Raw genomic sequence first — 56797 nt, 5'->3', positions numbered from 1 at the left:
GCCGATGTGGATGAAACCCAGCACCTTCTCGTTTTCTTCCAGGCCCAGGCGGGCGGTCACCACCGGATCGTAGGCGGCCCAGCCGGTCAGCCACTGGGCGCCGAAGCCCAGGGCCTGGGCGGCCTGGAGCAGGGCGAAGCAGACGGCGCCGCCGGACAGCAGCTGTTCCTGCTCGGGCACCTTGTGGCCGGGCGTGAGCCGGGCGATGACGGCAAGAATCAGTGGCGCATGTGAGAAGCGCTGACGGTCCTTGTCCACGGCGGCCTGCGGTGCGGCCGGGTCGCGCTCGAGCGCGCGGGCGGCGAGCAGGTCGCCCAGGGCCTGGCGGGCCGGGCCATGGATGCGCAGGAAGCGCCAAGGGGTTAGTTTGCCGTGGTCGGGCACGCGGACCGCTTCGCTCAGGATGGCCCGGAGCTGGTCGGGTGTGGGTCCGGGCTCGCCGAGCAGGCGGGACGGCACCGACCGGCGTCGGCGCAGGGCATCGAGGGCATTCATGAGCGCAAGATTACCATTCGCTCCCCCCGGACCTCCTTCCCTCGGATTCTGGGAAGGGGTTCACAGAACCATGTGGCAGAGTCTAAGAAACTGACGCTATAGCGCGTAAACCCCCCGGACGTGCCGAGGCCCATGAGCGAATTCACCCCTTCCACCAGCGACCGCCGTCCCGGCGCCCTAGCCCGGGACCTGATCGCGGCCATGCGCCGGCGCAGCACCGAGCACCTGCAGTCGGTGCTGGCGCGCGTGTTCGCCCGGGCCGACGACTGGCTGTTCGACCTGGCGAAGAAGGACGGCGCGCCGACCGGTTCGCCCTACCTGCATGCCATGCGCGCGCTGCGCAATTCCCGCGCGCCGATCGAGCGTGGCTTCCGCGACCAGCTCGACAAGGGCTTCGAGCAGCTCGACCAGCGCGCCGCGCCGAAACTTGCCGGCGAGGGAGACGGCAATGTCGTGCTTGCCCTGCTGGACGAGAGCGAGCTCGAAGAGCAGCTGGCGACCAACCTGACCGCGGAAGCGATCATGCGCGTCCACGGCAACCTGCTCGACGAGCTGGCCGGGCGCCTGGCCCGCATGCTCGGCGTGGCCCAGCTGGAGGCCGCGCAGAACCCACTCAGCGCGCACAGCCTGGCCAATGCCATCGGCGAAGCGCACCGCGGCATCGACGTGCCGGCCGACGTGCGCATGGTGCTGTTCAAGTATTACGAGCGCGAGGTCATCCATGACCTGCGCGAGCTGCTGGTGGACCTCAACGGCCGCCTCGCCGCCGCCGGCTTCAGTCCGGTGACCGCGGCGCCCAAGCCGGCGCAGGCCGCGCAGCCCCAGACCGGTAGCGTCGGCCACCACCCCGAGATGGTCGCGCCGCGCACCGCCGACGGGTATGCGCCCGCCGCCTCCGACTACGCCCCGATGGGCGCCAACGCGCCCAGCTCCGAAGACCGCGCCGTGTTCGACGCCCTGGTGCAGATGCTGCACGCCTGGCGCCCGGGCGGCGGTGGTTCGCAGCAGCTCGGCGGCCGCCAGACCGGCCGCGGTGGCCAGCGCCCGATGGTCGCCGAGGAAATGATGTCGGTGCTGTCGCTGATGCAGAACAACGTGCCGGCAGCGGTGTCCGAGGCGTTGGAACGCCCGGAGGTCTCGCTGGCGGCCCTGCTCAAGAACGAACTGCTGCGTGGCGCCAGCCGCATCGGCCTGCCGCCCGAACAGGTCAGCATGAGCCAGGACGACGAGGATGCGGTCGACCTGGTCGGCATGCTCTTCGACGTGATGTTCGACGAGCGCGATTTCGAACACTCCGCCCGCACGATGATCTCGCGCCTGGTGGTGCCGTTCGTGAAGGCCGCGGTGATGGACCGCCGGCTCTTCCTCTACAAGACCCACCCGGCGCGCCGCCTGCTCAACTCGCTGGCCGAGGCCGTCGAGGGCAACCGCGGCGAAGGCCCGCAGGAGCGCGAGCTGCTGCAGAAAGCCGAGAACACCGTCGACCGCCTGATCGCCGAATTCAACGAAGACATCGCCATCTTCGAGACCCTGGAGCAGGAGCTGCGGTCCTTCCTGGACCAGCACCGCCGCCGGGTCGAGCTGGCCGAGCGCCGCGCCGCCGAGGCCCAGCGCGGCCAGGAGCGCCTGGAGCAGGCCCGCGACCTGGCGTCCAAAGAACTCGAACAGCGCACCCAGGGCCTGCAGCCGACCCCGGCGATGGAAGATTTCCTGGGCCGCTGCTGGACCCACCACCTGTCCATGATCGCCCTGCGCGAAGGCCCGGAAAGCAGCTCCTGGCAGTCCGCCCTGTCGGTTGCCGACAGCCTGCTGGCCCTGCTGCCGCGCAACGGCGAACCGGCCAAGCCGGCCGGTCCGGCCCTGCAGGCGCTGCGCGAGCCGATCGAAAACGTGCTGGCCAGCTCCGGCATCATCGGCGAGGCCGCCCAGGAGATGCAGCGCGCCCTGGCCGACAGCCTCGAGCGCCTCGCCCGCGGGCAGGCGCCGGCCCCGGCGCCGTCGACGATCATCCCGCCCGAAAACGTCGTGGCCATGCCGGAACGCCGCAACCCGGCCGCCGCCGCGGCCGCCGTGCTGGCCGACCTCAAGCCGCGCCTGGAAGTGGTGGCCGGCAAGGCCAAGCTGGAGGTCAACGAAGACGACGTCGAGCTGATGCGCCAGCTCAAGATCGGCACCTGGATCCACATCGCCGGCGAAGACGGCAAGCACCACCCGGTCAAACTGTCCTGGGTCAGCCCGATCTCCTCGCGCCTGATGTTCGTCAACCGCCGCGGCGTGCGCGTGCTGGTCGCCTCGGTCGAGGAGCTGGCGGCGATGAAGCAGGAAGGCAACCTGCTGGTGCGCGAGCAGGAAGGCGTGTTCGACCAGGTCCTGCACCGGGTCATGGGCAAGCTGCGCGACGAAGTCGGCTGATCCCCTGCCGCCCCGGCGGCGCTTCCGGTAGCATCGAGCCATCCTTTCCGGGGAGTGGCGCGCATGTCGGTGAGCATCGTTCTGGTCCGTGAATCCGCCGCGGGCGAACGCCGCGTGGCGCTGAGCCCGGAAACTGCGAAAAAACTCACCGCCCTCGGCGCGCGCCTGGTGATCCAGCGTGGCGCCGGCCTGCCGGCGCATTTCCGCGACGACAGCTACGCCGGCGCCGAACTCGTGGACGACGGCGATGCGGCCCTGGCCCAGGCGGACGTGCTGGTCTGCGTGCAGCCACCGGCCAATCACCGGCTGGCGAAACTCAAGCAAGGCGCCGTGGTCGTCGGCCTGCTGGCCCCGCATGCCGATCCCGGTCGCGTGGACGCGCTGGTCGCGGGCAAGCTCACCGGCTTCTCGCTCGAGCGCCTGCCGCGCACCACCCGCGCCCAGGCCATGGACGTGCTCAGCTCGCAGGCCGGCATGGCCGGCTACAAGGCCGTGCTGATCGCCGCCCAGCTGGCGCCGCGCTATTTCCCGATGCTGACCACCGCCGCCGGCACCATCCGGCCCTCGAAGGTGCTGATCGTCGGCGCCGGTGTCGCCGGCCTGCAGGCGATCGCCACCGCGCGCCGCCTCGGCGCCCAGGTGGAAGGTTTCGACGTGCGCCCCGAGACGCGCGAGCAGATCGAGTCGCTGGGCGGCAAGTTCCTCGACCTGGGCGTCAGCGCCGCGGGCGAGGGTGGCTACGCGCGCGAGCTCACCGCCGAGGAGCGCGCCGAACAGCAGCGCCGCCTCGCCGAACACCTCAAGACCGTGGACGTGATCGTCACCACCGCGGCCGTGCCGGGCCGGCCGGCCCCGAAGATCATCACCGCGGCGATGGTGGCCGGCATGAGGCCGGGCAGCGTCATCGTCGACCTGGCGGCGGAAACCGGCGGCAACTGCGAGCTCACGCGCCCGGGCGAAACCTTCGAGGCCGAGGGCGTGACGATTGCCGGGCCGCTGAGCCTGGCCAGCCAGGGCTCCCTGCACGCCAGCGAGATGTACGCGCGCAACGTCTACAACTTCCTGGCGCTGTCGCTCAAGGACGGCACGCTGACGCTGGACTGGAATGACGAGCTGATCGCCAAGACCTGTCTCGCCCACGCCGGCGAGCGCAAGGCCTGAGGCCGCGGGCCGGCGCCTCAGCGCGCCGGAGGCGGGCGATCGGCGGGCGTCGCCTTCGGCGGCGGCGAGATGCCGGGGCCGCCCTGTTCAAGCCAGGCGCGGCGCTGCGCGGGATCCAGGCTGCGCCATAGCCGGAACAGCTCCTTGCGCTCGGCCTCGGGCAGCTGGCGCAGCGTGGCCATGCTGATGCGCATCTTCTCCCGCAGCTCCGGCGGCAGGTCGCGGAAATTGCGCGCGCCTTCGCGCAGCTTCTCGCGCTGTTCGGGCGTCATCGCCTCCCAGCGCGCCTTGCGCTCCAGGCGCTCCAGCGCCCGCACCCGGCGCGAGGCCGGCATCTGGTCCCAGTGCGGCGCCAGTTCGGCCAGCTTCGCCTGCTGTTCGGGCGACAGCTGGCTCCAGCTCGGCACGCTGACGCCGGCAGGCACCGGCGCGGGGCCGCGCGGGTGGCCTTCATGCGGGAAATCGTCGCGGCCGTGTCTGGCGCCGTCGCCCGAGTGGGCCCAGGCCGGCGCCGCCAGCAGCAGGGCCAGGGCCAGCGCGCCGCGCAGGAGCCGGCGGTTCACAGGCGCGGCCCCGTGGTCACGGTGGCGACCGGGGCGTCGGCCAGCCAGGCGTAGAGCTCGGCGTCTTCCTCGATGACCAGGGCGTCGAGCTCGGCAGTGCTGGCCGCGACGGCCGGCGCGGTGGTCGGCGCGATCGCCGCGCGCTGCGGCAGCCACCAGGCCAGGCCGAGGGCGAGCACGGCGGCGGCGAACGCGCCGGCCGGCACCAGCGCGGGCACGGCCCGGCGAACTGGGCGTGTCTGCTGGGCCTCGTGACGGGCGCGGCGCAGGCGGAAGGCCATGCCCTGGTCCAGGCCGTCGCTGGCGCGCTCGAACAGGTCGCGCGCGCGGTCGGTGATCGGGTCGGGGCGGGTCATCGCCAGTCCTCCAGGTGGGTGCGCAGGGCGGCCATCGCCCGCGACAGGTGTGTCTTGACCGAGCCATCGGAGCAGCCCATCGCGGCCGCGGTCTCGGCCACGTCCAGGCCCTGCAGCTCGCGCAGCAGGTAGGCCTCGCGCTGCCGCCGCGGCAGCTGGCGCAGGGCCCGGCCCAGCGCGGCCCAGGCTTCGGCGTCGGCGTGGCGGCGGGCGGGATCCTCGCCCGGGTCGGGCAGCATTTCCAGCGGATCCTCGCGGCTGTCCTCGTCCCGGCCCAGGAAGGTCATCACCCGGCGCCGCACGGTGTTGCGGCGGTGCCGGTCGGTGACCTGGCGGCGCAGGATGCTCCAAAACAGCGGCGTCCATTCCTCGGCCGGCCGCTCGCGGTAGCCCACCAGCTTGATCATCGCCTCCTGCACCGCGTCCAGCGCGTCCTCGCGGTGGCCGAGCGCGAGCTCGGCCATGCGGAAGGCGCGCCGCTCCACCGAGGCCAGGAACTGGTCCAGGCTGGCGGGCGGCGCGGCGGGGGCGGCGTCGAAGGGCATCACGGGGCGCGGGTCAGGCCGTCCATGGCGCTGTATAACGCATCCGCGCCGGATCCGTTGACCGGCTCAGTGCCAGCGGTTGTAGCGGGCGCCGCGGCGGTCGAGCCGGTGGTCGATGCGCTCGCCCCGATGGTCCAGCCGGTGGTCGATGCGGTCGCCGCGATCGTCCAGCCGTTCGGCGCGGGCGTAGCGGCCGTGGGTGGCGGCGAGGTCGGCGCGATGGTCGAGCCGGTGGTCCACGCGGTCGCCGCGGCGGTCGAGGCGGTGTTCGATGCGATCGCCGCGGTGGTCGAGGCGGCGTTCGACGCGGTCGCCGTCGGGATGGGCCAGGGCCGGGCCGGCGGCCAGCAGCAGGGACAGGGCGAACAGGAGCGGGACACGCGTGGACAGGGTCATCGCCATTTCCTCCGGGGTTGGGTGGCCCCGACCAGAACGCGGCGGCTCCGCACGCAGTTGACCGGCCCACTGGCCGATGTTTAACCAGCGGTTATGATGGAACCGGTCGCGCATCCGCGCGGGGAGGGATCATGGACGGCTTCGTCGCGCTGTACATCTTCATGCTGGCTGCGTTCACCGGTTACGAGATCATCGGCCGGGTGCCGGTGATCCTGCACACGCCGCTGATGTCGGGCTCGAACTTCGTGCACGGCATCGTGATGATCGGCGCCATGGTGGTGCTCGGCCATGCCGACACGACCACCGAGAAGGTGATCGGTTTCCTCGCGGTGCTGATGGGCGCCGGCAACGCCGCCGGCGGTTATGTCGTCACCGAGCGCATGCTCGAGATGTTCAAGCCCAGCGCCAAGAAGGAGGGCGGCGCATGAGCTGGCTGCCCCTGCTGGTGAAGGCCAGCTATTTCGCCGCGGCCCTGCTGTTCATCCTGGGCATCAAGCGCATGTCGTCGCCCAAGACGGCGGCCAGCGGCATCCGCTGGGCCGGTGCGGGCATGCTGGTGGCGACCATCGCGACCTTCCTGCTGCCGGGCCTGCACAACCTGGGGCTGATCGCACTGGCGGTGTTCCTGGGCACGATCGTCGCCTGGATCTCCGGCAAGCGCGTCGCGATGACCGACATGCCGCAGATGGTGGCGCTGTACAACGGCCTGGGCGGCGGTTCGGCGGCGGCGATCGGTGCGGTGGAGCTGCTGAAGTTCTCCGACGCGGGCGTGGCGCCCTCGCAGACGGCCCTGGTGCTGGCCGTGGTCGGCGCGCTCATCGGCTCGGTGTCGCTCACGGGTTCGGTGATCGCCTGGGCCAAGCTCGACGGGCGCATGGACAAGCGCTTCACCTTCCCGGGCCAGCAGGCCTTCAACGGCCTGGTGTTCCTGGTCGCGGTCGGTCTCGGCGTGCTCACCGTCTATGGCCTGCAGCAGCCGGTGATCATCGGCTTCTTCGTCGCCGCGCTGGCGGTCGGCATCCTGATGACGCTGCCGATCGGCGGCGCCGACATGCCGGTGGTGATCTCGCTGTACAACGCGCTGACCGGCCTGGCCGTGGCCTTCGAGGGTTACGTGCTGCAGAACGAGGCGCTGATCATCGCCGGCATGGTGGTGGGCGCCGCCGGCACCATGCTGACCCAGCTGATGGCCAAGGCCATGAACCGTTCGATCGCCAGCGTGCTGTTCGGCAGCTTCGGCGCCACTGGCGAGGCCAAGGAGATCTCCGGCGCGCAGAAGCCCATCGAGGCCGGCGACGTCGCGGCGATGATGGCCTATGCCGAACGTGTGGTGATCGTGCCGGGTTACGGCCTGGCGGTCGCGCAGGCCCAGCACAAGGTCTGGGAGCTGACCCAGGTGCTGATCAAGCGCGGCGTGAAGGTGAAGTTCGCGATCCACCCGGTGGCGGGCCGCATGCCCGGGCACATGAACGTGCTGCTGGCCGAAGCGGGCGTGCCCTACGACCTGATCGCCGACATGGACGACATCAACCCCGAGTTCCCGACCACCGACGTCTCGCTGGTGATCGGCGCCAACGACGTGGTCAACCCGGTGGCCAAGACCGACCCGGCCTCGCCGATCTTCGGCATGCCGATCCTGGACGTGGTGGCCTCGAAGAACACCATCGTGATCAAGCGCGGCAAGGGCACCGGTTTCGCCGGCATCGAAAACGCGCTGTTCTACGCCGACAACACCCGCATGCTCTACGGCGACGCGGCCGCGGCGGTGAGCCAGCTGGTGGCGGAACTGAAGTCGGTGGACGGCGGGCACTGAGCCCGCCGCGTATCGCTCAGCGGCCCAGGCGCCAGGCGATGGCCAGGGCCAGCAGCGGCAGGGCGATGTCCCAGTGGTCGGTGCCATGCCGCAGCAGTTCGCCGGCCAGCACCGGCCCCAGGCGCTGCGCCGATTCGGCCGGGCTCAGGCCCAGCAGCAGGCCCATCTGGGTCGCGACGATCATCCAGTAGCTGGCGGCGATGGCGAGTGCGGTCGCCAGTACGGCGGCGGCGGCGCGCAGCCGCCCGGGCGGCGCAGCGGCGAGGCGCAGCATCAGGACCATGTCCAGGGCCGCCAGCGGCGCCATCCAGGCGCAGGTCGAATGCAGGGTGATGGCCAGGCCCAGCCAGACCGCCACCGCTCCCGATACGCCGACCGCCAGGGCGAAGGCGGGGAACAGCCACGCCCCGGGGCGCATGGAACGGTCCGTCGTCGGGCTCAATTCGGTTTCCCGGGGAGATGGCGGGCTAAAATAGCCCCCTTTCTCGCCAGGCGATACCTGCCGTGAGTTATTCCCGAACCAGCGAACCTGTGAAGTTCGAACGCGACTGCGCGGCGGTGATGGTGCCGCAGGGCGAAGTCGTGACCCTGCCCGCGGGCAGCAGCGGCTACATCACCCAGGCCCTCGGCGGCTCGTTCACGGTGTTCGTGGACGGCAACCTGTTCCGCATCGCCGGCGAGGACGCCGAGGCGATCGGCAAGACCAAGCCCGCGCCGCTGGAGCTGCCCGAAGGCGCCGGCGACGCCGAGGTCGAGAAGCTGGTCTGGGAACAGCTGCGCACCTGCTTCGACCCCGAGATCCCGGTCAACATCGTCGAGCTGGGTCTGGTCTACGACTGCGACCTGGGCCGCAATGCCGAGGGCGAGCGCACCGTCGCCATCCGCATGACCCTGACCGCGCCCGGCTGCGGCATGGGCGACATCCTGGTCGAGGACGTACGCACCAAGGTCGAGGCCGTGCCGACGATCGTCGAGGCCGACGTCGAACTGGTGTTCGACCCGCCCTGGAACCAGTCGATGATGTCGGATGCGGCGCGGCTGGAGACCGGGATGTTCTGAAGCCTCAGGCTTCCGCCCACATCCTGAGCAGCTGCGAATGCACCTGGCTCAGCTGCAGGAACTCCGCGCTGTCGCCTTCGCGCGCATGCAGGGCCCGACGCGCCTGGTCGAGCGTGAACAGCAGGGCCCGCTGGCGGCTGTCGCGCACCCGGCTCTGGATCCACCCGACGCAGGCCAGGCGCTCGCCGCGCGTCACCGGCGCGACCCGGTGCAGGGCGCCGCAGTCGTAGACCACCAGGGCCCCGGCCGGCAGTTTCACCGGCGTTTCGCCCTCCAGCGATTCGATCACCAGTTCGCCGCCGTCGTAGCTGTCGGGTTCGGACAGGAACAGGGTCCAGGCCAGGTCGGTGCGCAGCGGCGGTTCGCCCATCAGCGCGTCGTCCACATGCGGGCCGTAGGCGTCGCCGACGCCGTAGCGGCTCAGCAGCGGTTCGCCCAGCCGCGCCGGCCGCGCGAACTGGCGCAGCATCGGGTGCGCGGCGACCTCCGCGGCCAGCCGGTCACGCAGCTCGCGGACGCCGGCGTGGGCGGGATCGAGCTGCTGGTTCTGCTTGGCGCCGCGCGCCGCCCAGCCGGCGGTGGCGCGGCCATCGCGCGCAGGCAGGCCGGCGAACTGCGCGCGGGCGGCGGCGCAGGCGGCGGGGTCGAGCACATCGGCGAGGCAGAGCAGGGAGGTCACAGTTGAGAATGGTTTGCATTTGGGGCGATGGGGCCGATAATACCCGCATCCCTTCTTTTCTGGATCGCCATGACCTCCCGCCTCAAGCTCTGGACCCGCCTCGGAACCTGCCTGGTCGCGGGCCTGCCCGTCGCCGCGATGGCGATGCCGGCCCAGGACGGCGGTGAGGGCGGCGAAGGGGGCGAGGGCGGCGAAGCGGGTTCGGTGCCCTCGCAGTACCGGCTGATGCTCGACGCCGCCTCCGATCCGGCCTATGCCGCCCAGGACAGCCTGCGCGACTACGCCCAGGGCGCGCACGCCGCCTACCGCGATGCCGCCGTCGCCGCCGAAGGCCTGCGCAGCGCGATCCGCGCCCTGCTCGACAACCCCACGCCCAACAGCCTCGAACTCGCCCGCGCCGCCTGGCTGCAGGCGCGCCAGCCCTACCTGCGCACCGAGGCGATGCGCTACTACGACGGCCCCATCGACGGCCCGGAAAGCGCCGCGCGCGCGGCCGGCCCCGAGGGCCGCCTCAACGCCTGGCCCCTGAACGAAGCAGTGATCGACTACGTCGAGGGCGACGCCGACGCCGGCCTCGTGCACGAGTTCGCCACGCCGATCACCCGCGAAACGATCCTCTCGCGCGACCAGGTCAGCGACGAGGCCGACGTCACCACCGGCTGGCACGCGATCGAGTTCCTGCTCTGGGGCCAGGACCGTTCCGCCGACGGCCCGGGCGCGCGCCCGGCCGCCGACTACCTGCCCGGCGATCCCGCGCGCGACCGCCGCCGCGCCTATCTCGGCCTGCTCGCCGACCAGGTGGTGGACGACCTGCGCTGGCTCGAAGGCCAGTGGAACGCCGACCAGGCCGACGCCTATGTGCACTTCTTCCTGGCGCTGGAGCAGCACGAGGCGATCGGCCGCGTGTTGACCGGCGCCGCCAACCTGGCCGGTCACGAGCTGGCCTCCGAGCGGCTGGCCGTCGCGCTCGACTCCGGTGCGCAGGAAGACGAGCAGAGCTGCTTCAGCGACAGCACGCGCCAGGATTTCGTGTTCGCGCTCGAGGGCATCCGCCAGGCCTGGTACGGCCGCGACGGCCGCGGCCTGGCCAGCGTGCTCAAACCGCTGCGACCGGCGCTGGCCGCCGAGCTCGACGGGCGTTTCGCGCGCGCCGAGGCCGCCATCGCCGCGCTGCCGCAGCCCTTCGACCGCATGTTGAACGCCGCGCCCGACAGCGCCGAACGCCAGGCCGGCGAAAACGCCGTCACCGCCCTGCAGGAACTCGGCGCCGGGCTGCGCGACGCCGGCACCGCGCTGGGCGTGCTCGTCATCGTTTCCGGCGTATGAAAAATGCGGTGATCGCGGCCTTCGGGCTGCTGATGGCGGGCACGCTGCTGGCCGCCGTGCCCGTCGCCACGCCCGGCGGCGCGCTGACGCGGGCGCTCGACAACCGCGACGCTTTCACCCGGCCCGCGCCGGGCCTGACGCCACGCGAGCTGCGCGACTTCAATTTCGGCAACCGGGTTTTCAACACCAACTGGGCGGTGGCGCCGGCGTCGGTGGACGCCTTCGACGGCCTGGGCCCGGTGTTCAACCGCGTGTCCTGTTCCGGCTGCCACCTGCGCGACGGCCGCGGCCGGCCGCCGGTGGACGGCGAAGACGAGATGCTGTCGATGCTGGTGCGCCTGAGCGTGCCGGGCACCGACGGCCATGGCGGCCCGAAGCCGCATCCGGCCTACGGCGACCAGCTCAACGACCGCGCCATCCCCGGCGTGCCGGCCGAGGGCCGTGCGCGCATCGAATGGCGCGAGCGCGCCGGCCGCTATCCCGACGGCGAGCGCTATTCGCTGCGTGCGCCGCGGCTGGTGTTCGAGGACCTGGCCTTCGGCCCGCTGGGGCGGCGCAGCCTGAGCTCGCCGCGGGTCGCGCCGGGCGTGCCCGGCATGGGCCTGCTCGAGGCGATTCCCGAAGCCGACCTGGTCGCACGCGCCGATCCCGGCGATGCCGACGGCGACGGCATTTCCGGCCGCGCCAACCGCGTCTGGAATCCGGCCACCGGCCGCACCGAACTCGGCCGTTTCGGCTGGAAGGCGAACGCCGCGACCGTGCTGGCGCAGTCCGCCGGCGCCGCGCACGGCGACATGGGCCTGAGCAGCCGCATCTTCCCCGGCGAAAACTGCGCGACGCCGCAGCTCGCCTGCGCTGCGGCGGTACGTGGCGACGGCACCGACCTGCGCGACGCGCACCTGGACAAGCTGGTGTTCTACCTGCAGGTCCTGGCCGTGCCCGACCGCCGCCGCGTCGCGCCCGAAACAGAGGCCCGCGGCGAAACGCTGTTCGCGCAGGTCGGCTGCACCGGCTGCCACACGCCGGTGCAGCGCACGGCGCCGGACGCGCTGCCCAGGCAGCTGGCCGGGCAGAGCTTCATGCCCTACACCGATCTGCTGCTGCACGACATGGGCCCCGGCCTGGCCGACGGCCGCGGCGATTTCCTCGCCGACGGCCGCGAATGGCGCACCGCGCCGCTGTGGGGCCTGGGCCTGGTGCCGGTCACCAACGGCCACAGCTTCTACCTGCACGACGGCCGCGCGCGTTCGCTCGAGGAAGCAGTGCTCTGGCACGGCGGCGAAGCGGCGCGATCGCAGCAGGCCTTCCGCCGCCTGGCCCGCGAGGATCGGCAAGCCCTCCTGACTTTCCTGCGAAGTCTGTAGCCCAGCGCTAACGAACCTGAACCGGTTGGCACCGGTTACCGAAATAAAACTGACGCAACGCGGCTTGACCTGTGACTTTCGTCACGCTAGCGTCGGCCGGGTGTCATGCAGATGTGATCTGCGTCACACGTCCGGGTGGTCGGAAACTCTCCGCTACGAAAACCAAAGGCCATCGACGGCCTGCGCGGAGGAGCTTTTGCCCAGGGGACCCGGGGCATGGATGCAAACACGGCCGCGCCGCGGCCTCGTTGCCATCATTTTTCGGGGATACCTACATCGTGAGCAAGAACACTCGCAAGCTTCGCCTGCGTGGTCTCGTTGCGGCCACCACCCTCGCGCTGGCCGCCCAGGCCGGTTACGCCGCCTCCGGTCCTGACCAGGCGCCGCGCGTGGACCTGAGCGCCATCGAGTCCGGCACCCAGTTCGACCGCTTCATCGTCAAGTACCGCGCCGGCACCCCGGAGGCTGCGAACCCCGCGGCGCTCCAGCGCGCGCTGGACGCCGCGTCCGTCGGCGCCAACCAGATGATCCAGGGCGCCCGCCTGCAGGCCGGTGGCTCCGCGCGCGGCGCCAAGCCGCTCGCGACCCGCCACCTGCGCCGCATGTCCCTGGGAGCCGATGTCTTCGCCACCTCGCAGAAGCTGGGTCGCGCCGAAGCGCAGATGCTGATGAACCAGATCGCCGCGAACCCGAACGTCGAGTTCGTGCAGATCGACCGCCTGATGAAGCACACCCTGGTGCCCAACGACACCAGCTTCAGCCAGCAGTGGGGCTACACCGACGCCGACGCCGGCATCCGCGCCGACCAGGCCTGGGACGTCGCCAACGGCAGCGGCATCATCGTCGCCGTGCTCGACACCGGCATCACCAACCACAGCGACCTCAACGCCAACGTCGTCGCCGGCTACGACTTCATCAACGATCCGGCGGTCGCCGCCGACGGCAACGGCCGCGACGCCGACGCCAGCGATCCGGGCGACGCCGAGGGCGGTTATCCGTCCAGCTGGCACGGCACCCACGTCGCCGGCACCGTCGCCGCGGTCACCAACAACGCCAAGGGCGTCGCCGGTACCGCGTGGGGCGCCAAGGTGATGCCGGTCCGCGTGCTCGGCAAGGGCGGCGGCTATACCTCCGACATCGCCGACGCGATCACCTGGTCCTCGGGCGGCACCGTCTCGGGCGTGCCGACCCTGTCGGCGGCCAACGCGGCCGACGTGATCAACATGTCCCTGGGCGGCAGCGGCTCCTGCGACACGCTGACCCAGAACGCCATCAACGGCGCGGTCAGCCGCGGCGTCACGGTCGTGGTCGCGGCGGGCAACAGCAACGCCAATGCCTCCGGCTTCTCGCCCGCGAGCTGCAACAACGTGGTGAACGTCGCTTCGGTGACCTCGGCCAGCGCCCGTTCGAGCTTCTCGAACTACGGCACCCTGATCGACGTCTCGGCCCCGGGTTCGAACATCCTCTCGACCCTCAATGCCGGCACCGCCGGCCCGACCACCGAGAACTACGCCTCCTACAACGGCACCTCGATGGCCTCGCCGCACGTCGCCGGCGCGGTCGCGCTGGCCCAGAGCCGTCGCCTCGCCACCGGCCAGGCGCTGTACACCCCGGCCCAGATGGAAGCGCAGCTCAAGGCCACCGCGTATCCGCTGTCGGGCGCCTGCTCGGGCGGCTGCGGCGCGGGCATCATCAATGCCAAGGCGCTTGTCGACGCCGCCGGCGGCGGTGGTGGCAACGTCGCGCCGGTCTCGAACTTCACGTTCACGACCAGCGGCCTGACCGCGACCTTCACCAGCACCGCCACCGACAGCGACGGCACCATCGCGTCGCGCAGCTGGAACTTCGGCGACGGCACCACGTCCACCGCGACCAACCCGAGCAAGACCTACTCGGCGGCCGGCACGTACAACGTCAGCCTGACGGTGACCGACGACGACGGCGCGACCAACACGGTCACCAAGGCCGTCACCGTCGCCACCACCGGCGGCAACGCGCTGACCAAGGGCGTGCCGGTGACCGGCCTGTCCGGCGCGACCGGTGCCTCGCTGTACTACACCCTGGCCGTGCCGGCCGGTTCCACCAACCTGACCTTCACCATGTCCGGTGGCACCGGTGACGCCGACCTGTACGTGCAGTTCGGCGCCAACCCGACCGACACCTCGTACGTCTGCCGTCCCTACCTCGGCGGCAACAACGAGACCTGCACCATCGCGGCCCCGTCGGCCGGCACCTACTACGTCCGCGTGAAGGGCTACTCGGCCTTCTCCGGCGTCAGCCTGGTGGGCAACTACACCGCCGGCGGCGGTGGCGGCACGCAGACCTACAGCAACACCGCGGACTACACCATCAGCGACAACGCCACGGTGGACAGCCCGATCACGGTCTCCGGCCGCAGCGGCAACGCCTCGGCCACGTCGTCGATCACCGTCGACATCCGCCACACCTACAAGGGCGACCTGAAGGTGGACCTGGTGGCTCCGGACGGCACGCTCTACAACATCCACAACCGCAGCGGCGGCAGCGCCGACAACGTGACCGGCACGTTCAGCCGCAACCTGTCGAGCGAGGTGCTCAACGGTACCTGGCGCCTGCGCGTCAACGACAACGCCGGTGGCGACGTCGGCTACATCAACAGCTGGTCGATCACGTTCTGATCCACTGCGGTTGATACCGTGCAAAACGAGACCCCGGCCTAGGCCGGGGTCTTTTTTTTGCTTCGGTTCCGCCGGAGATCCGGGGCCAGCCGTGACCGCCGACGCCGTCAGCCGGCGGCTTCGAAGCGGTTCGCGGCGACGTTCTTGCGGACCTTCAGCGGATCCCAGATGCGGCCGTTCATCGCGATGTAGACGCCGGCCGGAAGCGACTGCACCGCGCCGACCGCGGTGCCGATGTTGAACTCGGCGTCCGAGCCGCGGAAGCGCGCCGGATTGAGCGCGCCGGTGAGCACGATGGTCTTGCCGGCGATCGTTGCCAGCACCTTCGCGGTGTCCACCATGGTGTCGGTGCCGTGGGTGACGAGCACGTTTTTCGCCGGTTGGGCGGCAATGGTCGCGCGCAGCAGCTCGCGGTCCTCGGCGGTGATGTGCAGGCTGTCCTTGCGGATGATCGGGATCACCGTGAAGCGGAAGGCGACGCCGAGCTCCTGCAGGATGCGGCCGATCTGCGGGTCGCCGACCTGGTAGTCCGACTTGTCGTCGAAATACACCTTGTCGATGGTGCCGCCGGTGGTGACGATCAACAGCTCATCCATGGGTCTTCCTCCTTGACGCCGGAATTATACGGCCGGCGGCGCGGCGCGCCGGCGGGCGAAGCGGGCGCGCACGCCATCCCAGCTGGCGGCCACCACCAGCAGCGCCGACAGCGCCACCTGGGCCAGCGCCAGGGCGCGCACCTCGGGCGAAACCCAGGCGGCCATCACGCCATGGCTGAAATAGAGCAGGGCCGCCAGCGCGCCCCAGAATCCGGCGCGGCGGTGCCGCAGCAACAGCAGCACGAAGGCCGGCAGGATCGGCAGCGCGAAGAAAAGCGCCATCGCCCAGGGCGCGCTGCGTGCCGGCGGCGCCAGCCAGCCGTGCCAGGCCAGCTGCAGCGCGAACAGCGCGAGGATGGCGGCACCGGCGAGGCGGGCGGCGGGGCTCATGCCTGCAGCTTCCGCGCCACGTCGGCCAGGCGCCGGCCCAGGGCGCGGGCGAGCTGCTTCTCGTCGTCGCTCGGCGCCGGGTCGTCCTGCACGCCGGCGACGTGGCTGGCGCCGTAGGGCGTTCCGCCGCTGCGCGTGGTGTTGAGCGCGGCTTCCGTGAAGGGAATGCCCACCAGGACCATGCCGTGGTGCATCAGCGGCACCAGCATCGTGAGCAGGGTCGATTCCTGGCCGCCGTGCAGGGTCGCGGTGGACGTGAACGCGGCCGCCGGTTTGCCGACCAGGGTGCCGGAGGCCCATTCGGCCCCGAGCGTGTCGATGAAATGCTTCAGGGGCGCGGCCATGTTGCCGAAGCGGGTCGGGCTGCCCAGGGCCAGGCCGGCGCATTGCGCCAGGTCGGCCTTGCTGACGTAGGGCGCGCCGTCCTCGGGCACCGGTGGCGCCGCAGTCTCGGTCACCGGGGCCACCGGCGGCACGGTGCGCAGGCGCGCCTGCATGCCGGGCACTTCCTCGACCCCGCGGGCGATCTGGCGGGCGAGCTGGGCGACGGAGCCGCCGCGGCTGTAATAGAGGATCAGGATGTCGGCCATGCGCCATGATAAGCCGCCCGACCCTGGCCTGGCGCCCGGCGCCGGCGCGTTGGCCCTTGGACGGCGACGGAGGAGCGCGTGATGACGGCAGCGGAAGCGGGGCAGGGCAAGGGTTCCGCCGGCTGGGCCGCGCTGGCGTTTTTCGTCGCCGTGATCGCGGCGGGCGGTTGGGTGATGCTGCGGGCCGACCAGCCGGCGCCGCCCGACGAGCCGGATCCGGCACAAATCGTCGGCACGCCGCTGCGCGTGCCGGGCGTGCAGGGCGACCGCGTGTTCGTTCTGACCGACCAGCACCTGCGGCGCTGGGAAAAGCGCAGCCGCCCGAGCTCGCGATTGATGGTGGATGGGGCGGTGCACTATTCGGTGCACCGCTGGGAGCTGTGGGCGCTGGACGCCGATACCCTGCAGGTGCTGTGGCGCCGCGTACTGCGCGAGGCGCGGCCGACGGCCCCGAGCGAAACGCCGCCGCGGCTGCTTGGCAGCGACGGCGTGCACGTGTGGTGGCAGGCCGGCGAAGCGGGCGCCATGCCCGAAGGCATTCCCGCGCAGGCCCCGCCGCCGCTCGGGCCGCAGGTGCTGAATGCCTCCGACGGCGCGCCGCGCACCGCTGAGTTTCCGGAGGCCGGCCCCGTGCACCGGCCGGCCGAGGCCGAACACACGGTCTGGCGCTACCAGTCCGGCAGCGTGCGCGTGGCCGAGCGCTGGCTGGGCCTGGTCACCGACGAGGAGGCGGAACGTCTCGAGCGTGATCCCGAGCGCGCGCTGCGCTGGCCGGACCGGGCCGCGATGGCGCAGGAAGACTACGGGCTGTGGCAGGCGCGCATCGGCGCGGCGCTGCCGCCCTCCGGCTTCGACGGCGCGCGCCACCGGTTCGCCGACACCCGGCGGCTGGCGCCGGCCGAACGCTTCCGCCAGGCCGGCTGGCTGCGCGAGCCGGCACGGGACGCGGCCGTCACGGCGTCGTCGCCCGACGGCGCCTATGTGCTGCATCGCGGTGCATCGGCCTGGCAGATCGACCGCATCGACGGCGACGACGGCCGCCGGCTCTGGCGCGCCGAGCTGCCGCAGGCGCGCCTGATCGGCGTGTCGGCGGGCGCGCGTTCGCTGCTGGTCGCCGGCACGCGTGACGGCGGTCGGGTGCCGGGCACCGATTACGAACAGCTCGGTGGCACCGTGTTGAGCGCGATCGCGCTCGCCGACGGCCGGCGCACCGATTTCGACCTGGCCAAGGCCAGCCTCGCGAAGGACGCGGCACGATGACCGCGCCGGCGAAAAAAACCGGATGGAAAACCTGGGAAGTCGCCGCGGGTCTGCTGATTGCGCTGTTCGTGGTCGGACTGCCGGTGGTGTTCCATCTGAACCGGAAGCCGCTGCCGCCCGACGAACTGCAGCCGGCCGGCCTGCTGGGCAAACCGCTGCGGCTGCAGACCGCCGCGGGCGAACGCATCCTGGTGCTGAGCCAGCAGTACGGCGTGCACTGGTACCACTACAGCGGCACCGGCCGCCGCGGCTTCGGCGGCATCACGTCAGAGCAGGTGATCAATATCGACCTGTGGGCCTTCGAGCCCGGCAATCCGGTACCGCTGTGGCGCCGCCGGTTCAAGAACAACACGCCGGACGTGATGACATCGGCCGGCGACGTGCTGCTGGGCCACGGCGACAGCGTCTGGCTGGCGCTGCGCGAACCCGCGCTGGTGGCGGCTGCCGACGGCCGCCTGCTGCCGGTTTCGTCGCGCCGCGGCGAGCCGGTGCGAGGCGACGAGGTCTACGACGTGCGCGACCTGCAGGCGCGCGGCCTGCGCATGGGCGATCGCTGGATCGGCGTGCTGACCGGCGCCGACCACGCGAAGCTGACCGGCCCCGACGGCGGCCGCTGGCGTCCCGATGCCCTGGGCTTCGTCGGCGACGACCACGACTACACACTCTGGAGCGCGCGCGTGCGCGATATCGCCAGCGATTTCGGCCGGCAGGAGCGCTATTCGGATCTCCGTCCGCTGGGCGAGCCGGTGCCGCGGCACCGGGCCGGGCTGCTGATGCTGGCGCAGCGCGGCGCGACGGTCGCGCCGGCCGATCCCGACAGCGTCGTGGTCCTGCAGCGTGCGCCGGATGCGCAGGGCGGGCGGATTTCGCTGAGCCGCATCGAAAGCGGCGACGGCCGCGTGCTGTGGTCGGCGGACAATCTGCCGATCGCACGGCTGCGGCACCTGCTGGCCGGCGCCGGCGATCTGGTGCTGGTGGGCGATGCGGTGCGGCCTCCCGCCCGTCCCGACGGAACGTCGCCGGCGCCGTCGCCCTGGCTGGTCTTCATCGACCTGGCCAGCGGCGGATCGCAGAGCTTCGACCTGGGCGCGGCCAGCCTGGCGGCCGGACCGGCTCCGCTGGAATGATGGGGGCGGGCGGGGGCTTTGTATTACCCTTCGCCCATGAACCTGACCGAGACCCTTCGTCGCTGGTGGGACCGCATCGACCGCGAGCGGGTGCAGTCCTTCTCGCAGTTCCTGTGGACGCGCTTCCTGGACGACCGCTGCTTCGAGACCGCGGGCGCGCTGGCCTACACCACTCTGTTCGCGCTGGTGCCGCTGAGCATGGTGGTGTTCGGCATCCTGTCGGCATTCCCGGTGTTCAACGTCTGGAGCGAGCAGCTGAGCGATTTCGTGTTCTCCAACTTCGTGCCCAGCTCGGCGGAGGTGGTGGAGGCGAAGCTGCGCGAGTTTGCCCAGAGCACCAGCAACCTCACGCTGCCCGGCGTCAGCGCGCTGCTGGTGTCGCTGCTGGTGACGATGTGGAGCATCGAGAGCACCTTCAACCGCGTGTGGCGCGTGCCGACGCCGCGGCCGCGGCTGGTGCGCTTCCTGATGTACTGGACGCTGCTGACCCTGGGCACGCTGGCGGCCGTGGCCAGCCTGGCGACCACGTCCTACCTGTTCTCGCTGCCGGCGCTGTCGGGCGTGGAGCAGCTGGACTGGAGCCAGCGCCTGCTGAGCTTCCTGCCCAACGTGGTCGAGCTGCTGATCTTCAGCTGCGCCTACTGGCTGATCCCGCACCGCTCGATCCCGTTCCGGTTCGCGCTGGCGGGCGGCCTGTTCGCCACGGTGCTGTTCGAGCTGGCCAAGCGCGGATTCGCGGCCTACCTGCTCGGCGTGCCGTCGTACGAGCAGCTCTACGGCGCGCTGGCGGTGGTGCCGATCTTCATGCTGTGGCTGTACCTGAGCTGGGTCGTGGTGCTGCTGGGCGCCTCCTTCGCCGCCTCGCTGTCGTCGTTCCGCTACCAGCCGCGCGCGCTGCAGCTGCCCCCGGGCATGGAGCTGTACGGCTACCTGCGCCTGCTGGGCCGGCTCAACGCCGCGCGCCGCGAAGGGCAGGGCCTGCACCTCGCCGACATGCAGGCGCTCGAGCCCATGCTCACCGACGACCTGCTGCAGCGCATGCTCTCGGGCCTGACCGCGCTCAACATCGTGCGCCGCGCCGAAGACGGCGGCTGGCTGCTGGCGCGCGATCTGGCGACGGTGAGCCTGGGCGAGCTGCACGAAGGCCTGGGCCTGCGCATTCCCTGCACCGACAAGAGCCTGCCGGGCTTCGACGACCCGCTGGGCCGCGACGCCGCGCGCGCGCTGGAACACCTGCGCCAGCCGCTGGAGGCGCCGATGGCGCGCAGCGTCGGCAGCTTCTTCACCTCGAACCAGGACAATCCCGCCGTATGAACATCCTCTTCCGCCTGCCGGCCCTGCTGGCGCTGGCTCTCGCGCTCGCCGCCTGCCAGCCTGCCGCCGAACCTCCTGCCGCCGACGACAGCGCCGCGGCCCCCGCGCCGGCGGCACCGGCCGCGCCCGCCGAATCGCCCACCCACCCGACCCTGGTGGTGGAGACGCTCGACCACGGCCGCTTCGACCTGGCGGAAAAACGCGGCAGCTGGGTGGTGGTGAACTTCTGGGCCACCTGGTGCAAGCCCTGCCTGAAGGAGATCCCGGACTTCAGCGCCTTCGACGCCGCCCGCGAGGATGTGCAGGTGATCGGCCTGGCCTACGAAGAGATCGAGCCGGCGGCCATGCGCGAGTTCCTGGCCAAACATCCGGCCGGTTATCCGATCGCCCTGCTCGACGTCTACAGCCCGCCGGCCGACTTCGAAACCCCGCGCGGCCTGCCGATGACCTACCTGATCGCACCCAACGGCCAGGTCGCGAAGAAGTTCCTGGGCCCGGTGACCTCGCAGGAGCTGGCCGCGGCGATCACCGAAGCTGCTCTCACGCCGCCGCCCGCGGGCTGACCCGGTCTGGCGTCCCGGCGCGATGAAGCGTGGCCGGGCCGCGCCAGGCCGTTCTGGCCCGGGCCGCGCCGGGGTTAGCATGGCGGGAACGATTTCCGGACCCGCCCCGTGCTGAGCACCCAAGACGATTCCCGCACCCGCCGCCTGTTCTGGTGGCTGCAGACCGGCGGCTGGCTGGGCTACGGCAGCCTCAGCTACCTGTCGGCGATCGCGCACGGCAAGCCGCTGGACTACTGGCGGCTGTCCTTCGGCGCCGCCCTGACCGGCTTCATCCTCACCTTCGGCGTGCGCCTGGTGCTGCAGCGCGCCTGGGGCCTGCCGCCGCGACCTTTCGTCGCCATCGCGGTCGGCTGCGTGGCCGTGACGACCCTGCTGATGGGCCTGGTCTTCAGCCAGCTGCTGTTCGACTGGTGCGGCAACGAGTGCCGGCCCGCGACCACGCTGGGCTATTTCGGCTATGCCACCGGGCACCTTTACGTGGTGCTGAGCTGGGTCGGCCTCTACATCGGCCTGAAGTACTACCGGCAGCTGCAGCAGCAGACCCGCCAGGCCCTGGCCGCCACCGCCATGGCGCACCAGGCGCAGCTGAAGATGCTGCGCTACCAGCTCAACCCGCATTTCCTGTTCAACACCCTCAACGCCATTTCGACCCTGGTGCTCGACCGCGACAACGGCACCGCCAACCAGATGGTGCAGGGCCTGAGCGCCTTCCTGCGCCACTCGCTCGACAGCGACCCGATGCAGCGGGTGACGCTGAAGCAGGAGCTGGACGCGCTTAACCTGTACCTGGGCATCGAGAAGATCCGCTTCGCCGAGCGCCTGCAGGTGGAGACGCGCATCGCCCCGGAATGTTATTCGGCGCTGCTGCCGAGCATGCTGCTGCAGCCGCTGGTCGAGAACGCGATCAAGTACGCGATCGCCAAGCAGGTCGAGGGCGGTCGGTTGGTGATCGGTGCCGAACGCCGCGACGGCCGCCTGGTGCTGAGCGTGGTCGACAACGGGCCCGGTTGCCCCGATTTCGACAAGGCCAATGACCAGGGCTGCGGCGTCGGCCTGAAGAACACCCGCGAGCGACTGAAGGTGCTCTATGGCACGGAACAGTCGGTGGACGTGCGCAACGGCCGCGAGAGCGGCGTGCAGGTGACGCTGTCGATCCCCTACGAATCGGGCGGAGCGCCGCGCGAATGAGCCGCACGATCCGCACCCTGATCGTCGACGACGAACCGCTGGCGCGCCGCGGCCTGGAGCTGCGCCTGGCCGAACAGCCCGACATCCAGATCGTCGCCCAGTGCGGCGACGGCGCCTCGGCGATGAAGGCGGTATCCGAATTCGCGCCCGACCTGATGTTCCTGGACGTGCAGATGCCCGGCCTGGACGGCTTCGCCACGCTGCGCGCGATCCCGGCGCCGCAGCTGCCGCTGACGGTGTTCTGCACCGCCTACGACCACTACGCCATCCGCGCCTTCGAGGCCAGCGCGGTCGACTACCTGCTCAAGCCGGTGGACGACAGCCGCCTGCACCAGGCGCTGTTCCGGGTGCGCGAAGAGCTGGACAAGCGCGACTCCGGCAAGCACTGCGAGCAGCTGCTGCGCCTGCTCGGTGACCTGAGCGGCAAACCCTCGCTGACGCTGGAAGAGGCGCTGCAGGGCGCCGGCGAACGCAAGCTCGGCCCCGGCGACCGGCTGTCGATCCGCGACGGCCAGCGCACGGTGCGGGTGGACCTGGCGACCGTGCGCTGGGTGGACGCCGCTGGCGACTACATGTGCATCCACACCGACGGCGAGACCTTCGTGCTGCGGGCGACGATGCGCGACCTGGAATCCCGCCTGGACCCGCGCTCGTTCCCGCGGGTGCACCGTTCGACGCTGGTCAACGCGAAGCGGGTGGTGTCGCTGCGCCCGCACCTCAACGGTGAGCAGTTCCTGGCGCTGGACTGCGGCCACGAGATCAAGCTCTCGCGCTCGTATCGCGACCGGCTGGAGCTGCTGAAGTAGGCTTGCTGCGCAAATAGAGCGGTTGCCCGCAGAGATTCTCTTTCCGGCGCCGGGACCGTTCTCGGCGATGGTCCGCCGTACGTGAGGGCTCTTTCCGGGGACGCCGTGAATCCATCCATGGAGGCTCTTCGAAAACGTCCATGTTTTCGAAGCCCCGGAAAGAGCCCTCACGCACGACGGCCTGCGGACCATCCGGGCCGGAATGTCGATCGGTGAAGCTGGCATTTACTACGCCTTCGGCGTCGCCGCCGTCGATTTTCAGCTCGCCAGGATCCGCCCTTGAAGCTGATCCCGACCAATCTGCGAGCCCCCGTGCCTTCTGAGGGCACGCGCTTGTCCCAACGGCTCGCCTCGGCGTTTCGTGGCGACGGCCTGCATACAGAGGTACCCCTGAAGCGAAGGCAGGATGCCGTAGCGGCCGCGAATCGGTGGGCAGGACGCCGCGCCGACTGAGCGGGCAGGGGTACCTCTGTGTGCGGGACGGCGCACGCCGGTTCAACCGCCCCCGAGCACTTGATCTACTTGCGCAACGGCGCAAGCGCAACGGTTGGGCGCGGAGGGAAAACGTCCCGGCGCGACTCGTGACGAAAGTCATGGGCGCGCGGATGCAACCAAGTCCACTGTCGCCGCATCCACAAGGATGCCGCCATGAGACTGACCGACGCCTCCCTCAAGAATCCCGCCGCGGTCGCCGTCGTGGTCGCCCTCGTGTGCCTGTTCGGACTGGCGAGTTTGCGCGGATTGCCGCTTCAGCTCTTCCCCGACATCGAACGCCCCCAACTGTCGATCCAGACCGGCTGGCGCGCCGCCTCCCCCCAGGAAGTCGAGTCCGAACTTCTGGAGCCGCAGGAAGCCGTGCTGCAGGGCATCCCGGGCCTGGAACAGATGGACGGCAACGCCAACGCCGGTGGTTCCTTCATCAACCTGACCTTTGCCGTCGGCACCGACATGCGCGCCATGCTGGTGGAAGTGCTGGGCCGCCTGAACCGCGTGCCGCCGCTGCCGCGCGATGCCAGCCCGCCGGTGGTGGAACTGGGCGCACAGGATTCCAACACCTCGCTGAGCTTCTTCTTCGTGCAGCTGCTGCCGGGCACCGAAGGCGACATCGGCGACTACCGGCGCTTCATCGAAGAACAGGTGGTGCCGCGCATCGAGGCGGTGCCTGGCGTGGCCGGCGTCGAAGTCAACGGCGGGCCGCAGGAAGAACTGCGCATCGACCTGGACCTGGCGCGCGCCGCGGCCCTGGGCGTCACCATCCCGGAAGTGGCCGCGCTCGCCGCGCGCGCCAACGACGTGTCCGGCGGCGCCGTCGAGGACGGCCGCCGCCAGTACGTACTGCGTTTCGCCGGCCGCTACGCGCCGGAAGACCTGGGCAACCTGATCCTCGCCTGGCGCGACGGCCAGCCGGTGCGCCTGGGCGATGTCGCCACGGTCAGCCTCAAGCGTCCGGAGCAACGCTTCTTCAGCTACCAGAACGGCAACCCGGCGATCGGCCTGCGCGTGGTGCGCGAGAGCGGCGCCAACGTGCTGGCGACGCTGACCGAGGTCAAACAGGTGGTCGCCGAGCTGCGGGGCACCGTGCTGGCCGAGCGCGGCCTGGGCATAGAGCAGAGCTTCGACGCCTCGCTGTTCATCAACCGTGCGATCAACCTGTTGTCGGGCAATCTCGGCGCCGGCGTGCTGCTGGCGGTGGGCTGCCTGTGGTGGTTCCTGCGCGATGCCCGCGCCACCCTGCTGATCGCCAGCGCGATCCCGATCTCGCTGCTGGCCACCTTCATCGTGCTCGACCTCAGCGGCCGCAGCCTCAACGTGATCTCGCTGGCGGGCCTGGCCTTCGCCGTGGGCATGGTGATGGACGCGGCGGTGGTGGTGGCCGAGAACATCGTGCGGCTGCGCGAGGGCGGGAAACTGCCGGAGGAGGCGGCGCGCATCGGCACCCACCAGGTCGGCGGCGCCCTGTTGGCGTCCACGCTGACCACCATCGCGGTGTTCCTGCCGGTGCTGTTCATCGAGGACGTCGAGGGCCAGCTGTTCTCCGACCTGGCGCTGACGATCTCGATCGCGGTCGCGATCTCGCTGCTGGTCGCCATCACCGTGCTGCCGGCGGCGGCCGGCGGCTGGCTCAAGGGCAAGAAGCTGGCCTCGCTGAACGAGTCGGCCTATCCGCGCGCCACGGCGCTATTGATGCGCTGGACCGACACGCGCCGCAAGCAGGTCGGCTGGATACTGGGCCTGGTGCTGCTGCCGGCGCTCGGCGCCTGGCTGCTGGTGCCGCGCCTGGACTACCTGCCGCCGGTCAAGCGCGCCGCCATCGACGCCTTCTTCAGCTTCCCTCCCGGCATGACGCCGGCGGTGGTGGACGCCGAGATGGGCGAGGTGATCCGCGAGCGCATGGCGCCCTACATGGCCGGCGAGAAGGAGCCGAAGCTCAAGAACTGGTACCTGCTGCTGTGGCCGGGCGGCGGCACCATCGGCGCACGCGTCGAGGACGAGTCGCGCATCGGCGAGCTCGAGCGCATCGTGCGCGACGAGGTGGTGGTCGGTTTCCCCGATACCCGCGCCTTCGCCACCGAAGGCGACCTGTTCGGCGGCTTCGGCGGCTCGGCGCGGGCGATCCAGATCCACCTGCAGAGCGGCGACACCGAGGCGCTGGCGCGGGTCGCCGGGCAGGGTCGCGAGCTGCTGCAGAAGCACTTCCCGGGCGCCAACGTGCAGGCCTTCCCGGAAGCCGACGCGGTCAGCCCGGAGCTGCGCATCCTGGCCAACGACCGCCGGCTGGCCGAGGCCGGCTGGAACCGCAGCGAGCTCGGCACGGTGATCCGCGCGGTGGGCGAGGGCATGTGGCTGGGCGAACATTTCGACGGCGACCGGCGCATGCCGATCATCCTGGGCACGCCGGAACCGGTGGCGCCCGACGCGCTGGTGAGCACCGCCGTCGTCACGCCGCTGGCCGGCGTGGTGCCGCTGGGCGACCTGGCCAATGTCGAGGTGACGCTGAGCCCGAACCAGCTGCGTCGCGTCGACCGCCGCCGCACCGTGACCCTGACCGTGGACCCACCGGTGACGATGTCGCTGGAGGAAGCGCTGGCCAAGGTCGAGGGCGACGTGGTGCCGCAGCTGCGCGAGTGGCTGCCGGAAGGCGGCGGCGTGCGCGTGTCCGGCAGCGCCGACCGCCTGGACGCGGTGATCTCGACGATGGCCGGCAACTTCGGTCTCGCTCTCGGCGTGCTGTTCATGCTGATGGCGGCGATGTTCCGCTCGCTGCGCGACAGCCTGTTCGTGATGCTGGCGCTGCCGATGGCGGTGTTCGGCGGCGTGCTGGGCCTGCGTGCGCTGGGGCTGTTCACCACGCAGTCGCTGGACCTGCTGTCGATGATCGGCTTCATCATGCTGCTGGGCATGGTCATCAACAACGCCATCCTGCTGGTCGCGCAGACGCGCGTGGCCGAATCCGAGGGCCTGGGTATCCACGACGCGGTCGCGCAGGCCCTGGCGCAGCGCCTGCGGCCGATCCTGATCGGCGCGCTCACCGGCGTGGTCGGCGCGCTGCCGATGGCGCTCAATCCCGGTCCCGGCAGCGTGATCTACCGCGGCCTGGCCGCGGTCACCGTCGGCGGCGTCGGCCTGTCCCTGGTCTTCACCCTGGTGCTGATGCCGGCGCTGCTGCGCCTGTCGGCCGAACTCAAACCCCTGTCCCTGCGTCGCCCGCGCCCGGCCCTGCCGGCCGCGGCCTGAGGAGTACCCCCATGAAACTTCGCACGTCGCTCTCGATGCTCGCCCTCGTGGTTGCCGCCGGCCTGGTGCAGGCGCAGGATGCCGCGGCGCCCGACGGCCCGCCGCCGGCGCCGGTGCAGACCGCGCTGGCCGAGCGCGCCCAGTTCGCGCCGGTGCTGTGGTCGCCGGGTGGCGTGGTGAGCCGCGAGGATTCGCGCGTGGCCTCCGAACTCGCGGGCCGCGTGGTGCAGGTCGCCGAGGTCGGCACCGAGCTCAAGCGCGGCGCCGTGATCGCCCGCCTCGACGACAGCATGCTGCGCCTGAAGGAGCAGGACGACGTCGCCAACGTGCGCCGCATCGAGGCCCAGCTCGACTACGCGCGCAAGCAGGAGCAGCGCTACATCGAACTGGCCCGGCAGAACACCATCGCCGCCACCCAGCTCGACCTGACGCGCTCCGAGCGCCAGGTGCTCGAGCAGGACCTGGCCCGCGCCAAGGTCACGCTCGCCCAGACCCGCCAGCAGCGCGACTACGCCGTGGTGCACGCGCCCTTCGACGGCGTGGTGGCCGAGCGCTTCGTGCAGGCCGGCGAATTCGTCGGCGTCGGCGCGCCGGTTCTGCGCCTGGTCAACACCGGTTCGCTGGAGGTGAGCGCACGCGCGCCGGTGGCGCTGGCCGCGCAGCTCAAGGCCGGCCTGCCGGTGTCGGTGCGCTGGGACGACCGCCTGGTGCAGGCGCGCCTGCGCAGCGTGGTGCCGCTGGGCGACCAGGCCTCGCGCCAGCTCGAGGTGCGCGTTGCACTGCCGGCCGGCGACTGGCCGATCGGCGCCGCGGTGCAGGTGGCCCTGCCCAGCGCCGCGCCGCGCGCCGCGGTGGCGGTGCCGCGCGACGCGCTGCTGCTGCGCAAGGAGGGCGCCTTCGTGGTCAAGGTCGGCGCCGACGATCGCACCCAGCGGATCTCGGTGCAGACAGGCGCCAGCCGAGGCGAGCTGGTCGAGGTGCAGGGTGAAGTGATGGCCGGCGATCGCCTGGTGGTGCGCGGCGGCGAGCGGCTGCAGGTCGGCCAGCGGGTCACGGTGGCCAACCGCGCCGTGGCCTCGGTGCCGGGCGTGGCGCGTGGCGAGCGCTGAGTCAGCGCGCCGCTTCGGGCCGCAGGTTCAGTAGCGGCCCTTGATGGGTTTCACCGGCCCGGCGTAGCGCTCCTTGCCGGGTTTGCCCTTGAGCGGCGGGAACTGGATCTGCGGTTCGGGCACGGCGCAGTCGGGCAGCTGGTCGAGCAGGTGCCGGATCAGGTTCAGGCGGCCGCGCTTCTGGTCGTTGAAGTCGACCACGTGCCAGGGCGCCCAGCGGTGGTGGGTGGCCCTGAACATGGCGTCGCGGGCGCGGCCGTAGTCGGCGTACTTCTCGCGCGCCTTGACGTCGATGGGCGAGAGTTTCCAGCGTTTGACCGGGTCGAGCAGGCGCTCCGCGAAGCGCTCTTCCTGCTTGTCCTGGTCCACCGCCAGCCAGTACTTGAACAGCAGGATGCCGTCGTCCACCAGCTGGCGTTCGAACACCGGCGCCTGCTTCAGGAAGGCCGCGACCTGGGCCGCGGTGGCGAAACCCATCACCTTCTCGACGCCGGCGCGGTTGTACCAGCTGCGATCGAACAGGCTTATTTCGCCGGCCGAGGGCAGGTGCGGCACGTAGCGCTGGAAGTACCACTGCCCGGCTTCGCGTTCAGTCGGCTTCGACAGCGCGATGACGTGGCACTGGCGCGGGCTGAGGCAGTCGGCGATGGCGCTGATGGCGCCGCCCTTGCCGGCGGTGTCGCGGCCTTCGAACAAGACGACGATGCGCTTGCCGGTGTGCTGGAGCCAGCGCGCCATGACGTTCAGTTCGACCTGGAGTTTTTCCAGCTCTTCCTCGTAGTCCTTGCGCTTGAGCTTGGCCATGCCTGAACTCCCCCGGTGGGCTGTGCTTACCCTGCCACATCCGGGTCGTTTCGGCACATCGAAACGCCGGTCCGCCTGTCCAGGCAAAGCCGTCAATCGAGGGGCCTTTCCCGGACACGCCGTGAATCCGTCCATGGAGGCTCATCGGCGACGTCCCTGTCACCGGATCGATCCCGCGTCCGAACGAGCAAACGCGAAACGCGGATCAGCTTTCGCGCAGGCGCGGCCGCAGGTTGGCGAGGTTGCAGGGCGTGGTGCGGGCGTCGAGCTGGGCACGGATGAGCTTTTCCCAGCCGGTGCGGCAGGCCGAGGTCGAACCGGGCAGGGCGAACAGGAAGGTGGCGTTGGCGAGGCCGGCGAAGGCGCGCGACTGCAGGGTGCTGGTGCCGATCTCGTCGAAGCTGAGCACGCGGAACATTTCCCCGAAGCCGGGCATTTCCTTGTCCAGCAGCGGCATCAGCGCTTCCGGCGTCGAATCGCGGCCGGTGAAGCCGGTGCCGCCGGTGACCAGGATGCCGTGCACGGCCTCGTCGGCGATCCAGCGCGAGACGAGGGCGCGCAGGGCGTACTTGTCGTCGCGCACGATGGCGCGTTCGTGCAGGCGGTGGCCCTCGGCCTGCAGCGCGGCGACCAGGTAGTCGCCCGAGCTGTCGTCGGCCGTGGTGCGGGTGTCGGACACGGTCAGCACGCACAGGGCCAGCGGCACGAATTGTTTTCCGGCGCTCATGCGGCCTCCGTCAGCAGCTTCAGTTCGTCGGCCTGGTGTTCGCGGGTGAGGCGTTCGACCAGATCATCCAGGTCGCCGTCGAGGACCTGCGGCAGCGCGTACAGGGTCAAGCCGTCGACGCGGTGGTCGGTGATGCGGCCCTGCGGGAAGTTGTAGGTGCGGATGCGCTGGCTGCGGTCGCCGCTGCCGACCTGCAGGCGGCGCGAGGCGGCCTGGGTCGCGGCCTGCTTGGCGCGCTCCTCGTCGAGCAGCTTGGCCTTGAGCAGGGACAGCGCGCGGGCGCGGTTCTTGTGCTGGCTGCGTTCGTCCTGGCATTCCACCACCAGACCGGAGGGCAGGTGGGTGATGCGGATCGCCGAATCGGTCTTGTTGACGTGCTGGCCGCCGGCGCCGGAGGCGCGGAAGGTGTCGACCTTGAGGTCGGCGTCGCGGATCTCGATCTCGTCGATGTCGTCGAGCTCGGGAAGGATGGCCACGGTCGCCGCCGAGGTGTGGATGCGGCCCTGCGATTCGGTGGCGGGTACGCGCTGCACGCGGTGGGTGCCGGATTCGAACTTGAGCCTCGAATACGCGCCGCGGCCCTCGATCCGGGCGACGATCTCCTTGTAGCCACCGTGTTCGCCCTCGCTGGCCGAGACGATCTCGACGCTCCAGCGCTTGCGTTCGGCATAACGTGCGTACATGCGGAACAGGTCGCCGGCGAAGATCGCGGCTTCGTCGCCGCCGGTGCCGGCGCGCACTTCCAGGAACAGGTTGGCCTCGTCGCGCGGGTCCTTGGGCACCAGCAGCAGGGCCAGGGCGCCGTCGAGCGCGGCCAGGCGCTGCTGGGCGGCGGGAATTTCCTCTTCAGCCAGTTCGCGCAGCTCGGGGTCGGTGCGCATCGCCTCGGCGGCCTGCAGGTCGCGCTGCGCCTGCGACCAGGCGGCCAGGCCGGCGGCGACCGGCTCGAGCTGGGCGTATTCCTTCGACAGCGCGCGGAACTTCGTGTTGTCGGCGAGCACGGCCGGATCGGCCAGCAGGCGGCCGACTTCCTCGTGGCGTTCGGCCAGGACTTCGAGTTTACGGCGCAGGCTGGGTGTCATCGCGGTCGTCGTAGAGGCGTTCGGCGGCGCGCAGCAGGTCCAGGTCGCCGTCGAGCGCGGCTTGGCGCAGTGCGCTGCTGGGCGCGTGCAGCAGCTTGTTGGTGAGCTGGTGGGCGAGCAGGGCCAGCACCTCGTCGGGCGCCTTGCCGGCGGCGAGCTGCTCGCGGGCGCGGGCCAGGGCGTCCTCGCGCGCGGCTTCGCCGCGGCTGCGCAGCACCTTCAGCGCATCCTGCCGGCCCTGGGCGCGCCACCAGGCCATGAAGTGCTCGACCTGCAGGTCGATGATCGCCTGTGCCTGCTCGGCCGCTTCGCGGCGCGAGGCGCGGTTCTCCTCGATCACCTGCTCGAGGTCGTCGACGGTGTAGAGGTAGACGTCGGCCAGCTCGGACACGCTGGCCTCGATGTCGCGCGGCACGGCGAGATCGAGCAGGAACATCGGCCGGTGCTTGCGCGCCTTCAGCGCCGCCTGCACCGCGGCCCGGCGCAGGATCGGTTCGCGGCTGGCAGTGGCGGTGATGACGATGTCGGCTTCGGGCAGGTGACGCTCGAGTTCCGACAGCGGCAGCGCGTAGCCGCCGTGGCGGCTGGCCAGGGCCTGGGCATGTTCGAGCGTGCGGTTGGCGACCAGCAGGCGCTTGGCCTTCGCGTCCACCAGGTGGCGCGCGGCCAGTTCGATGGTGTCGCCGGCGCCGACCAGCAGCACGGTGGCGCGGTCGAGTTCGCTGAACACCTGGCGCGCCAGCCGCACCGCGGCATAGGCCACCGAAACCGGATGCGCGCCGATGCGGGTGTCGGTGCGCACGCGCTTGGCGACCGAAAAACTCTGCTGGAACAGGCGGTCCAGCGGCGTGCGCAGGCGCTGCTGGCTGCGCGCGGCCTGCCAGGCTTCCTTCACCTGGCCCAGGATCTGCGGTTCGCCCAGCACCAGCGAATCCAGGCCGGTGGCGACCCGGAACAGGTGCCGCACCGCATCTTCGCCGGTGTGCTGGTACAGGTAGGCCGACAGCGTCTCGGGCGCCAGGCCGTGGTGGCGGGCCAGCCATTCGGCGACCGCGGCTTCCCGGCCGTCGGCGACCTGGGCGTAGATCTCGGTGCGGTTGCAGGTCGAGAGCAGTGCGGCTTCCTCGACGCCCGGAACCGCGCCCAGCCCGTCCAGCGCCGCCGGCAGTTGGCCGGCGTCGAGCGCCACCCGTTCGCGCAGGGCGAGCGGGGCGGTCTGGTGGTTCAGTCCTAGGGCGAGCAGGGGCATGGTGGGGGCAGCGTGCACGCGGGGTGCGCTAAGCTTTCGCCGGCTGGGCTCTCTGAGTGGAATCCGGCCCATATTCTAGCCCCAAGGCCGCAATCACCCCCATGAACTGGCGCCCCCGCTCCTGGTCCGCTCTGTTGTTCCCGATGCTGCTGGTGTTCGCCGGGCCGGGCGCCGCCGCGCTGCCGCCGCCGATCGGCGACGTGATGGCCGGCGAATTCGCGCTGCAGGAAGGCAATCTGAAGGCCGCCGCCCGCTATTACCTGCTGGCTGCCCAGGTCTCGCCGGACGCCGGCCTGGCCGAGCGCGCCACCCGCGTGGCGGTGTTGGCCGAGCAGCCGGCGATGGCCGAGCGCGCCCTCGCGCGCTGGCGCGCCCTGGCGCCGGACTCGCTGTCGATGCGGGCGGCAGCGCTGTCCCTGGCCATGCGCCAGGGGGGGCACGAACAGGCGATGCAGGAGGTGCGCGAACTGCTTTCGGCGCCGGGCGACGAAGGGTTCCAGGCCCTGCTGGCGGTGATGGCCCAGGCCCGCGGCGACGAGGCGGTCATTGCCCGCGGCGTCGCCCGCAGCATCCACCAGGAGGCGCTGCTGCCGTCGACGCTGTCGAGCTGGCTGCAGTTCGCCGGCCTGGCGCGCCGGCTGGACGACCGGCCGCTGTCGGACCAGATCGTCGAGGCCGGGCTCGCGCGTTTCCCCGACGATCCGCGCGCGCGCCTGCTGCGCGCATCGCGCCTGCGCGAAGCCGGCGATGACGCCGGCGCGCGCGCCGCCCTGCAGGCCCTCGGCGACGCCGATGACCTGCCTGACGAGCTTCGCCGCCCGACTGCGGGCGAGCTGGCCCGGCTCGGTGCATTCAGGGAGGCCGCCGCGCTGCTGGCGACCGCGCCGCAGGACGACGGCACCTATGGCCAGCGCGCCGCGTGGCTGGTCGCTGCCGAAGATCCGGCGGGGCTGCTGGCGCTCTACCGCGAAGTCGAAGGCCTGGCTGCAGCCCCGTCGCCGTCGCGCCGCCTGCTGCTGGGCCATCTCGCCGAGGCGCTGGAACACTGGGACGACGCGGAGCGCTGGTATGCCGGCATCCCCCGCGGCGCCGGCCACGACACGGCGATGCTGCGCCGTGCCCGCGCGCTCGACCAGTTGGATCGCACGGCCGACGCGCTGGACCTGCTGCACGAGCTGCAGGCCGACGAATCCGCCGACGGCGAGCGCCAGCGCGACAGCTACCTGTTCGAGTCCGAACTGCTTGAGCGCCGTCAGCGTCCCGACGAGGCCCTGACGGCCATCGACAAGGGCCTGAAGGTGTTCGAAGACGATCCGGTGATGCTCTACGCCCGCGCCATGCTGCACGAGCGCGGCGACCGCGTGGAGGCGGCCCTCGCCGACCTGCGTCGCATCATCGACGAAAACCCTGAGGACGCGCAGGCGCTCAATGCCTACGGCTACACCCTGGCCGACCGCACCGGCCGCTTCGCCGAAGCCTTGCCCTACGTCGAGCGCGCCTACGCGCTCGCGCCCGAGTCGGCCCCGGTGATCGACAGCCTGGGCTGGGTGAATTTCAACCTCGGACGCACGGAGCGGGCGCTCGAGCTGCTGCAGCGCGCCTGGGCCCGGCTCAAGGATCCCGAGATCGCCGCGCACCTTGGCGAGGTGCTTTGGACCAGCGGCCGCCGCGACGAGGCGCGCGCGGTCTGGCTTGCCGGTGCCGAAGTCGACGCTGACAACCCGGCGCTGCGGCGCGCGATGGAGAAGTTCAAGCCATGATCCGCAAGTTTGGCGTGCTGGCCCTGCTGGCGGGCGTCGTGGCCTGCGCACCGGTGCCGGTGCGCACCGGCGGCAGCGAATCCGACCTGCTGTCGGCGCAGTCGGCGCGCGAGGCCGACCTGGCCGCGGAGGCGGACTGGACGATGAGCGGGCGGCTGGCGGTCAGCGCGCGCGGCGAAGGCGGCAGCGGCCGGATCGTGTGGCGGCAGCGCGGTGCGGATTTCGAGATCCGGCTGTCGGCCCCGGTGACCGGCAAGAGCTGGACCCTGGTGAGCCAGGGCGGCGAGGTCGTGCTCGATGGCCTCGAGGGCGGTCCGCGCCGGGGTGACGACGCCGAGGAGCTGCTGCAGGAGGCGACCGGTTGGCGGATTCCCGTGGCGGCGTTGGCTGCCTGGGCCCGGGGCGGCCGGGCCACGGGGCCGGCGCAGATCGAATTCGGACCCGACGGCCTGCCGGCCCTGATCGGCCAGCAGGGCTGGACGGTGGAGTACCGGGAGTGGGGCGGCGGCGAGCCGGTCCGGCCGCGCCGGGTGTTCGCGCGCCTGGACGCGGAAACCAGCGTGCGCCTGGTGGTCGAGTCCTGGGGCCAATGAGCGCCGGCGAGGGCGCCGACGGCTGGAGCGTCTGGCCGGCACCGGCCAAGCTCAACCTTTTCCTGCGCATCCTCGGCCGCCGCCCCGACGGCTACCACCGGCTGCAGACCGTCTTCCAGCTGCTGGACTGGGGCGACCGGGTCCGGCTGCGCCTCCGGGACGATGGCCGCATCCACCGCCCCGGGGACCCTATATATGGAGTGGCCGAAGCCGATGATCTGGTGGTTCGCGCCGCAAAGCTGCTGCAATCGGTCGCCAAAATAGGTCAAGGTGCGGATATCGTCGTCGAAAAGAACATTCCGTTGGGCGGCGGCTTCGGCGGCGGCTCCTCGGATGCCGCGACGGTGCTGGTGGTCCTGAACCGGCTCTGGAAGGCCGGCCTGGACGAGGACGCGCTGGCCGCGCTGGGCCTGCGCGTGGGCGCCGACGTTCCGGTCTTCGTCCGCGGCCGCAGTGCCTGGGCCGAGGGGGTCGGGGAGGAGCTGACGCCGGTCGCCCTGCCGCCGGCCTGGTACCTGCTGGTGGACTCCGGGGTTTCCGTGCCCACCGCCGAACTTTTCCAAGCGCCTGAATTGACCCGGGATGCGCCCGCGGCGACAATACGCGACTTCGTTTCTGGCTCCGTGCTCGGCAATGCCTTCGAGCCGGTGCTGCGTCGCCGCTCGGAAGCCGTCGAGGCCCTCCTGCAGCGGTTGTCGCGGCTCGGTCCTTCGGCCCTGACCGGCACCGGCGGTGGCTGCTTCGCGCGCTTCGGCACGCGCGCCGACGCCGAGGCCGCCCTCGTGCAGCTGCCCCCGGGCAGTCGCGCCTGGGTGGCCGAGGGCGTGGACGCATCGCCGCTGCACCGGGCGCTGCGCGATCGCTGAGCCGGAGCGTTCCGCTTCAAAGCAGCAAGCTTCAACGGTGGGGCGTCGCCAAGCTGGCCTAAGGCACCAGGTTTTGATCCTGGCATTCGTAGGTTCGAATCCTACCGCCCCAGCCATCCGGTCCAGTTCCAGCGGTCCCTCAACCTCAGCGCGGAAGCCAGCTCACATGAGCAAGCAGAACCTGCTCGTCTTCACCGGCAATGCCAACCGCCCGCTGGCGCTGGCCGTCTGCCGCCAGCTCGGCATCCCGCTGGGCAAGGCGCTGGTGGGGCAGTTCTCGGATGGCGAATGCCAGATCGAGATCGAGGAGAACGTGCGCGGGCAGGAAGTGTTCGTGATCCAGCCGACCTGCGCGCCGACGGCCGAAAATTTCATGGAACTGCTGGTGCTGATCGACGCGCTCAAGCGCGCCTCGGTCGCCAGTGTCACGGCGGTGGTGCCGTATTTCGGCTACGCGCGCCAGGACCGCCGACCGCGTTCGGCCCGTGTCGCCATCACCGCCAAGGTCGCGGCCAAGATGTTCTCGACCGTGGGCGCCGACCGCGTGCTGACCGTCGACCTGCACGCCGAGCAGATCCAGGGCTTCTTCGACATCCCGGTCGACAACGTCTACGCGTCGCCGCTGCTGCTGGCCGACATCTGGCGCAGCCAGGGCACCGACAACCTGATCGTGGTCTCGCCGGACGTCGGCGGCGTGGTGCGCGCCCGCGCGATCGCCAAGCGCCTGGACGACGCCGAGCTGGCGATCATCGACAAGCGCCGCCCGAAGGCCAACGTCGCCACGGTGATGAACATCATCGGCGACGTCAGCGGCAAGACCTGCGTGCTGGTCGACGACATCGTCGACACCGCCGGCACGCTGTGCGCGGCCGCCGCGGCCCTGAAGGCCAACGGCGCCCGGAAGGTCGTGGCCTACTGCACCCACCCCGTGCTGTCGGGCGCGGCGATCGCCAATGTCAGCAACTCGCAGCTGGACGAGCTGGTGGTGACCGACACCATCCCGCTGTCGGAAGCCGCGCGGGCCTGCCCGCGCATCCGCCAGCTCAGCGTGGCCGAACTGCTGGCGGAAACCATCCGCCGCATCGCGTTCGGCGAGTCGGTCAGTTCGCTTTACGTGGACTGAGGCAGGGCGGGGCAGGGGATCCGGGATCGGCATTCGCGAGTGCCGATCCCCGATTCCCGGTCCCGGGAACGGCGCGGGGCCTGGTCGCGGGCCGCGCGTATCGCGTCGCAAGGCGCATCACACTGAAGAAGGCAACACCAAAATGGCTACCAATCACAACATCACGGCCACCGGCCGCAAGGACGAGGGCAAGGGTGCGAGCCGCCGCCTCCGTCGCAGCGGCCAGGTCCCGGCCATCGTCTACGGCGCCCACCAGGAGCCGCAGAGCGTGCAGGTCGAGCACAACCACCTCTGGCTCGCCAGCCAGAACGAGTGGTTCTACTCCGCCATCCTCGACCTGAGCGTCGACGGCAAGGTGCAGAAGGTGCTGCTGCGTGACATGCAGCGCCACCCGTTCAAGCAGCAGATCCTGCACCTGGACTTCCTGCGCGTGTCCGAGAACGAAGCCCTGCGCGCCAAGGTGCCGCTGCACTTCGTGAACCAGGAGAAGTCCCCGGCCGGCAAGACCGCGGGCATCGTGGTCACCCACGAGCTCAACGAAGTCGAAGTCAGCTGCCTGCCGAAGCACCTGCCGGAGTTCATCGAGGTCGACCTGTCGGCCCTGGCCGTCGGCGACATCGTGCACCTGTCGCAGATCAAGCTGCCGGAAGGCGTCACCATCCCGGCCCTGGCCCATGGCAAGGAGCATGACCTGGCGATCGTGATCGCCAAGCACGCCCGCGTCGAAGCCGAAGAGACCGCCGCTCCGGAGGCCGCCGAGGTCCCCGCCGCCAAAGTCACCAAGCCCGACGCCGCCGCGCCGGCGCCGAAGAAGAAGTAATTCGGCCCACCGCTCCCGGCATCGCGCCGGGAGCGGTTCCGATCCTTCGACGTGGCCGCACTGCGCCTCATCGTCGGCCTGGGGAATCCCGGTGCCGAACACGCCCGAACCCGGCACAACGCCGGGTTCTGGTTTCTGGACGCCCTCGCCGCCAAGGCCGGGGCGCGCTTCGGCCTGGAGTCGAAGCTGCACGGCGAGACCGCCAAGATCGAGTTGGCCGGGCACACGCTCTGGCTGCTCAAACCCGCAACCTTCATGAACGCCTCCGGGCGCTCGGTGGCCGCGGCGCTGCGGTACTGGAAGATCGAGCCGGAAGAGGCCCTGCTGGCCCACGACGAGCTCGACCTGGCCCCCGGCACCGCCCGCCTGAAGTTCGACGGCGGCCACGGCGGCCAGAACGGCCTGCGCGACACCATCCAGCACCTGGGCCACGGCAAGTTCCACCGGCTGCGGGTCGGCATCGGCCACCCGGGCCACAAGGACAAGGTCACGCCCTGGGTCCTGGGCCGGCCGGGCAAGGACGACGAGGCCAGCATCCTGCGCGCCATCGACGATGCGCTCGACGTGCTGCCGCTGGCGGTCGCCGGCGAGTTCCCCGAGGCGATGAAGCGCCTGCACACCCCCAAACCCTGAGTCTGCAGGCGCCAGCCGGCTTCCCGCCCGCTGGCGCCTGAGGATTCGCGAACCGGATGACAGCACCATGGGCATCAAATGCGGCATCGTCGGCCTGCCGAACGTCGGCAAGTCCACGCTCTTCAACGCGCTCACCAAGGCCGGCATCGCCGCCGCGAACTTCCCGTTCTGCACCATCGAGCCGAACACGGGCGTGGTGCCGGTGCCCGACCCCCGGCTCCAGCAGCTGGCCGAGATCGTCAAGCCGCAGAAGGTGATCCCGACCTCGTTCGAGTTCGTCGACATCGCCGGCCTGGTCGCCGGCGCCTCCAAGGGCGAGGGTCTGGGCAACAAGTTCCTGGCCCACATCCGCGAGGTGGACGCCATCGCCCACGTGGTGCGCTGCTTCGAGCACACCGACATCATCCATGTGGCTGGCAAGGTGGACCCGATCGCCGACATCGAGACGATCGACCTCGAGCTGGCGCTGGCGGACTTGGACTCAGTGGAAAAGTCGCTGAACCGCGCCGAACGCGAGGCTAAAACCGGCAATAAGGACGCCATCGTCCGGAAAGACGTGCTGTCGCGCCTGCGCGCCGGCCTCGACCAGGGCAAGCCCGCCCGGGCCCTGGGCCTGTCGGCCGAGGACAAGGCCGTGGTCCGGGACCTGTTCCTGATGACCCTCAAGCCGGTCATGTACGTGGCCAACGTGCTCGAGGACGGCTTCGAGAACAACCCGATGCTGGATCTGGTCCGCGCCCGGGCCGAGAAGGAAGGGGCCCAGGTGGTGCCGGTCAGCGCCGCGATCGAGGAGGAGCTGTCCCAGCTCGAGGACGCCGACCGGGCCGAGTTCCTGGCCGAGATGGGCCTGGCCGAGCCGGGCCTGAACCGGGTGATCCGGGCCGGCTACGCCCTGCTGGGCATGCAGACCTATTTCACGGCCGGCGTGAAGGAAGTGCGGGCCTGGCAGGTCCACAAGGGCGCCACCGCGCCGCAGGCGGCCGCGGTCATCCATACCGACTTCGAGAAGGGCTTCATCCGGGCCGAGACCATCGCCTTCGACGACTTCATCAAGTACCGGGGCGAAGCCGGGGCCCGCGACGCCGGCCGGCTGCGGCTGGAGGGCAAGGAGTACGTGGTCCAGGAGGGCGACGTCCTGCATTTCCGCTTCAACGTCTGATCCCGGCAAGTTTCTTGCATCAAGGGCGTTGACATTCCGGCGCTCCGCCGTGAAAATTACGGGCTCCCTAGCGGAGGGATACCCAAGCGGCCAACGGGGGCAGACTGTAAATCTGCTGGCTCACGCCTTCGGTGGTTCGAATCCACCTCCCTCCACCAGCTTCGCGGCGTGATCCGGCAACGGCTAGCAACGCAGGGCGGGAGTAGTTCAATGGTAGAACCTCAGCCTTCCAAGCTGATCATGCGGGTTCGATTCCCGTCTCCCGCTCCATTGGATTGAAGTTTCACCGCAGCACCCCAGATTCGCTCATGTAGCTCAGTCGGTAGAGCACTTCCTTGGTAAGGAAGAGGTCGCTGGTTCGATTCCAGTCATGAGCACCATCCATCCCCGGCTCCGCCGACGCGGTTCCGGGATGAAACATAAACCTTGAAACCTACCGGGTAACTCGCAATGTCCAAGGGAAAGTTTGAGCGCACCAAGCCGCACGTGAACGTCGGCACCATCGGTCACGTTGACCATGGCAAGACGACGCTGACCGCCGCGCTGACCAAGATTGGCGCCGAGCGTTTCGGCGGCGAGTTCAAGGCGTACGACCAGATTGACGCGGCGCCGGAAGAGAAGGCGCGCGGCATCACGATCTCGACGGCGCACGTCGAGTACGAATCGCCGACCCGCCACTACGCGCACGTTGATTGCCCGGGCCATGCCGACTACGTGAAGAACATGATCACGGGTGCGGCGCAGATGGACGGCGCGATCCTGGTGTGCTCGGCCGCGGACGGTCCGATGCCGCAGACGCGCGAGCACATCCTGCTGGCCCGCCAGGTGGGCGTGCCGTACATCGTGGTCTACCTGAACAAGGCGGACCTGGTGGACGACGCCGAGCTGCTGGAGCTGGTGGAGATGGAAGTCCGCGAGCTGCTGAGCAAGTACGATTTCCCGGGCGACGACACCCCGATCATCACGGGTTCGGCGCGTGCGGCGCTGGAAGGCAACCAGAGCGAGATCGGCGTGCCGTCGATCCTGAAGCTGGTGGACGCGCTGGACACCTGGATCCCGGAGCCGCAGCGCGACGTGGACAAGTCGTTCCTGATGCCGGTCGAGGACGTGTTCTCGATCTCGGGTCGTGGCACCGTGGTGACCGGCCGCATCGAGCGCGGCATCATCAAGGTGGGTGACGAAATCGAGATCGTCGGTATCCGTCCGACCCAGAAGACGACCGTCACGGGCGTGGAGATGTTCCGCAAGCTGCTCGACCAGGGCCAGGCGGGCGACAACGCCGGTCTGCTGCTGCGCGGCACCAAGCGTGACGACGTGGAGCGTGGCCAGGTGCTGGCCAAGCCGGGTTCGATCACGCCGCACACGGAGTTCGAGGCCGAGGTGTACGTGCTGTCGAAGGACGAGGGTGGCCGTCATACCCCGTTCTTCAAGGGCTACCGCCCGCAGTTCTACTTCCGCACGACCGACGTGACGGGCGCCTGCCAGCTGCCGGAAGGCGTGGAGATGGTGATGCCGGGCGACAACGTGAAGATGGTGGTCTCGCTGATCGCGCCGATCGCGATGGACGAAGGCCTGCGCTTCGCGATCCGCGAGGGCGGCCGCACCGTCGGCGCCGGCGTGGTTGCCAAGGTCATCAAGTAAGAAGGTCCGCCCGCCCGGCGAAGGCCGGACGGGCAGGGGAATGGCGGGCCGGAAGCGGTCCGCCATCGCCCGTTTAGGAATGCCATTGCGTCAGTAGCTCAACTGGCAGAGCAGCGGTCTCCAAAACCGCAGGTTGTAGGTTCGAGTCCTACCTGGCGCGCCATCCCGCAAAGGCGGTTGTTTCCCCCGGGAAGCACCTGCCCCCAACCGGCCACGGCCGGGCAAGAGCTGAATGAACACGAAGGTCGAGCAAGCAGAACAGGCGGTCAGTGCCGCCGACGTCGCGAAGTACGTCCTCGCCATCGCCCTGGTGGCGGGTGGCATCTTCGCGTTCTACTGGTTCAGCCAGTGGCCGGGTCCGGTGCGCGCGCTGGTCGCGGCGGCCGGCGTGGTCCTGGGCGCGGTGGTGATGGCCTTCACGGCGAAGGGCCGCCAGACCCGCGGTTTCGTCTCGGAGTCGCTGTTCGAACTGCGCAAGGTGGTCTGGCCGACGCGGCAGGAAACCCTGCGCATCACCGGCGTGATCCTGGTGGTGGTTGTGATCGTGAGCCTGATCCTGTCGGGCTTCGATTTCGTGATTTCGTGGCTGATCCGGCTTCTGCTGGGTCAATAAGGAGTTCAGACGTGGCCAAGCGTTGGTATGTCGTCCACGCCTATTCGGGTTTCGAGCATCAGGTGCAGCGCGCGCTCGATACGCGCATCGCGCGTGCCGAGATGCAGGAAAAGTTCGGCCAGGTGCTGGTGCCGACCGAAGAAGTGATCGAAATGCGCGGCGGCCAGAAGCGCAAGTCCGAGCGCAAGTTCTTCCCCGGCTACGTGCTGGTGCAGATCGAGACGCACGAGGATGGCGGCATTCCGCGCATCGACGACGACAGCTGGCACCTGATCAAGGAAACGCCGAAGGTGATGGGCTTCATCGGCGGAACCGCCGAGCGCCCGCTGCCGATCAAGGACAGCGAGGCGGACGTCATCCTTCGCCGCGTCCAGGACGGCGTGGACAAGCCCAAGCCCAAGGTGCTGTTCGAGCCGGGCGAGATGGTGCGCGTCACCGAAGGCCCGTTCAACGACTTCAACGGCGTGGTCGAGGAAGTCAATTACGAAAAGAGCCGCCTGCGCGTGGCGGTGCTGATCTTCGGCCGTTCCACCCCGGTGGAGCTGGAGTTCGGACAGGTCGAGAAGGCCTGACGCGAGTTTGCTTCAACGTGAAAGCCGGGGCACGGATCCCACCCGGCACGATGGGGAGCCTGACAACAGGCGCTTGCACCCGGAGACAAGACAATGGCTAAGAAAGTAGTTGGTTACATCAAGCTGCAGGTGAAGGCCGGTCAGGCCAACCCCTCGCCGCCGGTCGGTCCTGCGCTGGGTCAGCGCGGCCTGAACATCATGGAGTTCTGCAAGGCGTTCAACGCCGCGACCTCCAAGCTGGAGCCGGGCCTGCCGACGCCGGTGATCATCACCGCGTACTCGGACCGTACCTTCACCTTCGTCACCAAGAGCACCCCGGCCACCGTGCTGCTCAAGAAGGCCGCCGGCCTGACCTCGGGCTCCAAGCGCCCGAACACCGAGAAGGTGGGCAAGGTCACCCGCAAGCAGCTCGAAGACATCGTCAAGGCGAAGGAAGCCGATCTCACGGCCGCTTCGCTCGACGCCGGCGTTCGTACCATCGCGGGCAGCGCCCGTTCGATGGGTCTCGTGGTGGAGGGCTAAGTCATGGCGAAGATCTCCAAGCGTTACAAGGCCCTGCAGTCCCTGGTCACCCCGGGCAAGGCCTACACCCTGGACGAAGCCCTGAAGCTGATCCAGTCCAACACCAAGACCAAGTTCGTCGAGTCCGTGGACGTTGCCGTCCGCCTCGGCGTCGACGCCAAGAAGTCCGACCAGCAGGTGCGCGGTTCGACCGTGCTGCCCGCCGGCACCGGCAAGTCCGTGCGCGTGGCGGTGTTCTGCCCGGCCGGCGCCAAGGCCGACGAAGCCCTGGCCGCAGGCGCCGACGTGGTCGGCATGGACGACCTGGCCGAGAAGATGCTGGCCGGCGACATCAACTACGATGTCGTGATCGCCACGCCGGACGCCATGCGCGTCGTCGGCAAGCTGGGTCAGGTGCTCGGCCCGCGCGGCCTGATGCCGAACCCGAAGGTCGGCACCGTGTCCCCGGACGCCGCCGGCGCCGTGCGCAACGCCAAGGCTGGCCAGGTGCGCTACCGCACCGACAAGGCGGGCATCATCCACTGCACGATCGGCAAGGCCAACTTCAACGCCGACGCGCTGAAGGACAACCTGCACGCCCTGCTGGGCGACCTGGTCAAGGCCAAGCCGGCCTCGTCCAAGGGCCAGTACCTGCAGAAGATCTCGCTGAGCTCGACGATGGGCGTGGGCGTGGTCATCGACCAGTCCTCGCTGTCGCTGGCGAAGTAACCGAACAAGTCGTCGGGGACGCGTCCCCGGCGGCAAGATTTTGAAGGCACCGTCGGGGACGCGTTCCCGGCGGAGCCATCAAAGACCGCAGGTGCGGTCAGCGCGTGACGACGTCGGGCAGGGATGCACGACTGGCAAGGAATCGCCGTCGCCACAAGCGGGATCGTTTAATCCGAGCTTCGCGAGAAGCCGGGCCTGCGTAGATGGTGCCGCCTTCTGGAAATTCTTCTGGAAACGGCCACCACCGGGACGCACCTGCGTCCCCGGCGCCGATGGAACGGTGCCGCCCAAGACCGCGACCGGCAGGAGCCGCGAGCGGAGTCCTATTGGAGGAGTGCAATGGCTCTCAATCTGTCCCAGAAACAAGAAGTGGTCGCCGAGCTGGCAGAAGTCGCCTCGAAGGCACACTCCTTGGTCGCCGCCGAGTACGCCGGCACGACCGTGTCGCAGATGACCGCGATGCGCAAGAAGGCGCGCGAAACCGGTGTGTTCCTGAAAGTTGTCAAGAACACCCTGGCTTCCCGTGCCGTCGCCGGCACCGAATACGAGAACAGCAAGGACGCCCTGGTGGGCCCGCTGCTGTACGCGTTCTCGATGGAAGACCCCGGTGCTGCCGGTCGTCTGATCAAGGAATTCGCCAAGAGTAACGACAAGCTGCAGGCCAAGGTCGTTTCGATCGGTGGCAAGACCTTCCCGGGCTCGCATGTCGAGGTTCTCGCCTCGCTGCCGACCCGCGAGCAGGCTCTGGCCATGCTGGCCCGCGTCCTGGCCGAGCCGGCGACGATGTTCGCCCGCGTGGTCAAGGCCGTCGCCGACAAGCAGGGGGGTGGCGAAGCCGCTCCCGAAGCCGTCGCCGAAACCGCCTGATCCGCCGACCAAACAATTTCCTTTCCAGAAAATTATCCAGAGGTAAACACAATGTCCCTTTCCAACGAGCAGATCGTCGAAGCCATCGCCGGCAAGACCCTGATGGAAGTGATGGAGCTGGTCAAGGCCATCGAAGAGAAGTTCGGCGTCACCGCCGCCGCCCCGGTCATGATGGCCGCCGGCCCGGCCGCTGCCGCTGCCCCGGTCGAAGAGCAGACCGAGTTCACCGTCATCCTGAAGGCTGCCGGCGAGAAGAAGGTCGAAGTGATTAAGGCTGTCCGCGCCATCACCGGCCTGGGCCTGAAGGAAGCCAAGGACCTCGTCGAGGCCACCGGCATCGTGAAGGACGCCGTGTCGAAGGACGACGCCGCGAAGTTCAAGAAGGAACTCGAGGCGGCTGGCGCCACCGTCGAGCTCAAGTAACAAGCACTTTGGGTCGCCGGCTGGTTTTGGCGACGCACTGAGGCCGGGGGCGAAAGCTCCCGGCCTTTGGCCGTTCCCGAGGGAGCGGCGGCTTCACGAGAGAAAACGATCCCGAGTTGCCAGTGTGAAGTAGCGGGAGAAGGCGTGCTGGTGCCGGCAATACCAGCGACTTCCCACTGGCAGTTTGATGTTCCCCCCGGGCCGCGGACGCGCGGACCCCAGATACCCGAGGCGGTAGCTCACCATGACGTACTCCTTCACCGAAAAGAAGCGTATCCGCAAGGACTTCGGCAAGCGCCGCGCCGTCCTTGACGTGCCGTACCTGCTGGCCATCCAGATGGACTCGTACCGCGAGTTCCTCCAGGAAGGCGCGACCGGCGCCAAGCGCGAAGACCGCGGCCTGCATGCCGCCCTCAAGTCGGTGTTCCCGATCACCAGCTACTCGGGCAACGCCGCCCTGGAGTACGTGAGCTACAAGCTCGGCGAGCCGCCGTTCGACGAGCGCGAGTGCCGCAACCGCGGCCTGACCTACGGCGCCCCGCTGCGCGTGACCGTGCGCCTGGTGATCTACGATCGCGAGTCGTCGACCAAGGCCATCAAGTACGTGAAGGAGCAGGAGGTCTACATGGGCGAACTGCCCCTGATGACCGACAACGGCACCTTCATCGTCAACGGCACCGAGCGCGTCATCGTGTCGCAGCTGCACCGCTCGCCGGGCGTGTTCTTCGACCACGACCGCGGCAAGACCCACAGCTCGGGCAAGCTGCTGTACAGCGCCCGCATCATTCCCTACCGCGGCTCCTGGCTCGACTTCGAGTTCGACCCGAAGGACTGCGTGTTCACCCGCATCGACCGCCGCCGCAAGCTGCCGGTGTCGATCCTGCTGCGTGCGCTGGGCTACAACAACGAAGAGATGCTCAAGCTCTTCTTCGAGGTCAACACCTTCCACATCGCCAAGCAGGACGGCGTGGAACTCGAGCTCGTGGCCGAGCGCCTGCGCGGCGAGACCCTGAATTTCGACCTCGTGGTCGGCGGCAAGGTCATCGTCGAGGCCGGCAAGCGCATCACCGCCCGCCACGTGAAGCAGCTCGAGCAGGCCAAGGTCGACACGCTGGCCGTGCCCGACGAATACCTCTACGGCCGCATCCTGGCCCACGACGTGGTCGACACCAAGACCGGCGAAGTGCTGGCCCTGGCCAACGAAGAGCTCAACGAAGCCAACGTCGCCAAGCTGCGCAAGGCCGGCGTGAATGCGATCGGCACCCTGTGGGTGAACGACCTCGACCGCGGCCCCTACATCTCCAACACCCTGCGCATCGACCCGACCAAGACCCAGCTCGAGGCCCTGGTCGAGATCTACCGCATGATGCGTCCGGGCGAGCCGCCCACCAAGGACGCCGCGCAGAACCTGTTCTACAACCTGTTCTTCACCTTCGAGCGCTACGACCTTTCGGGCGTGGGCCGGATGAAGTTCAACCGCCGCGTCGGCCGCAAGGAAGTCACCGGCGCCTCGGTGCTGTACGACTCCAAGTACTTCGGCGAGCGCAACGACGAAATCGCCAAGAACCTGGTCAAGGAACTGGGTGAGAGCTCCGACATCCTGGACGTGATCCGCACCCTGTGCGAGATCCGCAACGGCCGCGGCGTGGTCGACGACATCGACCACCTGGGCAACCGTCGCGTGCGTTCGGTCGGCGAAATGGCCGAAAACGTCTTCCGCGTCGGCCTGGTGCGTGTCGAGCGCGCCGTCAAGGAGCGCCTGTCGCTGGCCGAGTCCGATGGCCTGACCCCGCAGGACCTGATCAACGCCAAGCCGGTGGCCGCGGCGATCAAGGAGTTCTTCGGTTCGTCGCAGCTGTCGCAGTTCATGGACCAGAACAACCCGCTGTCGGAAGTGACGCACAAGCGTCGCGTCTCGGCCTTGGGCCCGGGCGGCCTGACCCGCGAGCGCGCCGGCTTCGAAGTTCGCGACGTGCACCCGACGCACTACGGCCGCGTCTGCACCATCGAGACGCCTGAAGGCCCGAACATCGGCCTGATCAACTCGCTGGCCGTGTACGCCCGCAGCAACAAGTACGGTTTCCTCGAGACGCCGTACCGCAAGGTCGTCAACGGCAAGGTCACCGACCAGGTCGAGTTCCTGTCGGCGATCGAAGAGCACGAGTACGCGATCGCCCAGGCGAACGCCGAGCTCAACAACGACGGCAGCTTCCAGGCCCCGTTCGTTCCCTGCCGCTTCCAGGCCGAGACCCTGCTCAAGCCGCCGAGCGAGATCCACTACATGGACGTTTCGCCCATGCAGTCGGTGTCGGTCGCGGCCGCGCTGGTTCCCTTCATCGAGCACGACGACGCCAACCGCGCCCTGATGGGCGCGAACATGCAGCGCCAGGCCGTGCCGACCCTGCGGTCGCAGAAGCCGCTGGTGGGCACCGGCATCGAGCGCGCCGTGGCGCGCGACTCCGGCGTCACCGTCAACGCCAAGCGCGGCGGCGTGATCGACCAGGTCGACGCGGGCCGCATCGTGGTCCGGGTCAACGAGAAGGAGATCCACGACAACGACGCCGGCGTCGATATCTACACGCTGGTGAAGTACACCCGCTCGAACCAGAACACCTGCATCAACCAGCGTCCGCTGGTGCGCGTGGGTGACCGGGTCGCGCGCGACGACGTGCTCGCCGACGGTCCGTCGACCGACATCGGCGAGCTGGCGCTCGGCCAGAACATGCTGATCGCGTTCATGCCGTGGAACGGCTACAACTTCGAAGACTCGATCCTGCTCTCCGAGCGCGTGGTCGAGGAGGACCGTTACACCACGATCCACATCGAAGAGCTGACCTGCGTCGCCCGCGACACCAAGCTGGGGCCGGAAGAGATCACCGCCGACATCCCGAACGTGTCCGAGCAGGCCCTGGGCCGCCTGGACGAGTCGGGCGTGGTGTACATCGGCGCCGAAGTGCGCGCCGGCGACATCATGGTCGGCAAGGTCACGCCGAAGGGCGAGAGCCAGCTGACCCCGGAAGAGAAGCTGCTGCGCGCGATCTTCGGCGAGAAGGCATCGGACGTTAAGGACAGCTCGCTGCGCGTGCCGCCGGGCATGGACGGCACCGTCATCGACGTGCAGGTCTTCACCCGCGACGGCATCGAGAAGGACAAGCGCGCGCGCCAGATCGAGGAAACCGAGATCAAGCGCGTCAAGAAGGACTTCGACGACCAGTTCCGCATCCTCGAGGGCGCGATCTTCGCCCGCCTGCGCGGCCTGCTGATCGGCAAGGTCGCCAATGGCGGCCCGGGTGGCCTGAAGAAGGGCACCGAGATCACCGGCGAGTACCTGGACAGCCTGAAGAAGGACGATTGGTTCACCATCCGCATGAAGGATGAGGAAGCGTCGGAGCTCATCGAGCGCGCCCAGAAGCAGGTCGAGGCGCACGAGAAGGAGTTCGAGAAGCGCTTCCAGGACAAGCGCGGCAAGATCACCCAGGGCGACGACCTCGCACCGGGCGTGCTGAAGATGGTCAAGGTCTACCTGGCCGTGAAGCGCCGCATCCAGCCGGGCGACAAGATGGCCGGCCGCCACGGCAACAAGGGCGTCGTCTCGACTATCGTTCCGGTCGAGGACATGCCGTACATGGCGTCGGGCGAAACCGTCGACATCGTGCTCAACCCGCTGGGCGTGCCGAGCCGAATGAACATCGGCCAGGTGCTGGAAGTGCATCTGGGCTGGGCCGCCAAGGGCCTGGGCCAGAAGATCCAGCGCATGCTCGAGGCGCAGCAGAAGGTTTCCGAGCTGCGCGCGTTCCTGGACCAGATCTACAACCACGACCGCAAGCTCAACGGCGAGCGCGTGGACATGTCGCAGATCAGCGACAAGGAACTGCTGGTCCTGGCGCAGAACCTCACCGACGGCGTGCCGATGGCCACCCCGGTGTTCGATGGCGCCGCCGAGTCCGAGATCAAGGCGATGCTGAAGCTGGCGGACCTGCCGGAAAGCGGCCAGACCATCCTGCACGACGGTCGCACCGGCGAGGCGTTCGACCGCCCGGTCACCGTCGGCTACATGCACATGCTGAAGCTCAACCACCTTGTCGACGACAAGATGCACGCCCGTTCGACTGGCCCGTACTCGCTCGTCACCCAGCAGCCACTGGGCGGCAAGGCGCAGTTCGGCGGCCAGCGCTTCGGTGAGATGGAAGTCTGGGCGCTGGAAGCCTACGGCGCGGCCTACACCCTGCAGGAAATGCTGACGGTGAAGTCTGACGACGTGCAGGGCCGCAACCAGATGTACAAGAACATCGTCGACGGCGAGCACGAAATGACGGCCGGCATGCCGGAATCGTTCAATGTGTTGGTGAAGGAAATTCGTTCCCTCGCCATCAACATCGAGCTGGAAGAGCAGTGATCGGCGCTGAGAACAGGAGAATCAAATGAAAGACCTACTTAATCTGTTCAACCAGCAGCGTCAGTCGCTGGACTTCGACGGCATCAAGATCGGCCTAGCTTCGCCGGACCTGATCCGCAGCTGGTCGTTCGGCGAAGTGAAGAAGCCGGAAACGATCAACTACCGTACCTTCAAGCCCGAGCGTGACGGCCTGTTCTGCGCCGCCATCTTCGGGCCGATCAAGGACTACGAGTGCCTGTGCGGCAAGTACAAGCGCATGAAGCACCGCGGCGTGGTCTGCGAGAAGTGCGGCACCGAGGTCACGCTGGCCAAGGTGCGCCGCGAGCGCATGGGCCACATCGAGCTGGCATCGCCGACCGCCCATATCTGGTTCCTGAAGTCGCTGCCGTCGCGCATCGGCCTGATGCTGGACATGACCCTGCGCGACATCGAGCGCATCCTGTACTTCGAGGCCTACGTGGTCATCGAACCGGGCCTGACCACGCTCGAGCGCGGCCAGCTGCTCACCGAGGAGCAGTTCCTCACCGCGCGCCAGGAGCATGGCGACGACTTCGACGCCCTGATGGGCGCCGAGGCCGTGTACCAGCTGCTGCGTTCTCTGGACCTGGGCTCGGAGTTGCTGCGCCTGAAGGAAGAGATCGCGTCTACCAATTCCGAGACCAAGCTCAAGCGCCTCACCAAGCGCATCAAGCTGGTCGAGGCCTTCCTCGAGTCGGGCAACCGCCCCGAGTGGATGGTGATGACCGTGCTGCCGGTGCTGCCGCCGGACCTGCGTCCGCTGGTGCCGCTGGACGGCGGTCGTTTCGCGACCTCCGACCTGAACGACCTGTACCGCCGCGTCATCAACCGAAACAACCGCCTCAAGCGCCTGCTCGAGCTGAATGCTCCGGACATCATCGTCCGCAACGAGAAGCGCATGCTGCAGGAGTCGGTTGACGCCCTGATGGACAACGGCCGCCGCGGCCGCGCCATCACCGGCACCAACAAGCGCCCGCTCAAGTCGCTGGCCGACATGATCAAGGGCAAGCAGGGCCGGTTCCGCCAGAACCTGCTCGGCAAGCGCGTCGACTACTCCGGCCGTTCGGTCATCGTGGTCGGCCCGACGCTGCGCCTGCACGAGTGCGGCCTGCCGAAGAAGATGGCGCTGGAGCTGTTCAAGCCCTTCATCTTCGCCAAGCTGCAGCGCCGTGGCCTCGCCACGACGATCAAGGCCGCGAAGAAGCTGGTCGAGCGCGAGTCCGCCGAAGTCTGGGACATCCTGGAAGAGGTGATCCGCGAGCATCCGGTGCTGCTCAACCGCGCGCCGACCCTGCACCGCCTGGGCATCCAGGCGTTCGAGCCGGTGCTGATCGAGGGCAAGGCCATCCAGCTGCACCCGCTGGTCTGCACCGCGTTCAACGCCGACTTCGACGGTGACCAGATGGCCGTGCACGTCCCGCTGAGCCTCGAGGCCCAGCTGGAAGCGCGCGCGCTGATGATGTCGTCGAACAACATCCTGTCGCCCGCCAACGGCGAGCCGATCATCGTGCCGACCCAGGACGTCGTCCTGGGCCTGTACTACATGACCCGCGCGCTGGAGAACAAGAAGGGCGAGGGCATGGTGTTCGCCAACGTCGCCGAGGTGAAGCGCGCGTACGATAACCGTGTCGTCGAGCTGCACGCCAAGGTCAAGGTCCGCCTGAAGCAGGTCGAGATCGACGAACAGGGCGGACGCACCGAGAAGACCTCGATCGTGGACACTACGGTCGGCCGTGCGCTGCTCGCCGAGATCCTGCCTGCCGGTCTGCCGTTCGCGCTGGCCAACACCGACCTGACCAAGAAGAACATCAGCCGCCTGATCAACACCTGCTACCGCATGCTGGGCTTGAAGCACACGGTGATCTTCGCTGACCAGCTGATGTACACGGGCTTCTCCTACGCAACCCGCGCGGGCGTGTCGATCGGTATCGACGACATGATCATCCCGGACGAGAAGAAGGACATCCTGGCCGAGGCGGAAGCCGAGGTCCTGGAGATCCAGGAGCAGTACCAGAGCGGCCTGGTCACCGCCGGCGAGCGCTACAACAAGGTCGTCGACATCTGGTCGCGCACGAACGAGCGCGTGGCCAAGGCGATGATGGAGGCGATCGGCACCGACAAGGTGAAGAACGCGAAGGGCGAGACCGTCGACCAGAAGTCGATGAACTCGGTCTACATCATGGCCGACTCCGGCGCGCGTGGTTCGCAGGCTCAGATCCGCCAGCTGGCGGGCATGCGCGGCCTGATGGCCAAGCCCGACGGCTCGATCATCGAGACCCCGATCACCGCGAACTTCCGCGAAGGCCTGAACGTCCTTCAGTACTTCATCTCGACCCACGGCGCCCGTAAGGGCCTCGCGGACACCGCGCTTAAGACCGCGAACTCCGGTTACCTGACCCGTCGCCTGGTCGACGTGGCGCAGGACGTCGTCGTGACCGAAAGCGATTGCGGCACGATGAACGGCCTGACCATGATCCCGATCGTGGAAGGCGGCGACGTGGTCGAACCGCTGCGCGACCGCGTGCTCGGCCGCATCGTGGCCGAGGACGTCTACCTGCCGGGCAACGACGAGGATCCGATCGTCACGCGCAACACGCTTCTGGACGAGGCGTGGGTGGACAAGCTCGAGGCCGCCGGTGTGCAGTCGATCAAGGTCCGCTCCGCGATCACCTGCGACAGCACCTTCGGCATCTGCGCCCATTGCTACGGCCGCGACCTGGCCCGTGGCCACATCGTCAACCACGGTGAAGCCGTGGGCGTCGTGGCCGCCCAGTCGATCGGCGAGCCGGGTACCCAGCTGACCATGCGTACCTTCCACATCGGCGGCGCGGCTTCGCGTGCGGCCGCCGTGGACAACATCACGGTCAAGACCACCGGCGCGGTGAAGTTCAACAACCTCAAGCACGTCCAGCACGCCAATGGCCACCTGGTCGCGGTGTCGCGTTCCGGTGAGCTGTCGGTGCTGGACAACCACGGCCGCGAGCGCGAGCGCTACAAGCTGCCGTACGGCGCGGTGATCAACGTCAAGGACGGCGAAGAGGTCAAGGCCGGCAAGACCGTCGCCAACTGGGATCCGCATAACCACCCGATCGTCTCGGAAGTGGCCGGCTTCGTCCGCTTCATCGACTTCGTCGACGGCGTCACCGTCATCGAGAAGACCGACGAGCTGACCGGCCTGGCCTCGCGCGAGATCACCGACCCGAAGCGCCGCGGTTCGCTGGGCAAGGACCTGCGCCCGATCGTCCGCATCGTCGACGGCAAGGGCAAGGACCTGAACATCCCGGGCACCGACCTGCCGGCGCAGTACCTGCTGCCGCCGCGCTCGATCGTCAACCTGCAGGACGGCGCGCCCGTCGGCGTGGGCGACGTGGTGACCAAGGTGCCCCAGGAAGCGTCCAAGACCCGCGACATCACCGGTGGTCTGCCGCGCGTCGCCGACCTGTTCGAGGCCCGCAAGCCGAAGGACCCGGCCATCCTGGCCGAGGTCTCCGGCATCATCAGCTTCGGCAAGGACACCAAGGGCAAGCAGCGCCTGATCATCAAGGATGCCGACGGCAACGAGCACGAAGAACTGATCCCGAAGTACCGCCAGGTCATCGTCTACGAAGGCGAGCACATCGCCAAGGGCGAGACCGTGGTGGACGGCGAGCCGAACCCGCAGGACATCCTGCGCCTGCTCGGCGTCGAGCCGCTGGCGGCCTACCTGGTCAAGGAAATCCAGGACGTGTACCGACTGCAGGGCGTGAAGATCAACGACAAGCACATCGAGACGATCATTCGCCAGATGCTGCGCAAGGTCGAGATCACCGACGCCGGCGACACCCGATTCATGGCGGGCGAGCAGGCGGAGCGCATCCGCGTGGTCGAGGACAACGCCAAGGCGGCGACCAAGAACGAGCTGCCGGCACGCTACGAGCCGGTCCTGCTGGGCATCACCAAGGCCTCGTTGGCGACCGAGTCGTTCATCTCGGCGGCTTCGTTCCAGGAAACCACCCGCGTGCTGACCGAGGCGGCCGTCCGCGGCACCCGCGACAGCTTGCGGGGCCTGAAGGAAAACGTTATCGTCGGCCGCCTTATTCCGGCGGGCACCGGCCTTGCGTACCACAGCAAGCGCCGCAAGGCCGCCACTCCCGAACTTTCCGATTCCGATCTGGAGACCTTGCGGGCCGTCTCGACGGCCACTGAGACGACCGAAGAAGCCGGCTCCGAAGGCTGACAATTGCGCTGGCAGGCCCGCTGATGGCCTGCCCACATCCGGAAAGAGGGAGCAGGAAGTTCCCTCGTGTCCGGTTCAAGGACGATGGAAACCCAATCGACGCCCCTGTCATTCGTTGACAGAGGCGTTTAACGCGAAGTAAACTCCCGCTTCTCGGTGGGCCGGTTTCCGGCCTGCCGTGTCCTTTTTATCCAGGATTCCAAACGCATGGCGACGATCAACCAGCTGGTGCGCAAGCCGCGTCAGCCCAACACCTACAAGAGCGCTTCCCCGGCGCTGGCCAACTGCCCGCAGCGTCGTGGCGTGTGCACCCGCGTGTACACCACCACTCCGAAGAAGCCGAACTCGGCCCTTCGCAAGGTCGCCAAGGTGCGGCTGACCAACGGCTTCGAAGTGATCTCCTACATCGGTGGCGAAGGCCACAACCTGCAGGAGCACTCGGTCGTGCTGATCCGCGGCGGTCGCGTCAAGGACCTTCCGGGTGTGCGCTACCACACCGTGCGTGGCTCGCTCGACGCCGCCGGTGTCGCCAAGCGCCGCCAGAGCCGCTCGAAGTACGGCGCCAAGCGCCCGAAGTCCTGATCGCGCGGTTCGTTCCGCAGCGTTCGTTACCCGATCACCAAATTTAGGCAAGCATCATGTCCCGTAAAGGTTCTCCCGGTACCCGTTCGATCCTCCCGGATCCGAAGCACGGAAGCGAAGTTGTTGCCCGCTTCATCAACATGGTCATGAAGTCCGGCAAGAAGTCGATTGCCGAGAAGATCGTCTACGGCGCCATGGACGTCATTGGCGAAAAGAACAGCGATGCTCTCGGCCTGGTCGAGAAGGCGCTGGGCAACGTCGCCCCGGCCGTCGAGGTCAAGTCCCGCCGCGTCGGTGGTGCGACCTACCAAGTGCCGGTCGAAGTCCGCTCCTCGCGCCGCATGGCGCTGGCGATGCGCTGGGTGATCGACTCCGCGCGCAAGCGTGGCGAGAACACCATGCCGCGCAAGCTGGCCGCCGAACTTCTGGAAGCCTCCGAGAACCGCGGTGGCGCCGTCAAGAAGCGCGAAGAAACGCACCGCATGGCGGAAGCCAACAAGGCCTTCTCGCACTACCGCTGGTAATCGCGCGCTCGCAGCGTATCCGCCCCTGGCGCTACGCGCCGGGCGGCACTCAACGAGGAATACCCCGTGGCACGTACTACCCCCATCGAGCGTTACCGCAACTTCGGCATCATGGCCCACATCGATGCCGGCAAGACCACGACCACCGAACGCATCCTGTTCTACACCGGTGTCAACCATAAGATCGGCGAAGTCCACGATGGCGCCGCGACCATGGACTGGATGGAGCAGGAGCAGGAGCGCGGCATCACGATCACGTCCGCGGCCACGACCTGCTTCTGGTCGGGTATGGACAAGTCGATGCAGCAGCACCGGTTCAACATCATCGACACCCCGGGACACGTCGACTTCACCATCGAAGTCGAGCGTTCCCTGCGCGTGCTCGACGGTGCGGTGTTCGTGCTCTGTGCCGTCGGCGGCGTGCAGCCGCAGTCCGAGACCGTCTGGCGCCAGGCCAGCAAGTACTCGGTGCCGCGCCTTGCCTTCGTCAACAAGATGGACCGTACCGGCGCCAACTTCCACAAGGTGGTTGAGCAGCTGAAGTCGCGCCTGGGCGCGTACCCGGTTCCGATGCAGCTGCCGATCGGCGCCGAAGAGAACTTCGAAGGCGTCGTCGACCTGCTGAAGATGAAGGCCATCGTCTGGAACATGGCCGACCAGGGCACGACCTTCACGTACGCCGATATCCCGGCGAACCTGGCCGACGAGGCCAAGAAGGCGCACGAGTTCATGGTCGAGGCGGCCGCCGAGTCGTCGGAAGAGCTCATGAACAAGTATCTCGAAGAGGGCACCCTCTCCGAGGCCGAGATCATGGAAGGCATCCGCACGCGCACGCTGACCTGCGACATCATTCCGATGTTCTGCGGCACCGCGTTCAAGAACAAGGGCGTGCAGGCCATGCTCGACGCCGTCGTGCACTACCTGCCGGCGCCGACCGACCGCCCGCCCGTCACGGGCGTGGACGAGGACGAGAAGGAAGCCATCCGCAAGGTCGGCGACAAGGAGCCGTTCTCGGCTCTCGCGTTCAAGATCATGACCGACCCGTTCGTCGGTTCGCTGACCTTCTTCCGCGTCTACTCGGGCACCCTGAACGCTGGCGACCAGGTGTACAACCCGGTCAAGAGCAAGAAGGAGCGCATCGGCCGCATCCTGCAGATGCACGCCAACCAGCGCGACGAGATCAAGGAAGTGCTGGCCGGCGACATCGCTGCCGCGGTTGGCCTGAAGGACGTCACCACCGGTGACACCCTGTGCTCGCTCGACAACATCATCACCCTGGAGCGCATGGTCTTCCCGGAGCCCGTCATCTCGATGGCGGTGGAACCGAAGACCAAGTCCGACCAGGAGAAGATGGGCATCGCCCTCGGCCGCCTGGCGCAGGAGGATCCTTCCTTCCGCGTCCGTACAGACGAAGAATCGGGCCAGACCATCATCGCCGGCATGGGCGAGCTGCACCTGGAAATCCTCGTTGACCGCATGAAGCGCGAGTTCAACGTCGAAGCCAACGTCGGCAAGCCGCAGGTGGCCTACCGCGAGACGATCCGCAAGGCCGTCAAGCAGGAAGGCAAGTTCGTGCGCCAGTCCGGTGGTCGTGGCCAGTACGGCCACATCGTCATCGAGATGGAGCCGCAGGAGCGTGGCGCGGGCTTCTCGTTCGAGAACGGCATCGTCGGCGGCGTGGTTCCGAAGGAATACGTCGTCGCGGCGGGCAAGGGCATCGAAGAGCAGCTGAAGAACGGCGTGCTGGCGGGCTTCCCGGTCGTGGACGTCAAGATCAAGGCCGTGGACGGCTCTTTCCATGACGTCGACTCGAACGAAATGGCCTTCAAGGTCGCCGGTTCGATGGCGTTCAAGGAGGGCTTCGCCAAGGCCAACCCTGTGCTTCTCGAGCCGATCATGAAGGTCGAGGTCGTGACGCCGGAAGACTACATGGGCGACGTGATGGGCGACCTGAGTCGTCGTCGCGGCATCCTCCAGGGCTCCGACGACACGCCGTCCGGCAAGGTCATCAACGCGATGGTTCCGCTGGGCGAGATGTTCGGCTACGCCACTTCGATGCGCTCCATGTCGCAGGGCCGCGCCACCTTCACGATGGAATTCGACCATTACGCCGAGGCGCCGAACAACATCGCCGAGCAGGTCATCAAGAAGTCCTGATCCATCCAGTATCCAGATTACAGATTAGAGGCAGACAGTCATGTCCAAGGGAAAGTTTGAGCGCACCAAGCCGCACGTGAACGTCGGCACCATCGGTCACGTTGACCATGGCAAGACGACGCTGACCGCCGCGCTGACCAAGATTGGCGCCGAGCGTTTCGGCGGCGAGTTCAAGGCGTACGACCAGATTGACGCGGCGCCGGAAGAGAAGGCGCGCGGCATCACGATCTCGACGGCGCACGTCGAGTACGAATCGCCGACCCGCCACTACGCGCACGTTGATTGCCCGGGCCATGCCGACTACGTGAAGAACATGATCACGGGTGCGGCGCAGATGGACGGCGCGATCCTGGTGTGCTCGGCCGCGGACGGTCCGATGCCGCAGACGCGCGAGCACATCCTGCTGGCCCGCCAGGTGGGCGTGCCGTACATCGTGGTCTACCTGAACAAGGCGGACCTGGTGGACGACGCCGAGCTGCTGGAGCTGGTGGAGATGGAAGTCCGCGAGCTGCTGAGCAAGTACGATTTCCCGGGCGACGACACCCCGATCATCACGGGTTCGGCGCGTGCGGCGCTGGAAGGCAACCAGAGCGAGATCGGCGTGCCGTCGATCCTGAAGCTGGTGGACGCGCTGGATACCTGGATCCCGGAGCCGCAGCGCGACGTGGACAAGTCGTTCCTGATGCCGGTCGAGGACGTGTTCTCGATCTCGGGTCGTGGCACCGTGGTGACCGGCCGCATCGAGCGCGGCATCATCAAGGTGGGTGACGAAATCGAGATCGTCGGTATCCGTCCGACCCAGAAGACGACCGTCACGGGCGTGGAGATGTTCCGCAAGCTGCTCGACCAGGGCCAGGCGGGCGACAACGCCGGTCTGCTGCTGCGCGGCACCAAGCGTGACGATGTGGAGCGTGGCCAGGTGCTGGCCAAGCCGGGTTCGATCACGCCGCACACGGAGTTCGAGGCCGAGGTGTACGTGCTGTCGAAGGACGAGGGCGGCCGCCACACGCCGTTCTTCAAGGGCTACCGCCCGCAGTTCTACTTCCGCACGACTGACGTGACGGGCGCCTGCCAGCTGCCGGAAGGCGTGGAGATGGTGATGCCGGGCGACAACGTGAAGATGGTGGTCTCGCTGATCGCGCCGATCGCGATGGACGAAGGCCTGCGCTTCGCGATCCGCGAGGGCGGCCGCACCGTCGGCGCCGGCGTGGTTGCCAAGGTCATCAAGTAGGCGTATA

Annotated in this window: 50 protein-coding genes and 5 tRNA genes (1 of these 55 running past the window's edge); 41 read left to right on the top strand and 14 right to left on the bottom strand. The window is 69.0% G+C overall.

Annotated features, from left to right (window positions below):
* Positions 1-495, bottom strand: partial view of a nitroreductase family protein gene (locus E1B00_RS09285; protein ID WP_139448047.1) — the 5' portion only. 72 nt of this gene lie to the left of the window's left edge; only the first 495 of its 567 coding nucleotides appear in the window; it begins with the start codon at positions 493-495; its stop codon lies beyond the left edge, outside the window.
* A 132-nt stretch (positions 496-627) separates the two neighbouring features.
* Between E1B00_RS09285 and E1B00_RS09280 the strand changes: the two genes are divergently transcribed.
* Together E1B00_RS09280 and E1B00_RS09275 are read left to right on the top strand one after the other, a co-directional pair.
* A complete protein-coding gene (locus E1B00_RS09280; protein ID WP_139448045.1) occupies positions 628-2907 on the top strand; it encodes a DUF1631 family protein in 2280 nt (759 codons plus the stop codon).
* A 63-nt stretch (positions 2908-2970) separates the two neighbouring features.
* Positions 2971-4068, top strand: coding sequence for an NAD(P) transhydrogenase subunit alpha (locus E1B00_RS09275; protein WP_139448043.1), 1098 nt, complete (start codon positions 2971-2973; stop codon positions 4066-4068).
* Positions 4069-4085: 17 nt separating this feature from the next.
* Here the strand turns inward: E1B00_RS09275 and E1B00_RS15625 are convergent, their stop codons facing one another.
* The 4 genes from E1B00_RS15625 to E1B00_RS09260 form a co-directional block, all read right to left on the bottom strand.
* Complete coding sequence (locus E1B00_RS15625) at positions 4086-4631, bottom strand: DUF3106 domain-containing protein (RefSeq protein WP_176693189.1); 546 nt, start codon at positions 4629-4631, stop codon at positions 4086-4088.
* Positions 4628-4987, bottom strand: coding sequence for a hypothetical protein (locus E1B00_RS15620; RefSeq protein ID WP_176693188.1), 360 nt, complete (start codon positions 4985-4987; stop codon positions 4628-4630). The genes E1B00_RS15625 and E1B00_RS15620 overlap by 4 nt, the downstream gene beginning before the upstream one ends.
* Positions 4984-5532 carry an RNA polymerase sigma factor gene (locus E1B00_RS09265; protein WP_139448039.1) on the bottom strand — a complete coding sequence of 183 codons (549 nt, stop codon included), beginning with the start codon at positions 5530-5532 and terminating at the stop codon, positions 4984-4986. The genes E1B00_RS15620 and E1B00_RS09265 overlap by 4 nt, the downstream gene beginning before the upstream one ends.
* Positions 5533-5598: 66 nt before the next feature.
* Positions 5599-5928: a hypothetical protein gene (locus tag E1B00_RS09260; protein WP_139448037.1), complete on the bottom strand. Its 330-nt coding sequence runs from the start codon at positions 5926-5928 to the stop codon at positions 5599-5601.
* 128 nt (positions 5929-6056) lie between these two features.
* On the opposite strand from E1B00_RS09260, the gene E1B00_RS09255 reads away from it, so the two are divergent.
* Together E1B00_RS09255 and E1B00_RS09250 are read left to right on the top strand one after the other, a co-directional pair.
* A complete protein-coding gene (locus E1B00_RS09255; RefSeq protein ID WP_139448934.1) occupies positions 6057-6356 on the top strand; it encodes an NAD(P) transhydrogenase subunit alpha part 2 in 300 nt (99 codons plus the stop codon).
* Positions 6353-7741 carry an NAD(P)(+) transhydrogenase (Re/Si-specific) subunit beta gene (locus tag E1B00_RS09250; RefSeq protein WP_139448035.1) on the top strand — a complete coding sequence of 463 codons (1389 nt, stop codon included), beginning with the start codon at positions 6353-6355 and terminating at the stop codon, positions 7739-7741. Before E1B00_RS09255 ends, E1B00_RS09250 begins: the two co-directional genes overlap by 4 nt.
* A gap of 16 nt (positions 7742-7757) precedes the next feature.
* Here the strand turns inward: E1B00_RS09250 and E1B00_RS09245 are convergent, their stop codons facing one another.
* A complete protein-coding gene (locus E1B00_RS09245) occupies positions 7758-8159 on the bottom strand; it encodes a hypothetical protein (RefSeq protein WP_139448033.1) in 402 nt (133 codons plus the stop codon).
* 86 nt (positions 8160-8245) lie between these two features.
* Between E1B00_RS09245 and sufT the strand changes: the two genes are divergently transcribed.
* The gene (sufT, locus tag E1B00_RS09240; protein ID WP_281280692.1) at positions 8246-8800 is read left to right on the top strand and encodes a putative Fe-S cluster assembly protein SufT; all 555 of its coding nucleotides are present in this window, start codon (positions 8246-8248) and stop codon (positions 8798-8800) included.
* Positions 8801-8804: 4 nt separating this feature from the next.
* Here sufT and E1B00_RS15615 read toward each other — a convergent pair whose 3' ends face one another.
* The gene (locus E1B00_RS15615) at positions 8805-9479 is read right to left on the bottom strand and encodes a Fe2+-dependent dioxygenase (protein ID WP_176693187.1); all 675 of its coding nucleotides are present in this window, start codon (positions 9477-9479) and stop codon (positions 8805-8807) included.
* A 69-nt stretch (positions 9480-9548) separates the two neighbouring features.
* Here E1B00_RS15615 and E1B00_RS09230 point away from each other — a divergent pair, with 69 nt between their 5' ends.
* From E1B00_RS09230 to E1B00_RS09220, 3 genes are all read left to right on the top strand, one after another.
* Complete coding sequence (locus E1B00_RS09230; RefSeq protein WP_176693186.1) at positions 9549-10805, top strand: imelysin family protein; 1257 nt, start codon at positions 9549-9551, stop codon at positions 10803-10805.
* An 8-nt stretch (positions 10806-10813) separates the two neighbouring features.
* Positions 10814-12169 (top strand): di-heme oxidoreductase family protein, encoded by a 1356-nt coding sequence (locus tag E1B00_RS09225; protein WP_220396265.1) that lies wholly within the window; start codon positions 10814-10816, stop codon positions 12167-12169.
* A gap of 278 nt (positions 12170-12447) precedes the next feature.
* A complete protein-coding gene (locus E1B00_RS09220) occupies positions 12448-14826 on the top strand; it encodes a S8 family serine peptidase (RefSeq protein WP_220396264.1) in 2379 nt (792 codons plus the stop codon).
* 107 nt (positions 14827-14933) lie between these two features.
* Here the strand turns inward: E1B00_RS09220 and E1B00_RS09215 are convergent, their stop codons facing one another.
* The 3 genes from E1B00_RS09215 to wrbA are packed head-to-tail and all read right to left on the bottom strand — an operon-like array spanning position 14934 to position 16402.
* The gene (locus tag E1B00_RS09215) at positions 14934-15422 is read right to left on the bottom strand and encodes an asparaginase domain-containing protein (RefSeq protein WP_139448027.1); all 489 of its coding nucleotides are present in this window, start codon (positions 15420-15422) and stop codon (positions 14934-14936) included.
* A 24-nt stretch (positions 15423-15446) separates the two neighbouring features.
* A complete protein-coding gene (locus E1B00_RS09210) occupies positions 15447-15812 on the bottom strand; it encodes a DUF2069 domain-containing protein (protein ID WP_139448025.1) in 366 nt (121 codons plus the stop codon).
* Positions 15809-16402 carry an NAD(P)H:quinone oxidoreductase gene (gene wrbA / locus E1B00_RS09205; RefSeq protein ID WP_139448023.1) on the bottom strand — a complete coding sequence of 198 codons (594 nt, stop codon included), beginning with the start codon at positions 16400-16402 and terminating at the stop codon, positions 15809-15811. Before wrbA ends, E1B00_RS09210 begins: the two co-directional genes overlap by 4 nt.
* An 81-nt stretch (positions 16403-16483) precedes the next feature.
* Here wrbA and E1B00_RS09200 point away from each other — a divergent pair, with 81 nt between their 5' ends.
* The 8 genes from E1B00_RS09200 (at position 16484) to E1B00_RS09165 (ending at position 27504) form a co-directional block, all read left to right on the top strand.
* Positions 16484-17662, top strand: coding sequence for a PQQ-binding-like beta-propeller repeat protein (locus tag E1B00_RS09200; protein WP_139448020.1), 1179 nt, complete (start codon positions 16484-16486; stop codon positions 17660-17662).
* Positions 17659-18789, top strand: a complete 1131-nt coding sequence (locus tag E1B00_RS09195; protein WP_139448018.1) for a hypothetical protein — start codon at positions 17659-17661, stop codon at positions 18787-18789. Before E1B00_RS09200 ends, E1B00_RS09195 begins: the two co-directional genes overlap by 4 nt.
* 36 nt (positions 18790-18825) lie before the next feature.
* Positions 18826-20103, top strand: a complete 1278-nt coding sequence (locus tag E1B00_RS09190; RefSeq protein ID WP_139448016.1) for a YihY family inner membrane protein — start codon at positions 18826-18828, stop codon at positions 20101-20103.
* The gene (locus E1B00_RS09185; protein WP_139448014.1) at positions 20100-20666 is read left to right on the top strand and encodes a TlpA family protein disulfide reductase; all 567 of its coding nucleotides are present in this window, start codon (positions 20100-20102) and stop codon (positions 20664-20666) included. The genes E1B00_RS09190 and E1B00_RS09185 overlap by 4 nt, the downstream gene beginning before the upstream one ends.
* Before the next feature lie 108 nt (positions 20667-20774).
* A complete protein-coding gene (locus E1B00_RS09180) occupies positions 20775-21854 on the top strand; it encodes a sensor histidine kinase (protein WP_139448012.1) in 1080 nt (359 codons plus the stop codon).
* A complete protein-coding gene (locus E1B00_RS09175; protein ID WP_139448010.1) occupies positions 21851-22660 on the top strand; it encodes a LytR/AlgR family response regulator transcription factor in 810 nt (269 codons plus the stop codon). Before E1B00_RS09180 ends, E1B00_RS09175 begins: the two co-directional genes overlap by 4 nt.
* Positions 22661-23308: 648 nt before the next feature.
* Entirely contained in the window at positions 23309-26395 is a 3087-nt protein-coding gene (locus E1B00_RS09170; RefSeq protein ID WP_139448008.1) for an efflux RND transporter permease subunit, read from the top strand.
* 11 nt (positions 26396-26406) lie between these two features.
* The gene (locus E1B00_RS09165; RefSeq protein ID WP_139448006.1) at positions 26407-27504 is read left to right on the top strand and encodes an efflux RND transporter periplasmic adaptor subunit; all 1098 of its coding nucleotides are present in this window, start codon (positions 26407-26409) and stop codon (positions 27502-27504) included.
* 27 nt (positions 27505-27531) lie between these two features.
* On the opposite strand, the gene ppk2 is transcribed toward E1B00_RS09165, so the two are convergent.
* From ppk2 to hemA, 4 genes are all read right to left on the bottom strand, one after another.
* Positions 27532-28308 (bottom strand): polyphosphate kinase 2, encoded by a 777-nt coding sequence (ppk2, locus tag E1B00_RS09160; protein WP_139448004.1) that lies wholly within the window; start codon positions 28306-28308, stop codon positions 27532-27534.
* Between the two features lie 205 nt (positions 28309-28513).
* Entirely contained in the window at positions 28514-29035 is a 522-nt protein-coding gene (moaB, locus tag E1B00_RS09155; RefSeq protein ID WP_139448002.1) for a molybdenum cofactor biosynthesis protein B, read from the bottom strand.
* Complete coding sequence (gene prfA, locus E1B00_RS09150) at positions 29032-30117, bottom strand: peptide chain release factor 1 (RefSeq protein WP_139448000.1); 1086 nt, start codon at positions 30115-30117, stop codon at positions 29032-29034. Before prfA ends, moaB begins: the two co-directional genes overlap by 4 nt.
* The gene (hemA, locus tag E1B00_RS09145; RefSeq protein WP_139447998.1) at positions 30095-31366 is read right to left on the bottom strand and encodes a glutamyl-tRNA reductase; all 1272 of its coding nucleotides are present in this window, start codon (positions 31364-31366) and stop codon (positions 30095-30097) included. Before hemA ends, prfA begins: the two co-directional genes overlap by 23 nt.
* Before the next feature lie 101 nt (positions 31367-31467).
* Here hemA and E1B00_RS09140 point away from each other — a divergent pair, with 101 nt between their 5' ends.
* From E1B00_RS09140 to tuf (E1B00_RS09020), 25 genes are all read left to right on the top strand, one after another.
* A complete protein-coding gene (locus E1B00_RS09140; RefSeq protein ID WP_139447996.1) occupies positions 31468-33126 on the top strand; it encodes a tetratricopeptide repeat protein in 1659 nt (552 codons plus the stop codon).
* Entirely contained in the window at positions 33123-33719 is a 597-nt protein-coding gene (lolB, locus tag E1B00_RS09135) for a lipoprotein insertase outer membrane protein LolB (protein WP_139447994.1), read from the top strand. The genes E1B00_RS09140 and lolB overlap by 4 nt, the downstream gene beginning before the upstream one ends.
* A complete protein-coding gene (ispE, locus tag E1B00_RS09130) occupies positions 33716-34585 on the top strand; it encodes a 4-(cytidine 5'-diphospho)-2-C-methyl-D-erythritol kinase (protein ID WP_139447992.1) in 870 nt (289 codons plus the stop codon). The genes lolB and ispE overlap by 4 nt, the downstream gene beginning before the upstream one ends.
* Positions 34586-34623: 38 nt before the next feature.
* A tRNA-Gln gene (locus tag E1B00_RS09125) sits at positions 34624-34701 on the top strand.
* 50 nt (positions 34702-34751) lie between these two features.
* Positions 34752-35708: a ribose-phosphate diphosphokinase gene (locus tag E1B00_RS09120; RefSeq protein ID WP_139447990.1), complete on the top strand. Its 957-nt coding sequence runs from the start codon at positions 34752-34754 to the stop codon at positions 35706-35708.
* A gap of 142 nt (positions 35709-35850) precedes the next feature.
* Positions 35851-36528, top strand: coding sequence for a 50S ribosomal protein L25/general stress protein Ctc (locus tag E1B00_RS09115; protein WP_139447989.1), 678 nt, complete (start codon positions 35851-35853; stop codon positions 36526-36528).
* 51 nt (positions 36529-36579) lie between these two features.
* Positions 36580-37161: an aminoacyl-tRNA hydrolase gene (gene pth / locus E1B00_RS09110; RefSeq protein ID WP_139447987.1), complete on the top strand. Its 582-nt coding sequence runs from the start codon at positions 36580-36582 to the stop codon at positions 37159-37161.
* 67 nt (positions 37162-37228) lie between these two features.
* Positions 37229-38320 (top strand): redox-regulated ATPase YchF, encoded by a 1092-nt coding sequence (gene ychF / locus E1B00_RS09105; RefSeq protein WP_139447985.1) that lies wholly within the window; start codon positions 37229-37231, stop codon positions 38318-38320.
* A gap of 72 nt (positions 38321-38392) precedes the next feature.
* Positions 38393-38478, top strand: a tRNA-Tyr gene (locus tag E1B00_RS09100).
* Positions 38479-38516: 38 nt separating this feature from the next.
* A tRNA-Gly gene (locus E1B00_RS09095) sits at positions 38517-38590 on the top strand.
* Between the two features lie 34 nt (positions 38591-38624).
* Positions 38625-38700: transfer RNA gene (locus E1B00_RS09090), tRNA-Thr, on the top strand.
* Positions 38701-38770: 70 nt separating this feature from the next.
* A complete protein-coding gene (tuf, locus tag E1B00_RS09085) occupies positions 38771-39961 on the top strand; it encodes an elongation factor Tu (RefSeq protein ID WP_139447962.1) in 1191 nt (396 codons plus the stop codon).
* An 87-nt stretch (positions 39962-40048) separates the two neighbouring features.
* Positions 40049-40124 (top strand) — tRNA-Trp (locus tag E1B00_RS09080).
* A 69-nt stretch (positions 40125-40193) separates the two neighbouring features.
* Positions 40194-40574, top strand: a complete 381-nt coding sequence (gene secE / locus E1B00_RS09075) for a preprotein translocase subunit SecE (protein ID WP_139447983.1) — start codon at positions 40194-40196, stop codon at positions 40572-40574.
* Between the two features lie 11 nt (positions 40575-40585).
* Positions 40586-41146, top strand: coding sequence for a transcription termination/antitermination protein NusG (gene nusG, locus E1B00_RS09070; protein ID WP_176693185.1), 561 nt, complete (start codon positions 40586-40588; stop codon positions 41144-41146).
* Positions 41147-41239: 93 nt separating this feature from the next.
* Positions 41240-41668 carry a 50S ribosomal protein L11 gene (rplK, locus tag E1B00_RS09065; protein WP_139447978.1) on the top strand — a complete coding sequence of 143 codons (429 nt, stop codon included), beginning with the start codon at positions 41240-41242 and terminating at the stop codon, positions 41666-41668.
* Between the two features lie 3 nt (positions 41669-41671).
* On the top strand, positions 41672-42376 hold the full coding sequence (gene rplA / locus E1B00_RS09060) for a 50S ribosomal protein L1 (protein WP_139447976.1): 705 nt from the start codon (positions 41672-41674) through the stop codon (positions 42374-42376).
* 339 nt (positions 42377-42715) lie between these two features.
* On the top strand, positions 42716-43243 hold the full coding sequence (gene rplJ, locus E1B00_RS09055; RefSeq protein WP_139447974.1) for a 50S ribosomal protein L10: 528 nt from the start codon (positions 42716-42718) through the stop codon (positions 43241-43243).
* A gap of 51 nt (positions 43244-43294) precedes the next feature.
* Positions 43295-43666, top strand: coding sequence for a 50S ribosomal protein L7/L12 (gene rplL, locus E1B00_RS09050; protein ID WP_139447972.1), 372 nt, complete (start codon positions 43295-43297; stop codon positions 43664-43666).
* Between the two features lie 244 nt (positions 43667-43910).
* Positions 43911-48062 (top strand): DNA-directed RNA polymerase subunit beta, encoded by a 4152-nt coding sequence (rpoB, locus tag E1B00_RS09045; protein ID WP_139447970.1) that lies wholly within the window; start codon positions 43911-43913, stop codon positions 48060-48062.
* A 25-nt stretch (positions 48063-48087) separates the two neighbouring features.
* Positions 48088-52296: a DNA-directed RNA polymerase subunit beta' gene (gene rpoC / locus E1B00_RS09040; protein ID WP_139447968.1), complete on the top strand. Its 4209-nt coding sequence runs from the start codon at positions 48088-48090 to the stop codon at positions 52294-52296.
* 207 nt (positions 52297-52503) lie between these two features.
* The gene (gene rpsL / locus E1B00_RS09035; RefSeq protein ID WP_034213876.1) at positions 52504-52878 is read left to right on the top strand and encodes a 30S ribosomal protein S12; all 375 of its coding nucleotides are present in this window, start codon (positions 52504-52506) and stop codon (positions 52876-52878) included.
* Between the two features lie 56 nt (positions 52879-52934).
* Entirely contained in the window at positions 52935-53402 is a 468-nt protein-coding gene (gene rpsG, locus E1B00_RS09030) for a 30S ribosomal protein S7 (protein WP_139447966.1), read from the top strand.
* A 66-nt stretch (positions 53403-53468) separates the two neighbouring features.
* Positions 53469-55559, top strand: coding sequence for an elongation factor G (fusA, locus tag E1B00_RS09025; RefSeq protein ID WP_139447964.1), 2091 nt, complete (start codon positions 53469-53471; stop codon positions 55557-55559).
* Positions 55560-55599: 40 nt separating this feature from the next.
* Positions 55600-56790, top strand: coding sequence for an elongation factor Tu (gene tuf / locus E1B00_RS09020; protein WP_139447962.1), 1191 nt, complete (start codon positions 55600-55602; stop codon positions 56788-56790).
* Positions 56791-56797 lie beyond the last annotated feature (7 nt).

The sequence above is a fragment of the Arenimonas terrae genome (assembly GCF_006265115.1).
In the GTDB taxonomy this organism is placed as follows: Bacteria; Pseudomonadota; Gammaproteobacteria; order Xanthomonadales; family Xanthomonadaceae; genus Arenimonas; species Arenimonas terrae.
The sequence above is the reverse complement of the archived record's forward strand: the minus strand, read 5'-3'. Positions and strand labels throughout refer to the sequence as shown.

Bases quoted from the DNA above. Each gene is read 5' to 3' on its own strand.
- E1B00_RS09195 (WP_139448018.1), top strand. From the start codon at position 17,659: ATGACCGCGCCGGCGAAAAAAACCGGATGGAAAACCTGGGAAGTCGCC.
- moaB (WP_139448002.1), bottom strand. From the start codon at position 29,035: ATGAGCGCCGGAAAACAATTCGTGCCGCTGGCCCTGTGCGTGCTGACC.
- E1B00_RS15620 (WP_176693188.1), bottom strand. From the start codon at position 4,987: ATGACCCGCCCCGACCCGATCACCGACCGCGCGCGCGACCTGTTCGAG.
- rplA (WP_139447976.1), top strand. From the start codon at position 41,672: ATGGCGAAGATCTCCAAGCGTTACAAGGCCCTGCAGTCCCTGGTCACC.
- E1B00_RS09215 (WP_139448027.1), bottom strand. From the start codon at position 15,422: ATGGATGAGCTGTTGATCGTCACCACCGGCGGCACCATCGACAAGGTG.
- E1B00_RS09275 (WP_139448043.1), top strand. From the start codon at position 2,971: ATGTCGGTGAGCATCGTTCTGGTCCGTGAATCCGCCGCGGGCGAACGC.
- rplJ (WP_139447974.1), top strand. From the start codon at position 42,716: ATGGCTCTCAATCTGTCCCAGAAACAAGAAGTGGTCGCCGAGCTGGCA.
- E1B00_RS09200 (WP_139448020.1), top strand. From the start codon at position 16,484: ATGACGGCAGCGGAAGCGGGGCAGGGCAAGGGTTCCGCCGGCTGGGCC.
- ppk2 (WP_139448004.1), bottom strand. From the start codon at position 28,308: ATGGCCAAGCTCAAGCGCAAGGACTACGAGGAAGAGCTGGAAAAACTC.
- rpsG (WP_139447966.1), top strand. From the start codon at position 52,935: ATGTCCCGTAAAGGTTCTCCCGGTACCCGTTCGATCCTCCCGGATCCG.
- E1B00_RS09175 (WP_139448010.1), top strand. From the start codon at position 21,851: ATGAGCCGCACGATCCGCACCCTGATCGTCGACGACGAACCGCTGGCG.
- rpoB (WP_139447970.1), top strand. From the start codon at position 43,911: ATGACGTACTCCTTCACCGAAAAGAAGCGTATCCGCAAGGACTTCGGC.
- E1B00_RS09115 (WP_139447989.1), top strand. From the start codon at position 35,851: ATGGCTACCAATCACAACATCACGGCCACCGGCCGCAAGGACGAGGGC.
- rplK (WP_139447978.1), top strand. From the start codon at position 41,240: ATGGCTAAGAAAGTAGTTGGTTACATCAAGCTGCAGGTGAAGGCCGGT.
- E1B00_RS09260 (WP_139448037.1), bottom strand. From the start codon at position 5,928: ATGACCCTGTCCACGCGTGTCCCGCTCCTGTTCGCCCTGTCCCTGCTG.
- E1B00_RS09140 (WP_139447996.1), top strand. From the start codon at position 31,468: ATGAACTGGCGCCCCCGCTCCTGGTCCGCTCTGTTGTTCCCGATGCTG.
- E1B00_RS09210 (WP_139448025.1), bottom strand. From the start codon at position 15,812: ATGAGCCCCGCCGCCCGCCTCGCCGGTGCCGCCATCCTCGCGCTGTTC.
- hemA (WP_139447998.1), bottom strand. From the start codon at position 31,366: ATGCCCCTGCTCGCCCTAGGACTGAACCACCAGACCGCCCCGCTCGCC.
- E1B00_RS09190 (WP_139448016.1), top strand. From the start codon at position 18,826: ATGAACCTGACCGAGACCCTTCGTCGCTGGTGGGACCGCATCGACCGC.
- E1B00_RS09120 (WP_139447990.1), top strand. From the start codon at position 34,752: ATGAGCAAGCAGAACCTGCTCGTCTTCACCGGCAATGCCAACCGCCCG.
- E1B00_RS09245 (WP_139448033.1), bottom strand. From the start codon at position 8,159: ATGCGCCCCGGGGCGTGGCTGTTCCCCGCCTTCGCCCTGGCGGTCGGC.
- tuf (WP_139447962.1), top strand. From the start codon at position 38,771: ATGTCCAAGGGAAAGTTTGAGCGCACCAAGCCGCACGTGAACGTCGGC.
- rplL (WP_139447972.1), top strand. From the start codon at position 43,295: ATGTCCCTTTCCAACGAGCAGATCGTCGAAGCCATCGCCGGCAAGACC.
- secE (WP_139447983.1), top strand. From the start codon at position 40,194: ATGAACACGAAGGTCGAGCAAGCAGAACAGGCGGTCAGTGCCGCCGAC.
- E1B00_RS09280 (WP_139448045.1), top strand. From the start codon at position 628: ATGAGCGAATTCACCCCTTCCACCAGCGACCGCCGTCCCGGCGCCCTA.
- wrbA (WP_139448023.1), bottom strand. From the start codon at position 16,402: ATGGCCGACATCCTGATCCTCTATTACAGCCGCGGCGGCTCCGTCGCC.
- E1B00_RS09165 (WP_139448006.1), top strand. From the start codon at position 26,407: ATGAAACTTCGCACGTCGCTCTCGATGCTCGCCCTCGTGGTTGCCGCC.
- E1B00_RS09170 (WP_139448008.1), top strand. From the start codon at position 23,309: ATGAGACTGACCGACGCCTCCCTCAAGAATCCCGCCGCGGTCGCCGTC.
- ispE (WP_139447992.1), top strand. From the start codon at position 33,716: ATGAGCGCCGGCGAGGGCGCCGACGGCTGGAGCGTCTGGCCGGCACCG.
- tuf (WP_139447962.1), top strand. From the start codon at position 55,600: ATGTCCAAGGGAAAGTTTGAGCGCACCAAGCCGCACGTGAACGTCGGC.
- E1B00_RS09250 (WP_139448035.1), top strand. From the start codon at position 6,353: ATGAGCTGGCTGCCCCTGCTGGTGAAGGCCAGCTATTTCGCCGCGGCC.
- rpsL (WP_034213876.1), top strand. From the start codon at position 52,504: ATGGCGACGATCAACCAGCTGGTGCGCAAGCCGCGTCAGCCCAACACC.
- E1B00_RS09185 (WP_139448014.1), top strand. From the start codon at position 20,100: ATGAACATCCTCTTCCGCCTGCCGGCCCTGCTGGCGCTGGCTCTCGCG.
- rpoC (WP_139447968.1), top strand. From the start codon at position 48,088: ATGAAAGACCTACTTAATCTGTTCAACCAGCAGCGTCAGTCGCTGGAC.
- lolB (WP_139447994.1), top strand. From the start codon at position 33,123: ATGATCCGCAAGTTTGGCGTGCTGGCCCTGCTGGCGGGCGTCGTGGCC.
- ychF (WP_139447985.1), top strand. From the start codon at position 37,229: ATGGGCATCAAATGCGGCATCGTCGGCCTGCCGAACGTCGGCAAGTCC.
- E1B00_RS09230 (WP_176693186.1), top strand. From the start codon at position 9,549: ATGACCTCCCGCCTCAAGCTCTGGACCCGCCTCGGAACCTGCCTGGTC.
- E1B00_RS09265 (WP_139448039.1), bottom strand. From the start codon at position 5,532: ATGCCCTTCGACGCCGCCCCCGCCGCGCCGCCCGCCAGCCTGGACCAG.
- prfA (WP_139448000.1), bottom strand. From the start codon at position 30,117: ATGACACCCAGCCTGCGCCGTAAACTCGAAGTCCTGGCCGAACGCCAC.